The 54,713-nt window shown below is 72.1% G+C and carries 55 protein-coding genes, 5 tRNA genes and 1 pseudogene (1 of these 61 only partly in view); 36 read left to right on the top strand and 25 right to left on the bottom strand.

What is annotated here, in order from left to right; all coding sequences use genetic code 11:
• Both NMK44_RS13670 and NMK44_RS13665 read right to left on the bottom strand, forming a co-directional pair.
• A protein-coding gene (locus NMK44_RS13670) for a beta-ketoacyl-[acyl-carrier-protein] synthase family protein (protein WP_254742329.1) crosses the window boundary here: on the bottom strand, positions 1-723 show its 5' portion. 522 nt of this gene lie to the left of the window's left edge; the window shows 723 of its 1,245 coding nt (coding positions 1-723); the start codon lies at positions 721-723; the stop codon falls past the left edge of the window.
• A gap of 149 nt (positions 724-872) precedes the next feature.
• The gene (locus NMK44_RS13665; RefSeq protein WP_254742327.1) at positions 873-1,472 is read right to left on the bottom strand and encodes a short chain dehydrogenase; all 600 of its coding nucleotides are present in this window, start codon (positions 1,470-1,472) and stop codon (positions 873-875) included.
• 70 nt (positions 1,473-1,542) lie between these two features.
• On the opposite strand from NMK44_RS13665, the pseudogene NMK44_RS13660 reads away from it, so the two are divergent.
• Together NMK44_RS13660 and NMK44_RS13655 are read left to right on the top strand one after the other, a co-directional pair.
• Positions 1,543-2,422: pseudogene (locus NMK44_RS13660) on the top strand (LysR family transcriptional regulator).
• Positions 2,423-2,462: 40 nt separating this feature from the next.
• Positions 2,463-4,682 carry an NADP-dependent isocitrate dehydrogenase gene (locus tag NMK44_RS13655; RefSeq protein ID WP_254742325.1) on the top strand — a complete coding sequence of 740 codons (2,220 nt, stop codon included), beginning with the start codon at positions 2,463-2,465 and terminating at the stop codon, positions 4,680-4,682.
• A 110-nt stretch (positions 4,683-4,792) separates the two neighbouring features.
• Here NMK44_RS13655 and NMK44_RS13650 read toward each other — a convergent pair whose 3' ends face one another.
• From NMK44_RS13650 to NMK44_RS13635, 4 genes are all read right to left on the bottom strand, one after another.
• A complete protein-coding gene (locus NMK44_RS13650; protein ID WP_254742322.1) occupies positions 4,793-6,028 on the bottom strand; it encodes an SUKH-4 family immunity protein in 1,236 nt (411 codons plus the stop codon).
• Positions 6,029-6,280: 252 nt separating this feature from the next.
• Positions 6,281-6,745, bottom strand: coding sequence for a lactococcin 972 family bacteriocin (locus NMK44_RS13645; RefSeq protein WP_254742319.1), 465 nt, complete (start codon positions 6,743-6,745; stop codon positions 6,281-6,283).
• Positions 6,746-7,040: 295 nt separating this feature from the next.
• Positions 7,041-8,489: a hypothetical protein gene (locus NMK44_RS13640; RefSeq protein ID WP_254742316.1), complete on the bottom strand. Its 1,449-nt coding sequence runs from the start codon at positions 8,487-8,489 to the stop codon at positions 7,041-7,043.
• The gene (locus NMK44_RS13635; protein ID WP_254742313.1) at positions 8,486-9,109 is read right to left on the bottom strand and encodes a TetR/AcrR family transcriptional regulator; all 624 of its coding nucleotides are present in this window, start codon (positions 9,107-9,109) and stop codon (positions 8,486-8,488) included. The genes NMK44_RS13640 and NMK44_RS13635 overlap by 4 nt, the downstream gene beginning before the upstream one ends.
• A gap of 56 nt (positions 9,110-9,165) precedes the next feature.
• Between NMK44_RS13635 and NMK44_RS13630 the strand changes: the two genes are divergently transcribed.
• Positions 9,166-9,594 (top strand): DUF6463 family protein, encoded by a 429-nt coding sequence (locus NMK44_RS13630; RefSeq protein ID WP_302888142.1) that lies wholly within the window; start codon positions 9,166-9,168, stop codon positions 9,592-9,594.
• Between the two features lie 17 nt (positions 9,595-9,611).
• Here the strand turns inward: NMK44_RS13630 and NMK44_RS13625 are convergent, their stop codons facing one another.
• On the bottom strand, positions 9,612-10,784 hold the full coding sequence (locus NMK44_RS13625; RefSeq protein ID WP_254742310.1) for an epoxide hydrolase family protein: 1,173 nt from the start codon (positions 10,782-10,784) through the stop codon (positions 9,612-9,614).
• An 82-nt stretch (positions 10,785-10,866) separates the two neighbouring features.
• Here NMK44_RS13625 and NMK44_RS13620 point away from each other — a divergent pair, with 82 nt between their 5' ends.
• Positions 10,867-11,442: a CGNR zinc finger domain-containing protein gene (locus NMK44_RS13620; RefSeq protein WP_254742307.1), complete on the top strand. Its 576-nt coding sequence runs from the start codon at positions 10,867-10,869 to the stop codon at positions 11,440-11,442.
• 90 nt (positions 11,443-11,532) lie between these two features.
• Here the strand turns inward: NMK44_RS13620 and NMK44_RS13615 are convergent, their stop codons facing one another.
• The gene (locus NMK44_RS13615; RefSeq protein ID WP_254742304.1) at positions 11,533-12,321 is read right to left on the bottom strand and encodes an amidohydrolase family protein; all 789 of its coding nucleotides are present in this window, start codon (positions 12,319-12,321) and stop codon (positions 11,533-11,535) included.
• 82 nt (positions 12,322-12,403) lie between these two features.
• Between NMK44_RS13615 and NMK44_RS13610 the strand changes: the two genes are divergently transcribed.
• From NMK44_RS13610 to NMK44_RS13585, 6 genes are all read left to right on the top strand, one after another.
• Positions 12,404-12,775 (top strand): MerR family transcriptional regulator, encoded by a 372-nt coding sequence (locus tag NMK44_RS13610; protein WP_374215266.1) that lies wholly within the window; start codon positions 12,404-12,406, stop codon positions 12,773-12,775.
• A 102-nt stretch (positions 12,776-12,877) separates the two neighbouring features.
• On the top strand, positions 12,878-13,906 hold the full coding sequence (gene argC / locus NMK44_RS13605; protein ID WP_254742301.1) for an N-acetyl-gamma-glutamyl-phosphate reductase: 1,029 nt from the start codon (positions 12,878-12,880) through the stop codon (positions 13,904-13,906).
• Complete coding sequence (gene argJ / locus NMK44_RS13600; protein WP_254742298.1) at positions 13,903-15,060, top strand: bifunctional glutamate N-acetyltransferase/amino-acid acetyltransferase ArgJ; 1,158 nt, start codon at positions 13,903-13,905, stop codon at positions 15,058-15,060. The genes argC and argJ overlap by 4 nt, the downstream gene beginning before the upstream one ends.
• A complete protein-coding gene (argB, locus tag NMK44_RS13595; RefSeq protein ID WP_254742295.1) occupies positions 15,057-16,022 on the top strand; it encodes an acetylglutamate kinase in 966 nt (321 codons plus the stop codon). The genes argJ and argB overlap by 4 nt, the downstream gene beginning before the upstream one ends.
• On the top strand, positions 16,019-17,221 hold the full coding sequence (locus NMK44_RS13590; RefSeq protein WP_254742292.1) for an acetylornithine transaminase: 1,203 nt from the start codon (positions 16,019-16,021) through the stop codon (positions 17,219-17,221). The genes argB and NMK44_RS13590 overlap by 4 nt, the downstream gene beginning before the upstream one ends.
• A gap of 7 nt (positions 17,222-17,228) precedes the next feature.
• The gene (locus NMK44_RS13585) at positions 17,229-17,786 is read left to right on the top strand and encodes an arginine repressor (protein WP_254742289.1); all 558 of its coding nucleotides are present in this window, start codon (positions 17,229-17,231) and stop codon (positions 17,784-17,786) included.
• A 22-nt stretch (positions 17,787-17,808) separates the two neighbouring features.
• Here NMK44_RS13585 and NMK44_RS13580 read toward each other — a convergent pair whose 3' ends face one another.
• Positions 17,809-18,396 (bottom strand): pyridoxamine 5'-phosphate oxidase family protein, encoded by a 588-nt coding sequence (locus tag NMK44_RS13580; protein ID WP_254742286.1) that lies wholly within the window; start codon positions 18,394-18,396, stop codon positions 17,809-17,811.
• Positions 18,397-18,448: 52 nt separating this feature from the next.
• Here NMK44_RS13580 and NMK44_RS13575 point away from each other — a divergent pair, with 52 nt between their 5' ends.
• Positions 18,449-18,823 carry a DUF488 domain-containing protein gene (locus NMK44_RS13575; RefSeq protein ID WP_254742283.1) on the top strand — a complete coding sequence of 125 codons (375 nt, stop codon included), beginning with the start codon at positions 18,449-18,451 and terminating at the stop codon, positions 18,821-18,823.
• Positions 18,824-18,842: 19 nt separating this feature from the next.
• Here NMK44_RS13575 and NMK44_RS13570 read toward each other — a convergent pair whose 3' ends face one another.
• From NMK44_RS13570 to NMK44_RS13555, 4 genes are all read right to left on the bottom strand, one after another.
• Positions 18,843-19,628: an FAD:protein FMN transferase gene (locus NMK44_RS13570; RefSeq protein ID WP_254742280.1), complete on the bottom strand. Its 786-nt coding sequence runs from the start codon at positions 19,626-19,628 to the stop codon at positions 18,843-18,845.
• Positions 19,625-20,125: an FMN-binding protein gene (locus NMK44_RS13565; RefSeq protein WP_254742277.1), complete on the bottom strand. Its 501-nt coding sequence runs from the start codon at positions 20,123-20,125 to the stop codon at positions 19,625-19,627. Before NMK44_RS13565 ends, NMK44_RS13570 begins: the two co-directional genes overlap by 4 nt.
• A 30-nt stretch (positions 20,126-20,155) precedes the next feature.
• Positions 20,156-21,544, bottom strand: coding sequence for a ferredoxin reductase family protein (locus NMK44_RS13560; RefSeq protein WP_254742274.1), 1,389 nt, complete (start codon positions 21,542-21,544; stop codon positions 20,156-20,158).
• Between the two features lie 139 nt (positions 21,545-21,683).
• Positions 21,684-22,064 (bottom strand): hypothetical protein, encoded by a 381-nt coding sequence (locus NMK44_RS13555; protein ID WP_254742271.1) that lies wholly within the window; start codon positions 22,062-22,064, stop codon positions 21,684-21,686.
• A gap of 121 nt (positions 22,065-22,185) precedes the next feature.
• On the opposite strand from NMK44_RS13555, the gene NMK44_RS13550 reads away from it, so the two are divergent.
• The 3 genes from NMK44_RS13550 to NMK44_RS13540 all read left to right on the top strand — a co-directional run bounded on the left by NMK44_RS13550 (position 22,186) and on the right by NMK44_RS13540 (position 25,893).
• Positions 22,186-23,382: an argininosuccinate synthase gene (locus tag NMK44_RS13550; RefSeq protein WP_254742268.1), complete on the top strand. Its 1,197-nt coding sequence runs from the start codon at positions 22,186-22,188 to the stop codon at positions 23,380-23,382.
• Between the two features lie 89 nt (positions 23,383-23,471).
• The gene (gene argH, locus NMK44_RS13545; protein WP_254742265.1) at positions 23,472-24,902 is read left to right on the top strand and encodes an argininosuccinate lyase; all 1,431 of its coding nucleotides are present in this window, start codon (positions 23,472-23,474) and stop codon (positions 24,900-24,902) included.
• Positions 24,903-24,918: 16 nt separating this feature from the next.
• On the top strand, positions 24,919-25,893 hold the full coding sequence (locus NMK44_RS13540) for an aldo/keto reductase (RefSeq protein ID WP_254742262.1): 975 nt from the start codon (positions 24,919-24,921) through the stop codon (positions 25,891-25,893).
• Positions 25,894-25,924: 31 nt separating this feature from the next.
• Here NMK44_RS13540 and NMK44_RS13535 read toward each other — a convergent pair whose 3' ends face one another.
• Positions 25,925-26,740: an alpha/beta fold hydrolase gene (locus NMK44_RS13535; RefSeq protein WP_254742259.1), complete on the bottom strand. Its 816-nt coding sequence runs from the start codon at positions 26,738-26,740 to the stop codon at positions 25,925-25,927.
• A gap of 77 nt (positions 26,741-26,817) precedes the next feature.
• A complete protein-coding gene (locus NMK44_RS13530) occupies positions 26,818-27,492 on the bottom strand; it encodes a lysophospholipid acyltransferase family protein (protein WP_254742256.1) in 675 nt (224 codons plus the stop codon).
• A gap of 261 nt (positions 27,493-27,753) precedes the next feature.
• Here NMK44_RS13530 and NMK44_RS13525 point away from each other — a divergent pair, with 261 nt between their 5' ends.
• The 3 genes from NMK44_RS13525 to NMK44_RS13515 all read left to right on the top strand — a co-directional run bounded on the left by NMK44_RS13525 (position 27,754) and on the right by NMK44_RS13515 (position 30,208).
• Complete coding sequence (locus tag NMK44_RS13525) at positions 27,754-28,935, top strand: glycerophosphodiester phosphodiesterase (RefSeq protein ID WP_254742253.1); 1,182 nt, start codon at positions 27,754-27,756, stop codon at positions 28,933-28,935.
• Positions 28,936-29,059: 124 nt separating this feature from the next.
• Positions 29,060-29,581, top strand: coding sequence for a sigma-70 family RNA polymerase sigma factor (locus NMK44_RS13520; protein WP_254742250.1), 522 nt, complete (start codon positions 29,060-29,062; stop codon positions 29,579-29,581).
• A 123-nt stretch (positions 29,582-29,704) separates the two neighbouring features.
• A complete protein-coding gene (locus NMK44_RS13515) occupies positions 29,705-30,208 on the top strand; it encodes a GNAT family N-acetyltransferase (protein WP_254742247.1) in 504 nt (167 codons plus the stop codon).
• Between the two features lie 49 nt (positions 30,209-30,257).
• On the opposite strand, the gene NMK44_RS13510 is transcribed toward NMK44_RS13515, so the two are convergent.
• Together NMK44_RS13510 and NMK44_RS13505 are read right to left on the bottom strand one after the other, a co-directional pair.
• Positions 30,258-30,713 (bottom strand): hypothetical protein, encoded by a 456-nt coding sequence (locus NMK44_RS13510; RefSeq protein WP_374215265.1) that lies wholly within the window; start codon positions 30,711-30,713, stop codon positions 30,258-30,260.
• Positions 30,706-31,074, bottom strand: a complete 369-nt coding sequence (locus NMK44_RS13505) for a hypothetical protein (protein ID WP_254742244.1) — start codon at positions 31,072-31,074, stop codon at positions 30,706-30,708. Before NMK44_RS13505 ends, NMK44_RS13510 begins: the two co-directional genes overlap by 8 nt.
• A 149-nt stretch (positions 31,075-31,223) precedes the next feature.
• On the opposite strand from NMK44_RS13505, the gene NMK44_RS13500 reads away from it, so the two are divergent.
• The 10 genes from NMK44_RS13500 (at position 31,224) to NMK44_RS13455 (ending at position 44,699) form a co-directional block, all read left to right on the top strand.
• Positions 31,224-31,871 (top strand): HAD-IA family hydrolase, encoded by a 648-nt coding sequence (locus NMK44_RS13500; RefSeq protein WP_254742241.1) that lies wholly within the window; start codon positions 31,224-31,226, stop codon positions 31,869-31,871.
• A 398-nt stretch (positions 31,872-32,269) separates the two neighbouring features.
• Entirely contained in the window at positions 32,270-33,331 is a 1,062-nt protein-coding gene (locus NMK44_RS13495) for a methionine ABC transporter ATP-binding protein (RefSeq protein WP_254742238.1), read from the top strand.
• Positions 33,328-34,128 carry a methionine ABC transporter permease gene (locus NMK44_RS13490; protein ID WP_254742235.1) on the top strand — a complete coding sequence of 267 codons (801 nt, stop codon included), beginning with the start codon at positions 33,328-33,330 and terminating at the stop codon, positions 34,126-34,128. The genes NMK44_RS13495 and NMK44_RS13490 overlap by 4 nt, the downstream gene beginning before the upstream one ends.
• A 111-nt stretch (positions 34,129-34,239) precedes the next feature.
• On the top strand, positions 34,240-35,061 hold the full coding sequence (locus tag NMK44_RS13485; protein WP_254742232.1) for a MetQ/NlpA family ABC transporter substrate-binding protein: 822 nt from the start codon (positions 34,240-34,242) through the stop codon (positions 35,059-35,061).
• Between the two features lie 37 nt (positions 35,062-35,098).
• Positions 35,099-35,917 (top strand): MetQ/NlpA family ABC transporter substrate-binding protein, encoded by an 819-nt coding sequence (locus tag NMK44_RS13480; RefSeq protein WP_254742229.1) that lies wholly within the window; start codon positions 35,099-35,101, stop codon positions 35,915-35,917.
• A gap of 150 nt (positions 35,918-36,067) precedes the next feature.
• Complete coding sequence (locus NMK44_RS13475) at positions 36,068-36,706, top strand: GNAT family N-acetyltransferase (protein ID WP_254742226.1); 639 nt, start codon at positions 36,068-36,070, stop codon at positions 36,704-36,706.
• Between the two features lie 278 nt (positions 36,707-36,984).
• Positions 36,985-38,235 carry a precorrin-6y C5,15-methyltransferase (decarboxylating) subunit CbiE gene (gene cbiE, locus NMK44_RS13470; protein WP_254742223.1) on the top strand — a complete coding sequence of 417 codons (1,251 nt, stop codon included), beginning with the start codon at positions 36,985-36,987 and terminating at the stop codon, positions 38,233-38,235.
• 279 nt (positions 38,236-38,514) lie between these two features.
• Positions 38,515-42,468, top strand: a complete 3,954-nt coding sequence (cobT, locus tag NMK44_RS13465; RefSeq protein ID WP_254742220.1) for a nicotinate-nucleotide--dimethylbenzimidazole phosphoribosyltransferase — start codon at positions 38,515-38,517, stop codon at positions 42,466-42,468.
• A gap of 105 nt (positions 42,469-42,573) precedes the next feature.
• Positions 42,574-43,794: a uroporphyrinogen-III C-methyltransferase gene (cobA, locus tag NMK44_RS13460; protein WP_254742217.1), complete on the top strand. Its 1,221-nt coding sequence runs from the start codon at positions 42,574-42,576 to the stop codon at positions 43,792-43,794.
• A gap of 86 nt (positions 43,795-43,880) precedes the next feature.
• Complete coding sequence (locus tag NMK44_RS13455; protein ID WP_254742214.1) at positions 43,881-44,699, top strand: TrmH family RNA methyltransferase; 819 nt, start codon at positions 43,881-43,883, stop codon at positions 44,697-44,699.
• A gap of 31 nt (positions 44,700-44,730) precedes the next feature.
• Here the strand turns inward: NMK44_RS13455 and NMK44_RS13450 are convergent, their stop codons facing one another.
• A complete protein-coding gene (locus NMK44_RS13450) occupies positions 44,731-46,065 on the bottom strand; it encodes a serine/threonine-protein kinase (RefSeq protein WP_254742211.1) in 1,335 nt (444 codons plus the stop codon).
• Between the two features lie 273 nt (positions 46,066-46,338).
• On the opposite strand from NMK44_RS13450, the gene NMK44_RS13445 reads away from it, so the two are divergent.
• The 4 genes from NMK44_RS13445 (at position 46,339) to NMK44_RS13430 (ending at position 48,757) form a co-directional block, all read left to right on the top strand.
• Positions 46,339-46,587 (top strand): DUF8836 family protein, encoded by a 249-nt coding sequence (locus NMK44_RS13445; RefSeq protein WP_254742208.1) that lies wholly within the window; start codon positions 46,339-46,341, stop codon positions 46,585-46,587.
• Between the two features lie 266 nt (positions 46,588-46,853).
• Entirely contained in the window at positions 46,854-47,060 is a 207-nt protein-coding gene (locus NMK44_RS13440) for a hypothetical protein (protein WP_254742205.1), read from the top strand.
• 403 nt (positions 47,061-47,463) lie between these two features.
• On the top strand, positions 47,464-48,390 hold the full coding sequence (locus tag NMK44_RS13435; protein WP_254742610.1) for a phosphotransferase: 927 nt from the start codon (positions 47,464-47,466) through the stop codon (positions 48,388-48,390).
• Between the two features lie 67 nt (positions 48,391-48,457).
• Positions 48,458-48,757: a TFIIB-type zinc ribbon-containing protein gene (locus NMK44_RS13430; protein WP_254742202.1), complete on the top strand. Its 300-nt coding sequence runs from the start codon at positions 48,458-48,460 to the stop codon at positions 48,755-48,757.
• A gap of 91 nt (positions 48,758-48,848) precedes the next feature.
• On the opposite strand, the gene NMK44_RS13425 is transcribed toward NMK44_RS13430, so the two are convergent.
• From NMK44_RS13425 to NMK44_RS13405, 5 genes are all read right to left on the bottom strand, one after another.
• Positions 48,849-48,920: transfer RNA gene (locus NMK44_RS13425), tRNA-Val, on the bottom strand.
• An 11-nt stretch (positions 48,921-48,931) separates the two neighbouring features.
• Positions 48,932-49,003, bottom strand: a tRNA-Val gene (locus NMK44_RS13420).
• A gap of 24 nt (positions 49,004-49,027) precedes the next feature.
• A tRNA-Val gene (locus tag NMK44_RS13415) sits at positions 49,028-49,099 on the bottom strand.
• Between the two features lies 1 nt (position 49,100).
• Positions 49,101-49,171: transfer RNA gene (locus NMK44_RS13410), tRNA-Cys, on the bottom strand.
• Between the two features lie 30 nt (positions 49,172-49,201).
• Positions 49,202-49,274: transfer RNA gene (locus NMK44_RS13405), tRNA-Gly, on the bottom strand.
• Between the two features lie 183 nt (positions 49,275-49,457).
• Here NMK44_RS13405 and NMK44_RS13400 point away from each other — a divergent pair.
• The 3 genes from NMK44_RS13400 (at position 49,458) to NMK44_RS13390 (ending at position 52,318) form a co-directional block, all read left to right on the top strand.
• Positions 49,458-50,528 (top strand): chorismate-binding protein, encoded by a 1,071-nt coding sequence (locus NMK44_RS13400; RefSeq protein WP_254742199.1) that lies wholly within the window; start codon positions 49,458-49,460, stop codon positions 50,526-50,528.
• Positions 50,525-51,355 (top strand): aminotransferase class IV, encoded by an 831-nt coding sequence (locus tag NMK44_RS13395; protein WP_254742196.1) that lies wholly within the window; start codon positions 50,525-50,527, stop codon positions 51,353-51,355. The genes NMK44_RS13400 and NMK44_RS13395 overlap by 4 nt, the downstream gene beginning before the upstream one ends.
• A 117-nt stretch (positions 51,356-51,472) precedes the next feature.
• Positions 51,473-52,318, top strand: a complete 846-nt coding sequence (locus NMK44_RS13390; protein WP_254742193.1) for a GNAT family N-acetyltransferase — start codon at positions 51,473-51,475, stop codon at positions 52,316-52,318.
• 27 nt (positions 52,319-52,345) lie between these two features.
• Here NMK44_RS13390 and NMK44_RS13385 read toward each other — a convergent pair whose 3' ends face one another.
• Positions 52,346-52,858, bottom strand: coding sequence for a DsbA family protein (locus NMK44_RS13385; RefSeq protein ID WP_254742190.1), 513 nt, complete (start codon positions 52,856-52,858; stop codon positions 52,346-52,348).
• 180 nt (positions 52,859-53,038) lie between these two features.
• Here NMK44_RS13385 and NMK44_RS13380 point away from each other — a divergent pair, with 180 nt between their 5' ends.
• Entirely contained in the window at positions 53,039-53,515 is a 477-nt protein-coding gene (locus NMK44_RS13380; protein WP_254742187.1) for a hypothetical protein, read from the top strand.
• A gap of 69 nt (positions 53,516-53,584) precedes the next feature.
• The gene (locus NMK44_RS13375) at positions 53,585-53,755 is read left to right on the top strand and encodes a hypothetical protein (protein ID WP_254742184.1); all 171 of its coding nucleotides are present in this window, start codon (positions 53,585-53,587) and stop codon (positions 53,753-53,755) included.
• 31 nt (positions 53,756-53,786) lie between these two features.
• Here the strand turns inward: NMK44_RS13375 and NMK44_RS13370 are convergent, their stop codons facing one another.
• Positions 53,787-54,356 carry a CGNR zinc finger domain-containing protein gene (locus NMK44_RS13370; protein WP_254742608.1) on the bottom strand — a complete coding sequence of 190 codons (570 nt, stop codon included), beginning with the start codon at positions 54,354-54,356 and terminating at the stop codon, positions 53,787-53,789.
• Positions 54,357-54,713: the final 357 nt, after the last annotated feature.

Here is a 54,713-nt window from a genome sequence, read left to right as displayed (position 1 = left end):
GCCCTCCCCGATGACGAAGCCATCGCGGTCCACATCGAACGGGCGGGAGGCCAGGGCGGGTTCGTCATTACGTGTCGAATGCGCCCTGGCCTGGGCGAACCCCGCCATCGGCAGGGCGTGGACACAGGCTTCGGTGCCGCCCGCCACCACCACGTCGGCCCGGCCGAGACGGATCAGATCCAGTCCCATCGCGATGGCCTCGGCCCCCGACGCACAGGCGCTGACCGGGGTGTGGGCGCCCCCGCGTGCGCCCAGCTCGATACTGACCCATGCCGCGGGCCCGTTCGCCATCAGCATCGGCACGGTGTGCGGCGAGACCCGCCGCACACCGGACCGCTCCAGGACATCGTCCTGACCCAGCATGGTCAGCGCCCCGCCGGTGCCGGTCCCGATCACCACGGCCAGCCGCTCCGGATCGACCCCGGGCCGCTCCGCGTCCGCCCATGCCTCCCGCGCCGCGATCAGCGCGATCTGCTGACAGCGGTCCAGCCGCCGCGCCTGGACCCGGTCCATCACCTCGGTGGGCTCGACCGCGAGGCGGCCCGCGATCCGTACCGGCAGCCCGGCCGCCCACTCCTCCTCGATCGGGACGATCCCCGACCGCCCGGCCAGCATCGCCTCCCAGGTCGAGGTCACGTCCCCGCCCAGCGGTGTGGTGGCCCCCAGCCCGGTGACCAGCACCGGTTCCGCGTTCGCGGCCGTACGGGTGTGCGTTATGGACATTCAACAACCCCCTTTGTCGTAGTGACACAACCCCGTATATCGATGACGATGGTGGGGATCATGTCTCAACAGCCAATCTGTCAGGGGAGTTGAGGGTGATCACATGGCGCACGGTGCCGAGACCGACGCCGAAGATTTATAGGAACCTTCTAGGGGAGCTGGTAGATCTGCCCAGTCTGGGCACCCTCCACGGACCGGATGTACGCCTGGGCCACCCGGGCCAGGCCGACCGGCTCCATCCCCGGGAAGAAGTCCCCGTAGTCCGCCAGGCTCTCGGTGAAGACCGTCGGGCTCACCGCGTTGATCCGCTGCGGGGCGATCTCGATGGCCGCCGCCCGGACGAATGCCTCCACCGCGCCGTTGGCCATGGACGCCGCACTGCCGGCCGGAATCGGCTCCCGGGCCAGCACCCCGGTGATCAGCGTGAACGAACCGCGGTCGGCGATCCGCGGCACACCCTGCCGCACCAGTTCGAGCTGGCTGAGCACCTTCCCCCGGAACGCCGACAGATAGTCCTCCGGCGCCATCTCCGTCACCGGCTTGTACGGCACGTCGCCCGCCGCGCTGACCACCGCGTCCAGTCGTCCGGCCCGTTCGTACAGCGCGGTGATCCGCTCCGGATCGGTGATGTCGTACCGCAGCTCACCACTGCCGCGCCCGGCGGTGAGCACCTCGTGGCCGCGCCCGGTCAGCGCCTCGGTGACGGCCGTGCCCAGCTTTCCGGCGGCCCCTATGACAAGAATCCTCATACCGGTGACGCTAGATCCCCTCCCCACACCCTGAGAAATACCGTTTGCGCTGCACTTATGCTGGGTGGTTATGAATGTGGAGCTGCGCCATCTGCGGGCCCTTGCGGCCATCGGCGACGAGGGCACCATCACCGGCGCCGCCGCCGCACTGCACATCAGCCAGCCCGCGCTCTCCCGCACCCTGGACCAGCTGGAGAGCCGGACCGGCACCCGGCTGGTGGAGCGCACCACCCGGCGGCTGTCCCTCACCGACGCAGGGCGGCGGCTGTGGGAGCACTCCCACCGCATCCTCAACCAGCTCGACGAGGCGCTGATCGAGGCCACCACCGCCGCCGGGCCGCGGCCCCTGCGGATCGGCTTCGCCTGGGCCGCCCTCGGCCGTCACACCGTGCCCCTGCTGCGCACCTGGCGCGAGGACCACCCCGGTGTCCCGGTCCGGGTGCACCGCCGCGACGACCCCGAGGCCGCCCTGCGCCGCGGTGAGCTGGACGCCGCCTTCCTGCGCACCCCGCCCCCGGACGACGCCGGGCTGACCGCGCTCGCGCTGTACACCGAGCGGCGGTTCGCTCGCCCGCCGCTCCGCACTCCGGCTGGCCGATCTCGCCGGTGAACAGGTGGTCCTGTGCGCCACCGCGGCCACCTCCGGGGCCGGACTCTGGCCGGAGGGCAGCCGTCCGCACACCTTCGAGGTGGCCAACGTGGACGAATGGCTCACCGTGATCGCCACCGGCGAGGCCGTCGGTGTCACCGCCGAGGGCACCGAGCACAGCCATCCGCACCCCGGGATCCGCTATCTCCCGCTGGAGGACGCGGCCCCCGTCACCGTCCACCTCGTCACCCCCCGGATCCCCACCCACCCCGCCACCGGCGCCTTCCGCGCACATGCGCGGCATCACACGGCCGATTCCCGAGGGCCCTTTCGAGAGGGGCCCGAACACGAGATATCTTGATGTCGAGCAATGTTGCAGACGTGGAGGAGCGGAGCACCCGGTGACTGACTCGACGATCATCTACACGCACACCGACGAGGCCCCGGCCCTCGCGACGTATTCCTTCCTGCCCGTGATCGAGGCCTACGCCTCGACCGCCGGGGTCACCGTCGAGCGCCGGGACATCTCCCTGGCCGGACGGATCATCGCTCAGTTCCCCGAGCGCCTCGAGGAGAGCCAGCGGATCCCCGACGCCCTCGCCGAACTGGGCGAACTCGCCAAGACGCCCGAGGCGAACATCATCAAGCTGCCGAACATCTCGGCGTCCATCCCGCAGCTCAAGGCCGCGGTCGCCGAGCTCCAGCAGCAGGGCTACGCGCTCCCGGACTACCCGGACGACCCCAAGACCGACGAGGAGCGCGACATCCGCGCCCGCTACGACAAGGTCAAGGGCAGCGCCGTCAACCCGGTGCTGCGCGAGGGCAACTCCGACCGCCGCGCCCCCGCCTCGGTCAAGAACTACGCCAAGGCGCACCCGCACCGCATGGGCGCCTGGACGGCAGACTCCAAGACCAATGTCGTCCACATGGACGGCGACGACTTCCGCTCCACCGAGAAGTCCGCCGTCATCGCCGAGGACGGCTCGCTGCGTATCGAGCTGACCGGTGACGACGGCTCCACCACCGTGCTGCGCGAGTCGGTACCGGTGCTCGCGGGCGAGGTCGTGGACGCCTCCGTGATGCGCGTGGCCGTGCTGCGGGAGTTCCTCGCCGCGCAGGTCGCCCGCGCCAAGTCCGAGGGTGTGCTGTTCTCGCTGCACCTGAAGGCCACGATGATGAAGGTCTCCGACCCGATCGTCTTCGGCCACGCGGTGCGCGCGTTCTTCCCGAAGACCTTCGCCGCCCACGGTGAGACCCTGGCCGCGGCCGGCCTGACCCCGAACGACGGCCTCGGCGGCATCCTCAAGGGCCTGGAGTCCCTCCCCGAGGGCCCGGCGATCAAGGCGTCCTTCGACGCCGAGCTGGCCGAGGGCCCGGAGCTGGCCATGGTCGACTCCGACCGCGGCATCACCAACCTGCACGTCCCGAGCGACGTCATCGTGGACGCCTCCATGCCCGCGATGATCCGCACCTCCGGCCACATGTGGGGTCCGGACGGCGAGGAGGCCGACACCCTCGCGGTCATCCCGGACAGCAGCTACGCCGGGATCTACCAGGTCGTCATCGACGACTGCCGCGCCAACGGCGCCTTCGACCCGGCCACCATGGGCTCGGTGCCCAACGTCGGTCTGATGGCGCAGAAGGCCGAGGAGTACGGCAGCCACGACAAGACCTTCGAGATCCCCACCACCGGCACCGTGCGCGTCCTGGACGGCGCCGGGAACGTGGTGCTGGAGCAGGTCGTCGGCGCCGGTGACATCTTCCGGATGTGCCAGACCAAGGACGTGCCGATCCGCGACTGGGTCAAGCTGGCCGTCACCCGTGCCCGCGCCACCGGCGACCCGGCCGTGTTCTGGCTGGACGAGGGCCGTGCCCACGACGCCAACCTCATCGAGAAGGTCAAGGCGTACCTGCCCGAGCACGACACCGAGGGCCTCGAGATCAAGATCCTTTCGCCCGTCGAGGCGATCGAGTTCTCGCTCGAGCGCATCCGCCGCGGTGAGAACACCATCTCGGTCACCGGCAACGTCCTGCGTGACTACCTGACCGACCTGTTCCCGATCCTCGAGCTCGGCACCAGCGCCAAGATGCTCTCCGTGGTCCCGCTGATCAACGGCGGCGGGCTGTTCGAGACGGGCGCGGGCGGTTCGGCCCCCAAGCACGTCCAGCAGCTCGTCAAGGAGAACTACCTGCGCTGGGACAGCCTGGGTGAGTTCCTGGCCCTCGCGGTCAGCTTCGAGCACCTCGCGGTGAAGACGGGCAACGCGCGCGCCCAGGTGCTCGCCGACACCCTGGACCGCGCCACCGGCTCGTTCCTCAACGAGAACAAGTCGCCCAGCCGTCGCGTCGGCGGGATCGACAACCGCGGCAGCCACTTCTACCTGGCCCTGTACTGGGCCCAGGAGCTGGCCCGGCAGACCGATGACGCCGAGCTCGCGGGCGCGTTCGCGGCTCTGGCCAAGACGCTCACCGAGCAGGAGCAGACCATCGTCGACGAGCTGATCGCCGTTCAGGGATCGCCCGCCGAGATCGGTGGCTACTACCAGCCCGACGCGGCCAAGGCGTCGGCGGTCATGCGGCCGTCGGCCACGCTCAACCAGGCCCTCGCGACCCTCGGCTGACGCCGGACCCCGGCTGACGCCGGCGTGAGCGCCCCGGCGCCGTGACCCGCACCGCCCCGGCCGGATCTCCCGGCCGGGGCGGTCGTGTCCCGGCCAGTGGTCCGGCAGGCTCAGTTGGACAGCAGCCCGCCGGTGTACGGATCCTCGGCGAGCATCCGCCACGAATGGGCCGGGGTCCGGAACGCCTCCGGGTCCACCGCCTCCACCATCGTGTCGACCCGGCTGCTCAGCAGCGCGAACGGGTCGAAGACCCGCCAGGTCTCCGCGGCGGCGCCGTGGTCCCAGCGGTACCACTCCTTGCGCAGCCGCTCGTAGATCCACCAGGCGTACAGCAGCGCCGACAGATCCCGGTTCAGATAGGCCGCGGGTTCGCCCTCCCCGTACCAGTCCGGGAGTTCCAGCCGTCCGGTGGCGCCGTCGAGCGCGACCGCGAGATCGTGCGGCCACCAGCCGAGGGCGAGGAAGTCACGCTGGTGGGCGCGGCCGGACGCCGCGGCGAAGCCCTCGCCGTCCGCCGTCGTGAAGGCGTCCGGATGGGCCTCCGCCATGGTGCGCAGGGGCTCCTCACCGACGCTGAACAGCTCGCCGCCGAGCGGCAGTCCGGCCTCGGTGAGCAGCCGCCGGGTCGGTTCATGGGTGAGCCGGTCCGGCAGTTCCTCCGGGCGGTAGCGGCGCACCCGGTCATCACCGTCCAGCCGGGCGAGATCCCGCACCAGGTCCGGGCCGAAGGCGTACGCCGGCCCGTCCGCCGGACCGGGCCGGGCGCCCCAGGCCAGGGAGCGCACCAGCAGACAGGTGCGCCAGTGCGCGGGGGCGGCCCCGGCGCCGAACAGCTCAGGGTCGGCGGTGCGCAGCCGCCCCGCGGCGGCCTCGATCACCTCGGCCATGACGTCCGGTCCGCGGCGCCCGTCGTAGGCGTCGGCGTCCCGCGCGGTCTCCGACACCCACTCACAGATGCCGATCAGCTCCACGAGGGCGGACAGGGAGGAGGCGAGCGGATCGTGGACGAGCCCCGTACCCGCGTCCGCCGCCGCCTCCGGGTGGCGCATGCTCCCGGCCCACTCGGCCAGCAGCACCGCGCCGGTGTCCCCGTCGAGCACCACCCGGCTGCCGCAGTAGTCGGTGCTGCCGAGCACCAACAGCCGTCCCTCACCGACCAGTCGGCCGCCACGGGTGGTGAAGGGCTCCAGGGTGCCCGTGCGCAGCGCGGTGAAGTCGAGGTCGGCGGCGTGCCCGGGCAGCCCGCACCCGGTCAGGAACGCCCGGCTCGGCTCATGACCCAGCCCCTCCGGCAGCGCCTCCGCGGCCAGTCGGCACCTGTGGCCGGCCGTCGCTCCGGTGTCCATGCCCGGCCCTCCCCGAGATCAGCGAGGTGCCAGTATGACGTCACGCCGAACGCGTGAACGAGAAACGGGGAATCCCTGTACGAGGGTGAGTGCATTGTCCGCCCTGCTGTGCCGGGCGGTGGGTTGGGCGGCGATTCCGAAACGCGCCACGGCGCCGCAGCAGCCCCGGTACCTCCTCGGCGGTTCCGAAGTGGTGGTGCACCAACCCACCCCGGCCGCCGAGGAGTCACCGCTTGATGCGGGGAGCAGAACCTAACGGATCTTGAAGTAGGTGTAGCAGGTGTAGGCCAAGCCCAGCGTGAGGTGGGCGTTGGAGGCGCTGCCGGGTTTGACCCAACCGCTGGAGCGCTTGGAGCCGGCGATCTTCACCGAGGACGCGTGCCACTTCGACCCGTGCAAGTAGTTCGAGTAGCAGTACTTGCCGCTTGTCGTGGTCCTCCAGCCGTAGCACCACTTGCCGCCACTGGTGGGAACGCAGGCCTCCTGGTCCGGCCTGACGGAGTGCGCTGAACTGTTCACCTTGATCTTCGCCACACCCCATTCAGAGGGGTTCCCCAGCTCCGCGGGCGGCTTCGTGCCGTCACCGCGCTGATGGGTGGTGACCTGACCGAGTTCGGAGCCATCCGCGGTACCCGTCGCGGTCTGAGCGCCGTTTGCGGCGGCCGGCGCAACGAGGCTGCCTACGGCGAGTGCCGCGCTCGCGAAGCCGAGAACCATCGATCTACCGGAAATCCTCATACGCACACAAGCCTCCCGTTTTTGTCCGCATTCTGCGGTTCTTCATTCGATGTCTGCCTGGGGGTGTCGGCAGGCGCACCGCTGCCGGATGTCCCGCGCGGCACGTCCTGCTCCGGGCAGCCCGGGGCGGCTGTGTTTCCAGCGCCTCGTGCTCCCGCCCCCCATTGGTCCGGCAGGTACATCAACAGACTGCCGGGTCCGCCACCGGGAGGGCGTTAGCGGCGAGTGCACAAGTGCTGCGCAATGCGTCTCGGACGGGGCGAGGACGCGGAACTCATGGCCCTCCACCGGACGCACGGAGCCCGGCCACCGCCCATTTCGCCCGGGTGGACAGCGGGCCGAGCTCCTTCGCCCAGCCCTTGGCGATCACCTTCAGCAGAAGCCGGCCGTGGGCCATCGTCGTGCGGGCGAGGTCCGTATCGCCCGCCTCGACCGCGGCGAGCACCAGCTCCAGATGCTGTTGGGTGATCAGGCGGCCGAGCCCCCGGCGGTGCCACTCCTCGACCGTCCCGTCCGGCGGTGTGCCTCCGGCGCCGACCGCCGCCCGCGCCCGTTCCAGCGCACGGGCCGCCGCATCGAGGTCGCCCTTGCGGCGCTCCAGACGAGCCAGCACATACGCCGCCGAGGCCCGGTCACGGGCGGTGTCCTGGAGCGAGAGAAAGCTGATCTGGGCGCGGGCCGCCTGCGCGTGGTCGCCGAGGCGCTCCAGCGCTTCGCGCAGCTTCCGGAGCCGGTCCGCGTCCGGACCCGTGGCGTCCAGCAGGCGGATGAGCGCGACCCGGGCATGCTCGATGCGGCCCTGCCGGTGGGCCAGTTCGATCCAGGTGAGCTCGCTCTCCGCGGCCACGGCCCGCGCGGCCCACTCCACCGCCCCCGCGGTATCGGTGATCTGCCCGGTGGTGACCGACCGCAGCAGCGGGAGGTCCTCGTCCAGCCCGTGCGCGGCCACCAGGGCCGCGGCCAGCCACCGCTCCTCGTACCACTCGGACCGCTCCGCGGCCTCACGTTCCAGCAGGAACCGCAGCAGCGGCAGATCACCGTCACGGCGGTCGTACCGCGCCGCGCGCAGCACCCCCGCCCGCAAGCCCGGATCCCCCGCCGCCTCCTCCCGTGCGCCGGGATCGCCGGAGCGCAGCCGCTCCAGCGCCGCCCGTCCGGGGCCGAGAACGATGTCGCGCAGCGGCTGCCGGAAGGATGCATCCAGCCGGTAGGCGTACAGATCCCGGGAGTTGAGCAGGACATGGTCCGGCTCGGTGCGCCGGGTGGCCGACTCCGACCGGGCGAGGAGTTCGACCAGTGGGCGGTCCGGCAGGCCCAGCCCCCCGATCAGCGCCGCTCGCCGCGCGTCCAGGTCCGGGGCGAACTCCTCCCGCGCCTCCTGGTCCGCCGTGCGTATCGCAGCACGGAGCTCCTCCTCGTCCAGTCCGGTGGCGAGGGTCTCGCACCACCGGGGCAGCCGGACCAGGATCTCGATCGCCTCACCCACACCGTCGGCGAACAGCGCCGCGGCCCCGTCGGGGGAGGCGTGGAGCACGGCCGTTCCCCCGGACAGGAAGTATGTGCCGCCGGAGTCGTCACCGGCGATGGGCTCCAGTGACGCACCGGACGCCAGATGCACCGCCTCACCGTGGTAGGCCCGGTGCACATCGAAGCCGAAGGGAAACGCGGCCGGTTCGGCCAGTTCCGGCCGGGTGCGCAACAGTTCCAGAACGCGGTCGGTCATACGGTGCTCGCGCTTGAGCTCCCGGACCGGTCGGCCAGGGCGGTGATGCCCGCCGCGGCCGCGGTGGCGAGGTCGGTGACCATCGCGTCGTCGACGGGCAGGTCGAGGATGTACAGGCCGGATGCCAGGGAGCCGAGCAGCAGCAGATGGGCCATCGCCGGGTCGACGGCCCCGGCCAGTTCGCCGCGGGCCACGGCCTGTTCGATGATGTCGGCGAAGGTGGCCTGTTCGGTGGCCAGGAAGGTGTCCTGGAACCGGGCCCGCAGTTCGGGATTGACGGCGAGTTCGCCGATCAGGGCCGGTGCAAGCTGCCGGGCCGCCGGGGCGGCCATCCGGGCGTGGAACGCGCGGACCAGCGCCAGCAGGTCCCCCCGCAGGGAGCCGGTGGCGACCGGCGCGGGCAGCTCCTGCTCGTGCACGGTGGCGACGAACGCCATCTCGGCCTTGGAGGCGTAGCGGCGGTAGATCGCCGCCTTGCCCACCCCGGCGCGCGCCGCCACCCGGTCCACGGTCAGGGCCGGATAGCCGACCTCATCGAGCAGTTCACGCGTGGTCCGCAGGATCTCGTGGTCCACCCGACTGTCCCGGGGGCGGCCACCCCGTTGCCTTCTCGCGGTCATGCCCTCATGATACGGAACGCAAGTATCGAAACTGCAGTATCGTAACTAGCTCCTTCATGAGCGAGCGGGAACGGAGAACTCAGGTGATCAAGTGGGCTGGCTGGATCATCACGTTATGCGGCACCGCGCATACGATCGGCGCCTTGACGGTGCAGAAGGCCGCGCGCCACGCCGGGGAGTGGTTCAGCGGCGGACTCTGGGACGAGGACCTCGCGGAGCTGACCCCGGCGGGCAGTGCGTACTGGCTGAGTCTGGCCAGCTTCGGCATACCGCTCATCCTCATCGGTCTGACGGTGCTGTGGCTGGACCGCCGTGACATCACCCCACCGGCGTTCATCGCCTGGACACTGGCGGCCTGGACCGCCGTCGACGCCGTGGTCCTCCCGTTCACGCCCTGGCCGCTCTTCGCCCTCGCCTGCGCCCTGCTGCTGACCGGGGCCCACCGCGCCGAGCGCGACAACCCCGCGGGTGAACGGGAGTTGTAGAGGGTGGGCCGCCGCGTTCACCGACGGGCGGCCAGCACTGCCGCGAGACCCTCCCGCAGATCGTTGACGAAATAGCCGGGAACCTCCAGCGACGGAAAATGTCCCCCGGTCTCGGGCTCCGTCCATCGGACGATCCGCCGGTACCGCTCCTGTGCCCAGGGGCGCGGACACTTCTCGACGTCGCGGGGATACATGGTGATCGCTGACGGGACGTCGACCCGGAGTCCGGGGTCCAGCGAGTTGTGGCTCTCGTAGTAGATGCGGGCCGACGATGCGCCGGTCCGCGTCAGCCAGTACAGGGTGACATTGTCGAGAATGCGGTCCCGGGAAATCCTTTCGAACGGGCTGTCCTCGGTGTCCGTCCACTCGGCGAACTTGTCGAGGATCCAGGCGAGAAGCCCGACCGGTGAGTCGACGAGCGAGTAGCCGATGGTCTGCGGCCGGGTCGCCTGCTGCTTCGCGTACGCCGCGCGGTGGCGCCAGAAATCGTCGGTCTCCTCGGCCCACGTGCGCTCGGCCGTCGTCAGCCCGTCCATGGTCAACCCCGGCGGGCCCTCCGCGAACGTCGTGTGGATGCCGAGAACGTGCGCCGGGAACCTGCCGGCGAGAACCGTGGTGATATTTCCTCCCCAGTCGCCGCCGTGGGCCACGAATGTGCTGTAGCCGAGCCTTTCCATCAGTTCCACCCATGCGACCGCGATCTTCTCGGTCCCCCACCCGGTGGTGGCCGGCTTGTCGCTGTAACCGAACCCCGGCAGCGACGGAACCACGACGTGGAACGCCGGTGCGTCCGCGTCGTCCGGATCCGCCAGCTCGTCCACCACATCGATGAACCGGGCCATGCTGTCCGGCCACCCGTGCGTCAGGACCAGAGGGGTGGCATCCGCACGCGCGGACCGGCGGTGCAGAAAGTGGATCCCCAGATCATCAATGGTCGTGCGGAACTGGCCGACACGGTTGAGGCGCTCTTCGAACGACCGCCAGTCGTACCCGGTGCGCCAGTAGTCCACGACATCGACGAGGTCGGCGAGCGGAACGCCCTGGTCCCATCGGCGAGGGCCGGGTGCGGCGCGATGGACCGTCTCGGCCTCCGGCAGCCGCGCCGCCGCCAGTCGAGCACGCAGATCGTCGAGGTCGGCGTCAGTCGCGTGGGCTTTAAACGCTTGGACGTCGCTGGTGAGGCGGGGCATGAGACCTCCTGGCCATTGTGGAACCGGCTAAGACGGTTCTAGCAGCCCTCCGAGCGGCGCCGCAACCGGCTAAGGTGGTTCCATGTGTGCAGCGTTTCCTGAATTCCGCCTCGGCAAGGTGCTGGCGACCAGCTTCACGGGGACGCTCTCGGAGCGTCATGGCGACGCCGTGGAGCGCATTCCCGTGCCGCAGCGACTCGTCGACTGGCTGGCGGTGTACGGCCTCGCCGTGGACTCCTGCACCCCTGCCCAGCTCGACCTCGCCCGGGAGCTGAGGGAGTCGATCCACGCCGCGGCGACGGCGGCCGCGCTCCAGGACGCTCTCCCCGCGTCCGCTGTCCGGGTCATCAATGACTTCAGCGCCCGGGGCCGGGCCGCGGCGATCCTGACGCCCGAGGGCACGCGGCGATGGCAGCTCGGCCCGGCGTCCTCCGTGGACGATGCCCTCAGCGTGATCGCCGCCGACGCGGTCGACATCATCGCGGGCGAACGAGACGGAAAACTGGCCTTGTGCGCCTCACCGACCTGCCAGGCCGCCTTCTTCGACGCCAGCCAGAGCCGCACCCGCAGATGGTGCGAGATGAACACCTGCGGGAATCGCCAGAAGAAGGCGCGCTTCCAGGCCAATCAGCGCAAGAACCCCAGGCCGGCCGAGTGATCGGCCGGCGGGGTTCGCCAGGGGTTCGCCAGGGGTCGCCAACCGAAGCGCTCCGGCGGCCGGGGTCATACCGGGGACTCCGGGCCCGTCTCAGCCGAGCCCGGCCAATGCGGCGATGGTTCCGCCCAGCACCCGGTCGCGTACCTCGCCCGGGCTGGTGACCCGCTCCACCAGGGTCCGGGTGAGCACCGGGTCACCGTACGGGGCGTCCGAGCCGAACAGCGTCCGGTCCGGGATCTCCTTGATGGCCAGGCGGACCGCGAAGACGATGGTGGCGGTGGACAGTTCCAGGTACATATTCGGGGTGTCCCGGACCAGTTCGACCGCCTGCATCCAGTTCAGCCCTCCGAGCTGGCTGACCACCAGGGGAACGGCCGGATACCGCTTGGCGAGCTTCGACAGTGTCGTCAGATCGTCCGCCGTGGTCGGGGCGAATCCGTGCACGACGACCGGCAGTCGGCCGCAATCGGCAGCCGCCTGGAGTACCGGTTCGATCATCGCTGCCCGCCCCGGCGGCGGCGTCAGTTCGCCGATCCCGTGCAGTCCGCGTCCGACGACCTCACGTTCCACGGTCGCGGCGATCTGCTCCGGCTCCAGATCCAGCGGTACGGACAGGAAGCCGATGAACCGATCCGGCCGTGCGGCGAGTGCGGCGTCCAGTTCCCGCCACGCGCCGCGATACCTCTCGATCGTGCCGGCCCGGCCCCCGATGGCCTCGTCCAGGATCGCCATCTCCCGCCGCAGCGAGGCAAGGTCGCCGGCCCGCTCCGGATGCGGGCGGGTGGCGAACAGTACGGCGCGGTCCACCCCGGCTTCGTCCAGCAGCCCCAGATGTGCCTCGACGGGGTCGTGGACGTGGCTGTGCGCATCGATGATCAACGATTCACTCCCTCATTCGCGATCGGCCCGGAATGCGGCCGACCCGTGCACTGTTGCTCCCTGACACCGTTGGAAGGTCAAGGTGGAGGGGTTCGTCGTGCTGATCGGGGAGCTGTCGCGTCGTGCGGGAGTCAGTGAGCGCCTGCTGCGCTACTACGAGCGGATGGAGCTGATCCACTCCGAGCGCCGCGCCAACGGTTATCGCGAGTACGGCGACCCGACGGTGGAGACGGTGCGGCGCATCCGCGCCCTGCTGGCCGCCGGTCTGCCCACCCGGATCATCCGCCAGGTCCTGCCCTGCACCTCTGGCGAGGCGACGCTGCGCCCCTGCCCCGGCGTTCTGGCCGGCCTCCGCGAGCAACTGGACGTCCTCGACCGGCGTGCCGCCGATCTGGAGACCGCGCGTCGCCTGCTGCGCAGGACCATCGCCGCCACCGAGAACGCGGCGGCCTGAAAACCGGAGGACACCCGAGTCCCGTCCAGATGCTGGGCTCGCCATCCTTTGCATAAAACTGTCCTCGATCGTATAGTCATGCCATACCTGAGGAGGACAGCGATGGCGGTACGTGCTGCGGTGGCAGGGGCGAGCGGATACGCGGGCGGCGAGCTGCTGCGTCTGCTGCTGGCCCACCCCGAGATCGAGATCGGTGCCCTGACCGGCAACTCCAACGCCGGACAGCCGCTCGCCGTCCTCCAGCCGCAGCTGCTCCCGCTCGCCGACCGGGTCCTTCAGCCGACCACCGCGGATGCCCTGGCCGGGCATGACGTGGTCTTCCTCGCGCTGCCGCACGGCCAGTCCGCCGCCGTCGCCGAGCAGCTGGGGGACCAGGTCCTGGTGATCGACTGCGGTGCCGACTTCCGGCTGGCCGACGCGGCGGACTGGGAGCGGTTCTACGGTTCGCCGCACGCCGGTACCTGGCCGTACGGCCTCCCCGAGCTGCCCGGGGCCCGCGCCGCACTGGAAGGCTCCCGGCGCGTCGCGGTGCCCGGCTGCTACCCGACCGCCGTCTCGCTCGCGCTCTTCCCCGCGTACGCCGCCGGGCTCGTCGAGCCCGAGGCCGTGATCGTCGCCGCCTCCGGCACCTCCGGGGCGGGCAAGGCGCCCAAGCCGCATCTGCTGGGCAGCGAGGTCATGGGCGCCATGAGCCCGTACGGCGTGGGCGGCGGCCACCGGCACACCCCCGAGATGATCCAGAACCTCTCCGCCGCCGCGGGTGAGCGCGTCTCCGTCTCCTTCACCCCGACCCTCGCCCCCATGCCCCGCGGCATCCTCGCCACCTGCAGCGCCAAGGTCAGGCCCGGGGTGACGGGCGAGGCGCTGCGGGCCGCGTACGACAAGGCGCTGCGCGACGAGCCGTTCGTCCGGCTGCTGCCCGAGGGGCAGTGGCCGTCCACCGCCGCCGTGTACGGATCCAATGCCGCGCTGCTCCAGGTGGCCCTCGACGAGGCGGCCGGCCGCGCCGTCGTGATCAGCGCCATCGACAACCTCACCAAGGGCACCGCCGGTGGCGCGGTGCAGAGCATGAACATCGCCCTCAGCCTCCCCGAGGAGCTGGGACTTTCCACGATCGGAGTCGCTCCATGAGCGTTACGGCCGCCAAGGGCTTCACCGCCTCCGGCGTCGCGGCAGGCATCAAGGAGAACGGAAACCCCGATCTCGCCCTCGTCGTCAACACCGGGCCGCGCCTCGCCGCCGCGGGCGTGTTCACCTCCAACCGGGTCAAGGCCGCTCCGGTGCTCTGGTCCGAGCAGGTGCTCAGGGGCGGACAGGTCTCCGCGGTGATCCTCAACTCCGGTGGCGCCAACGCCTGCACCGGTCCGCTCGGCTTCCAGGACACCCATGCGACCGCCGAGAAGGTCGCGGACGTCCTCGGGCACAGCGCGGGCGAGGTGGCCGTCGCCTCCACCGGGCTCATCGGCATCCGGCTGCCGATGGACGCCCTGCTGCCCGGTGTCGACAAGGCCGCCGCCGCCCTCTCCCCGCACGGCGGTGAGAAGGCCGCCATCGCCATCAAGACCACCGACACCGTGCACAAGACGGCCGTCGTACAGAGCGCGGACGGCGCCTGGACGGTCGGCGGCATGGCCAAGGGCGCTGGCATGCTGGCCCCGGGCCTCGCCACCATGCTCGTCGTCCTGACCACCGACGCCGACGTGGCCGCCCCCGGACTCGACACCGCGCTGCGCGCCGCCACCCGCACCACCTTCGACCGGGTGGACTCCGACGGCTGTATGTCCACCAATGACACCGTGCTGCTGCTGGCCTCCGGTGCCTCCCACGTCGCCCCCGACCGGGCCGAGTTCGCCGAGGCGGTCCGCGCGGTCTGCGACGACCTCGCCCGTCAGCTGATCGGGGACGCCGAGGGCGCCTCCAAGGACATCCGGATCGAGGTCATCGGCGCGGCCACCGAGGACGACGCCGTCGAGGTGGGCCGCTCCATCGCCCGGAACAACCTCCTCAAGTGCGCCATCCACGGCGAGGACCCCAACTGGGGCCGGGTGCTCTCCGCGATCGGCACCACCTCCGCCGCCTTCGATCCCGACCAGCTCAACGTCGCCATCAACGACGTATGGGTCTGCAAGAACAGTTCGGTCGGCGAGGACCGCGAACTGGTCGACATGCGCTACCGCGAGGTACGGATCACCGCCGATCTGTCCGCGGGCAGCGCCTCGGCCGTCATCTGGGCCAATGACCTGACCGCCGACTACGTCCACGAGAACAGCGCCTACTCCTCATGACGCAGACGAATCCCGCCACCCCTGACGACACCACTCGTCACACCGCCCGCAGGCACACCGCGCTGCCCAAGGCCCGCACCCTCATCGAGGCGCTGCCCTGGCTGACCCGCCACCACGGCAAGACCGTCGTGATCAAGTTCGGTGGCAACGCGATGGTCGACGAGGAGCTGAAGGCCGCCTTCGCCCAGGACGTGGTCTTCCTCCGGCACGCCGGACTGCGCCCCGTCGTGGTCCACGGCGGCGGCCCGCAGATCAGCGCCCAGCTCGACAAGCTGGGCCTGGTCTCGGAGTTCAAGGCCGGTCTGCGGGTCACCTCGCCCGAGGCCATGGACGTGGTGCGGATGGTGCTGGCCGGACAGGTCCAGCGCGAACTGGTCGGTCTGCTCAACCAGCACGGCCCGCTGGCCGTCGGTCTGACCGGCGAGGACGCCCACACCATGACCGCCACCAAGCGCTGGGCCGAGATCGACGGCGAACGCGTGGACATCGGCCGGGTCGGTGAGATCACCGAGATCGACGCGGGCGCGGTCCGGGCGCTGCTGGACGACGGCCGGATCCCGGTGATCTCCTCGATCGCCCGCAGCGCCGACGACGGCCATGTCTACAACATCAACGCCGACACCGCCGCCGCCGCGCTGGCCGCCGCCCTCGGCGCCGAGACGCTGATGGTCCTCACCGACGTGGAGGGGCTGTACGCGGACTGGCCGGACAGTGACGAGGTGATCAGCCAGCTCACCGCGAGCGAGCTGGAGAAGCTGCTGCCGGAGCTGGCCAGCGGCATGGTGCCCAAGATGGAGGGCTGTCTGCACGCCGTGCGCAACGGCGTCACCACCGCCCGGGTGCTCGACGGCCGGGTCCAGCACTCCATCCTGCTGGAGATCTTCACCGACGAGGGCATCGGCACCATGATCGTTCCGGACCCGGCCGGCGGCACGGCCCACGACGAGGGGGAGGACAGTTGAGCAACACCGGACTCGCACAGCGCTGGCAGGGGGCGCTGATGGACAACTACGGCACCCCCCGCCTCGCCCTCACCCACGGCGAGGGCGCCCGGCTGTGGGACGCCGACGGCAAGGAGTACCTGGACTTCGTCGGCGGAATCGCCGTCAACGCCCTGGGCCACGGCCACCCCGCCGTCGTCCGGGCGGTGTCCGACCAGATCGCCACCCTCGGCCATGTCTCCAACCTGTTCATGGCGGAACCGCCGGTGGCCCTCGCCGAGCGGCTGCTGGGGCTCTCCGGCCGCACCGGGCGGGTCTACTTCTCCAACTCCGGTGCGGAGGCGGTCGAGGCCGCGTTCAAGATCGGACGGCGGACCGGCCGCACCCACATGGTGGCCACCACCGGCGGTTTCCACGGCCGCACCATGGGCGCCCTGGCACTGACCGGCCAGCCGGCCAAGCAGGAACCTTTCCTTCCGCTGCCCGGCGAGGTCACCCATGTCCCCTACGGCGACACCGAGGCGCTGCGCGCGGCCGTCACCACCGACACCGCCTTCGTCATCGTCGAACCGGTCCAGGGCGAGAACGGCGTCGTGGTGCCACCGGCGGGCTATCTCGCCGCGGCCCGCGAGATCACCCGGGCCACCGGCACCCTGCTGGTGATCGACGAGATCCAGACCGGAATCGGCCGCACCGGCCACTGGTTCGAGCACCGGGCACAGGGCGTGGAGCCCGATGTGGTCACCCTCGCCAAGGGGCTCGGCGGCGGTCTGCCGATCGGCGCGACCCTCGCCTTCGGCCCCGCCGCCGATCTGCTGACCCCAGGTCAGCACGGATCCACCTTCGGCGGGAACCCCGTGGCGTGCGCCGCCGCGCTGGCCGTGCTGGACACCCTGGAGGCCGACGGGGCCCTGGACCGCGTCAAGCGTGCGGGGGAGCGGTTGCGTGACGGAATCGCGTCGCTCGGCCACCCGTTGATCAGCCAGGTCCGTGGTGCCGGGCTGCTGCTGGGTATCGTGCTCACAGAGTCCCTCGCGCCACAGGTGCAGCAGGCGGCTCAGGACGCGGGACTCCTGGTGAACGCGGTCGCTCCGGACGTGGTCCGGCTGGCCCCGCCGCTCGTCGTCGCCGACGGCGAGCTGGACACCTTCCTCCGGGAGCTGCCCGCCGTCCTGGACGCCGCACACGGGGGCCACGGGGAACGACGAGCCGGAGACTGACGAGACGATGACCGAGGCGCAGCACACCGAGGCCCAGGACGCCGGGACGAACCACAACGGACCGTCCGTGCCGCAGACCCGCACCGCCCGCCACCGCCGGATCGTGGACATCCTGAACCGGCAGCCGGTCCGCTCCCAGAGCCAGCTCGCGAAGCTGCTCGCCGACGACGGACTCTCCGTCACCCAGGCGACGCTCTCCCGCGACCTGGACGAACTGGGCGCGGTGAAGATCCGCAACACCGGCGGCGAGCTGATCTACGCGGTGCCCAGCGAGGGCGGCGACCGTACCCCGCGCGCCCCGCTCGGCGAGTCGGCGAGCGAGGCGCGGATGGCACGGCTGGCGGGTGAACTCCTCATCTCCGCCGAGGCGTCGGCCAACCTCGTGGTGCTGCGCACCCCGCCCGGCGCCGCCCAGTTCCTGGCCTCGTCCATCGACTCGGCGGAGCTGCACGCCATCCTCGGCACCATCGCGGGCGATGACACGGTGCTGCTGATCAGCCGGGATCCGGCGGGCGGGCAGGCGCTCGCCGACCATCTGCTGAGGCTGGCCCAGAAGGCGCGCTGACCGCTTTCGCGGGGCCGGCCTCTCAGGCCGGGCCCGGCGGAAGCGGAAGCGGCAGTCCCGGCAGCCCGTCGATGCTCCGCGCGATGTGCCCCTTCTTCTCGAAGTAGCGGCTGAGCGAGGCGTCGTCCTCCCGGCGGAAGCGGTCGCCGTGCAGGGTGCGCTCCTCGCGGTAGTCCAGATACGGGACCGCGAAACCACAGGAGTCCCGGATCAGCTCGGCCGTCACCACGATGACCGCGCGCAGCCCGTGCGCGTCGGTGTCCACCTCGGGGAAGTGCTCCACCAGCCCGGCGAACCGCGGGTCGTCCCGGAAGACCGGCTCCCCACGGCCGTGCACCCGCACGATGTTCGGCGGGCCGGTGAAGGCGCACCACATCAGCGTGATGCGGCCGTTCTCCCGCAGATGGGCGATGGTCTCGGCGTTACTCCCGGCGAAGTCCAGGTACGCCACCGTCCGTTCGTCGAGTACGGCGAAGGAACCGGCCAGCCCCTTCGGCGAGAGGTTCACCGTCCCGTCGCCGTCCAGCGGGGCGGTGGCCGTGAAGAAGATCTTCTGCTGTTCGATAAAGGTCCGCAGCCTGCCGTCGATCCGTTCGTATACCTTTCCCATGTGGCGCATTATCCGCCGGGGTGGTGGCCACGGGGATGGTTCCATGGATGACATGGCCGACAGCACACGGCCCGGTGTCCGTGTCCGCCGGGTGTACGAGGCGCCGGAGCCGGACGACGGCGCCCGTGTCCTGGTGGACCGCGTCTGGCCCCGGGGCCTCACCAGGGACGACGCCCGGCTGGACGCATGGGCCAAGGCCGCCGCCCCCTCGACCGGGCTGCGCCGCTGGTTCGGCCACCAGCCCGAGCGCTACGCCGAGTTCGCCCGGCGCTACCGCGCCGAACTGGCCGACCCGGAGCGGGCCCAGGCCGTGGCGGAGCTGCGGGAGCGGGCCGCGGCCGGGCCGCTGACCCTCCTCACCGCCACCAGGGACCTCGACCACTCCCACGCCCCGCTGCTCGCGGACGCCGTCCGCGGCCACCGCTGACGGCGTCCGCGCGCACCGGCTACACCCCGCACAGCCCCGCCGTGTACCGGGCGAAACCACTGGTCTGCCAGGTGCCGCCGCTCGCCGTGACCACGAACGCCTCGGCCCCGGCGAGCCGTTGCAGCCACGGCCGGGCCCGTTCGGCGCCCATCGCACAGGCCGCCGTCGCCCAGGCGTCCGCGTCGGCCAGGCTGGTGGCGATCACCGTCACCGAGGCGAGGTCCTGCGCCGGGGGGAGACCGGTGTGCGGATCCAGGATGTGACAGCCCCGCTCGGCCGGGCCGGAGGTCGCCACCGCCAGTTCGCCCCGCGTCTCCACGACCGCGATCAGCTCACCGCGCCGGTGCGGATCGGTCACCCCGACCCGCCACGGTCCGCCGTGCACCTGTACGTCACCGCCGCCGTTGACACACACCGACCCGGCGCCCGCCGAGTCCAGCATCCGGGCGGCACGTTCCACCGCCCATCCCTTGACCAGCCCGGTGGGATCCGGCTGTCCGCCGGCGTAGCGGGCGCTGAACCAGCCACCGCTGCGGTACTCGGCGTCCTCGCACATCCGCAGGACGTCGCGGACGTCCGGATCGCACTGGGCGACGTTGAGCTCACCGCGGGCCAGCCGGCTGATCTGGCTCTCCGGCCGGAAGGGGGAGAACAGCTCGTCCACCCGGTGGAGTCCGACCACGGCGCCGTCCAGCGCCGCCTGTACCCGCGGCCGGGCCGCGTCCGGCACCTCGCGCACATCGAAGGAGAAGACCGTGCCCATGACGTGCTCGACATGGCGCAGCGGTTCGAGTTCACAGCTCATTTCACACCTGCCTTGTCGAGGGCGCTCTGGAGCGAGGTGGCGTACCCCTGGCTGGTGTAGGTGGCACCGGAGACGGTGTCCACCTTGGCCGCGGCCACCGCCTGCTGATTGAGCTTCGGCACCGCGTTCTTGGCGATCTGGACGCTCTGCGGCTCGGAGTCGGGCGTCTTGACCGCCTGCGCGGCGGTGATCTTCGTCCCGCTGACGGTGAGCCGGACCTGCACCGGTCCGTACTGGGTGCGGGCCTCGTCCCCGGTGACGGTCCGGGTGGCGGCGCCACCGCCGCCACCGCCGCCCGCCTGGCCGTTCCCCGTGGCGCCACCGCCCTCGGCCGGCGCGGTGGCCGCGGCCGGGGGCGCCTGCCCCGCCGCTCCGGGCTGGGCGACGGTGTCCCCGCCGCCCGAAGCGGGCTGCTTCAGCGCGAGCAGCGCCACCACACCGGCGACGGTCGCGGCCGTGCCCAGGATGATGCGGCGCAGCGGATGCTTCCTCTTCATGGCTTCACCTCGGTCACAGCGTTCGGATCGTCAGAGTTCGAAGGATTCGTGGTGGATGCGGCGGTCCGGCACCCCGGCCTCGCGCAGCGCCTCATACGCGTGTTCGGCGAGCCCCGGCGGCCCGCACAGATAGACGTCGTGGTCCTCGACATCGGGCAGCAGCGACCGCAGCCGCTCCGAGGTGATCTCCGGACGGGCGCCGTCCGGGCCGTTCACCGCGTACAGCAGCCGGGCCCCGCGCTCGTTGGCGATCTGCTTCAGCTCGCCCCACAGCGCCAGGTCGTCCACGCTCCGCGCCCGGTAGAGCAGGGTGAGGTCGCCGCCCCGGCCGGGCAGCGTCTCGAACAGCGCCCGGATCGGGGTGATCCCGGCACCACCGGCGATCATCAGCACCTTGCCGCGGCTGCGCCGCGCCGCGGTCATCGCCCCGTACGGGCCCTCCGCCCACACCCGCGTACCGGGCTCCAGCGAGGCCAGCCCCGAGCTGTGTCCGCCCACCGCCTTCACGGTGATCCGCAGCAGTTCGGGCCGGGGCGGTGCGGACAGCGAGTACGGATGCGAACCCCAGCGCAGACCGGGCGCCAGGAAGCGCCACCGGAAGAACTGGCCCGCCTCGGCGCCCAGCCGGTGCAGCCGCCGCCCCTTGATCAGCACCGACACCATCCCGGGCGCCTCCGGCACCACGGCCTCCACCCGCATCCGGTGCATCAGGTTCAGCCGCAGCGGCATCAGCAGCCGGTACCAGACGACCAGCGCGGTGACCGCCCCGTACAGCGCGTACCACGCGGTCTGCGCCGTCTCGTCCCCCACGAACTCCGCACCGGTCGAGAGCTGGTGCCAGAAGGTCAGGAACACCGCGGCGTAGGTCAGCAGATGCAGGTAGTACCAGATCTCGTAGGAGATCCGGCGGCGCACCATCCCCGCGGAGATCAGCCCGATCACCACCAGGGTCACGGTGCCGATGGTGGCCTCGATCATGTCGGGGAAGTCCGTCACCACCGTCACGGCCTGTTCGACGAGGCCGGTGCCCGCCTGTTCGGCGTACCCGGCGACGATCAGCGCCACATGCGCCACGATCAGACACAGCGCGTACCGCCCGCTCATCGCGTGCCACCGCGCCACCCGGTCCGATCCCACCCGCCGTTCCAGCGCGGGAACCCGTGCCATCAGCAGCACCACCAGCGCCAGCACATACCCGCCGAGCAGCCCGCTGAGCCGTCCGGCGCCGGTGAGCCACTGGGTGGTGCCCTCGACGTTGGGGGTGTTCCGCCACCACAACGACAGCACCGCCGCGGCCCCCGCCCAGGCGATCACCAGCAGCGGTACGGCGGGCGAGCGCCGCGGCCGGATCCGGCGCATCGCCTGCCGCCGCCCGGCCCGGCTGTTCAGTAGCGTCGTCACGGCCTGTCCCCTTCGCATACGAGCTCCGGCGAACGGGGATACGGCTGGGGGAGCGAACTGTCTCAATGACCGCCGAGATTCGCGGTTCGGGCGCCGCGGGCCGCGTCGGCGCGGCCCGCGCGTGGATGCCCTCGTACCTGTCCGGCTCAGGACCCGCTCAGCGACGGTGATGCTTGATCGGATACGACACCGTGGAGCGCGGCTCCGGCCGGGACTTCTTCCGGTCGTGGTGCGGGAACTTGATCGGGTAGGAGACCGTCGGATGCGGCTCGGGCCGCTGGTGGCCGCCCTTCTTACCGCCCCTGTCGTCCTTGCCGTCCTTCTTCTTGTCCTTCCCGTCGTCCTTCTGGACGTGGTACCGGCCCGTCTCACGCGGCCCGGGTGATTTCCCGTCGCCGGAATCGCCGTCGCCCTGACTGTTGATCCACAGCACCCCCACCACGATCACACCGAGCACCATCGTCTGGTTCATCTTGACCGGCACCGACTCCCCCTCGGTCCACAGCTGCGCATACCCCCGCACCGCGCATGGTCCCATCCACCGCGGGGTGGCGCACCGGGGCACCGCGCCCCGCCGGGCCGGTGCGGCTCGCTTTGACGAAACATACGGCCCAGTGCATACTTATGCCAGTCAGTGCATGGAGCGTAAGGAGATACCCGTGACCGAGCGCGTCGTACTCGCCTACTCGGGCGGTCTGGACACCTCCGTCGCCATCGGCTGGATCGCCGAGGAGACGAACGCCGAGGTCATCGCGGTCGCCGTGGACGTCGGCCAGGGCGGCGAGGACCTGGACGTCATCCGTAAGCGCGCGCTCGCCTGCGGGGCCGTCGAGGCCGAGGTCGCGGACGCCAAGGACGAGTTCGCCGAGGAGTACTGCCTCCCGGCGATCAAGGCCAACGCACTGTACATGGACCGCTACCCGCTGGTGTCGGCCCTCTCCCGGCCGGCCATCGTGAAGCACCTGGTCGCGGCGGCGAGGAAGCACGGCGCCTCCACCGTGGCCCACGGCTGCACCGGCAAGGGCAACGACCAGGTGCGGTTCGAGGCGGGCATCTCCTCCCTCGCGCCGGAGCTGAAGTGCATCGCTCCGGTCCGGGACTACGCCATGACCCGGGACAAGTGCATCGCCTTCTGCGAGGAGAAGAACCTCCCGATCGCGACCACCAAGAAGTCCCCGTACTCGATCGACCAGAACGTCTTCGGGCGGGCCGTGGAGACCGGCTTCCTGGAGGACATCTGGAACGCGCCGATCGAGGACGTCTACGAGTACACCTCCGATCCGGCCGAGCCGCGCGAGGCCGACGAGGTCGTCATCACCTTCAAGGAGGGTGTCCCGGTCGCGCTCGACGGTCGGCCGGTGACCGTCCTCCAGGCGATCCAGCAGCTCAACGAGCGGGCGGGCGCCCAGGGCGTCGGCCGGATCGACATGGTCGAGGACCGGCTCGTCGGCATCAAGTCCCGGGAGGTCTACGAGGCCCCGGGCGCCATCGCGCTGATCACCGCCCACCAGGAGCTGGAGAGCGTCACCGTCGAGCGGGAGCTCGCCCGGTACAAGCGGCAGGTCGAGCAGCGGTGGGGCGAGCTGGTCTACGACGGTCTGTGGTTCTCGCCGCTGAAGCGGGCCCTGGACGGTTTCCTCCACGAGGCCAACCAGCAGGTCTCCGGTGACATCCGGATGACCCTGCACGGCGGCCGGGCCGTGGTCACCGGACGCCGGTCCGAGCAGTCGCTCTACGACTTCAACCTGGCGACCTACGACACCGGCGACACCTTCGACCAGTCCCTCTCCAAGGGCTTCATCGAGATCTTCGGCATGTCCAGCAAGATCGCCGCCAAGCGGGACCTCCAGCAGTAGCCTCGGACCCGGCACCGACGCAACGAGCCGCCTCCCCGCCCCGACCGCGGGGAGGCGGTCGCACACCCACAGCCTTGAGGAGCAACAGCGTGAGCAACGGCAACAGCGGTGACGTCCGGCTCTGGGGCGGCCGCTTCGCCGACGGGCCGTCCGAGGCACTGGAGAAGCTCAGCGCCTCCGTGCACTTCGACTGGCGCCTGGCGCCGTACGACATCGCCGGTTCCCGCGCCCACGCGCGGGTCCTCCACACCGCCGGGCTGCTCACTGCGGACGAGCTGGAGCGGATGCTCGAAGGGCTCGACCGGCTTCAGGCCGATGTCGCCTCCGGCGCGTTCACCGGCACCATCGCCGACGAGGACGTGCACACCGCCCTGGAGCGCGGACTGCTGGAGCGGCTAGGCCCCGACCTCGGCGGCAAGCTGCGCGCCGGACGGTCCCGCAACGACCAGATCGCCACCCTCTTCCGGATGTATCTGCGGGACCACGCCCGGATCATCGGCAAGCTGATCGCCGACCTCCAGAGCGCCCTGGTGGGCCTGGCCGAGGCGCACCCGGACGTGGCGATGCCCGGCCGCACCCACCTCCAGCACGCCCAGCCGGTGCTCTTCGCCCACCACGTCCTCGCGCACGTCCAGGCGCTCTCCCGGGACGCCGAGCGGCTGCGCCAGTGGGACGAGCGGACCGCGGTCTCGCCCTACGGCTCCGGCGCGCTGGCCGGATCGTCCCTCGGGCTCGACCCGCAGGCGGTCGCCGCCGACCTCGGCTTCGAGCGCGGCTCGTCCGCCAACTCGCTGGACGGCACCGCCTCCCGGGACTTCGTCGCCGAGTTCGCATTCATCACCGCGATGATCGGTGTGGACCTCTCCCGGATCGCGGAGGAGATCATCATCTGGAACACGAAGGAGTTCTCCTTCGTGACCCTCCACGACGCCTTCTCCACCGGCTCCTCGATCATGCCGCAGAAGAAGAACCCGGACATCGCCGAGCTGGCGCGCGGCAAGTCCGGGCGGCTGATCGGCAACCTCACCGGGCTGCTGGCCACCCTCAAGGCGCTGCCGCTCGCGTACAACCGCGACCTCCAGGAGGACAAGGAGCCGGTCTTCGACTCCTGCGACCAGCTCGAGGTCCTGCTGCCCGCCTTCACCGGCATGATGGCCACGCTCACCGTCAACCGGGAGCGGATGGAGGAACTGGCCCCCGCCGGGTTCTCGCTCGCCACCGACATCGCCGAATGGCTGGTCCGGCAGGGTGTGCCGTTCCGGGTGGCGCACGAGGTCGCGGGCGCCTGCGTCAAGGAGTGCGAGCTCACCGGCATCGAGCTGGACGAGCTGACCGACGAGCAGTTCGCCAAGATCTCGCCGCATCTGACGCCGGAGGTCCGCTCGGTCCTCGACGTGCCCGGCGCGCTCGCCTCGCGCAGCGGCCGCGGCGGTACCGCCCCCTCGGCGGTGGCCGTCCAGCTCGCCGAGGTCAAGACCGACCTCACCGCCCAGTACGAGTGGGCCGGCGCCAAGGCTTGAGCGCACAATGGAGCCCATGGGCTTCTCGCGTCTGGCGGAGATCACCGCCCCCGCGGCCAGGATCGGACTCGGCCTGGCCGCGGTCGGCCGTCCCGCATACATCACGCTGGGCCGGGACCGTGACCTCCCGGCCGAGCGCACCGTCGAGGCGATGCGGCGGCGCAGCGAGGAGCTGCTGGACACCGCCTACGCCCACGGGGTGCGCTATCTGGACGCCGCACGGTCCTACGGCCGGGCGGAGGAGTTCCTCGCCGACTGGCTGGCGGGCCACCCGGACGCCCGGGACGTGGTGGTCGGCAGCAAATGGGGCTACACCTACGTCGCGGACTGGTCCCTGGACGCCACCACCCACGAGGTCAAGGACCACAGCGCCGCCGCCTATGAACGGCAGCGCGGACTGACCGACGCCCTGCTCGGCGACCGGCTCGACCTCTACCAGATCCACTCGCTCACCCCCGACAGCCCGGCCCTCACCGACCGCGCGCTCCACGAGCGGCTGGCCGCGCTCGCCGCCGAGGGCGTCACGATCGGCGTATCCACCAGCGGACCGCGCCAGGCCGACGCCATCCGCGCCGCGCTCACCGTGGAGACCGGCGGGGTCCCGCTGTTCCGCACCGTCCAGACCACCTTCAACCTGCTGGAGCCCTCGGCCGGGAGCGCGCTCGCCGAGGCCCGGGCCGCGGGCCGGTCGGTCATCGTCAAGGAGGCCGTGGCCAACGGTCTGCTGGCCGTGCCCGAGGCCGCGCCGCCCGCGCTGCGTCAGGTCGCCGAGGAGACGGGGGCCACCCCGGACGCCGTCGCGCTGGCCGCCGTACTGCACCGGCCGTGGGCGGATGTGGTGCTGTCGGGCGCGGCCACCACCGCCCAGCTACGCTCCAACCTCGCCGCGGCCACCCTCCGGCTGAACGAACGCCAGCTCACGCTGCTGGACGGACTGGCCCAGGGGCCGGAGGAGTACTGGCGCCACCGCGCGGAGCTGCCCTGGGCGTGATTCCCCGGGCCTGACCGGGCCGCCCGGCCGGTTACAGCGTGGCGAGGAAGGCGCCCACCGCCCGCGCGTATGCCTCCGGCGCGTCGTCGTGGATCCAGTGGCCGCACCCCGCGAACTCCCGCAGCCTGGTGTGCGGACGGCGGTCCGCCATCTCGCGGGCGTGCCCGGGCGGCAGCAGCGAGCTGTGCTCACCGCGCATCAGCAGCGCGGGACAGGACGACCCCAGCCACTCGTCCCAGAAGTCACCGCACATGGCCCGCTGGGACGCCATCATGTGGGCGGGCTGGAACAGCAGTCGCCAGCCGCCCGCCGCACGGTCCGGCTCCGCGCTGTCCAGGAAGTACGTGGCGTCGGGGATGCCCCGGTCCTCGATCCCGGCGCGCAGCCCTTCCAGATCGGCGGCCCAGGTCGGCCAGGAGGACACATCCAGCACCGGATGGGCCACCACCGGCCGGTCGGTCACCGCGCCCACGTCCTCCACGACCAGCGCGGCCACCAGCTCCGGATGGCGCGCGGCCAGCGCGTACGCCGCGACCGCGCCGGTGGAGTGGGCGACCACCGGGACCGGGCCGAGGTCCAGCTCGGTCAGCAGCGCCGCCGCGTCGGCCACGTACTCGTCCAGGGTGAACGGACCACCGCCCCCGGTGAGCCCGTGCCCCCGCTGGTCCAGCGCGATCACCCGCCGGTCCGGCGCGAGCGCGGCGGCCAGCGGCGCGTACATCCTGCCGCGGCCGAAGTGACCGTGGAGGGCGAGCACCGGGGTGCCCGGCCCGCCGAAATCGGTCACGGCGAAGCGCCGGCCCCGCAGCGGGACAAACGCGGGGGAGGGCACGGTGGAGGTGGTCATCGGCGCACCCTAGTTGCCGGACCCATACGGTGGCCAGGGGCTTTGCCCCCGGCATCACGGTCAGTCGGCGGTGCCCCTCAGGCGGCGGCCTTGGCCTTGGTGGCGTAGATGTCCACGTACTCCTGGCCGGAGAGCCGCATGACCTCGCTCATCACCTCGTCGGTCACCGCCCGCAGCACGTACCGGTCGCGGTCCATGCCCTCGTAGCGGGCGAAGTCCAGCGGCTCGCCGAAGCGGACCTCCACCCGGCCCGGCCGTGGCAGTCCCTTGCCGCCCGGCTGGATCCGGTCGGTGCCGATCATCGCGAACGGCACCACCGGGGCACCGGTCATCAGGGCGAGCCGGGCGATACCGGTCCGGCCGCGGTAGAGACGGCCGTCGGGGGAGCGGGTGCCCTCGGGGTAGATGCCGAAGACCCTGCCCTCGTCCAGCACCCGGCGGCCGGTCATCAGCGCGGCCACCCCGCCGTGACCGCCGTCCCGGTCCACCGGGATCATGCCGACACCGGTGAAGAACCAGGCCATCAGCCGGCCCTTGAGCCCCTTGCCGGTCACATACGCGTCCTTGCCGATGAAGACGACCTGACGGTCACAGACCAGCGGCAGGATCATCGAGTCGATGAAGGTGAGGTGATTGCCGGCGAGGATGACCGGGCCCGAGCCGGGAATGCGCTCCGCCCCCTCGACCCGTGGGCGGAACATCAGGCGCATCAGCGGACCGAGTACTGCCTTCAGGAACGCGAATCGGGACAACGGGTCCTCCGGTCGGGGTCATGTCGGGCGCGTCCGGCGTACGGTCCGTCCTCGCACCGCACACCCGCGCCGCCTTAGGACGATACTCGCCGGTCGCACTCCCGCGCACACCGGGTTCACCCACCTGATACGCGGTGTTGACACACGTTTCCCACGCGTTTCCGCCGACGTCTCCCGTTCACCACGTGCGCCCGCCTACCATCGGCCCGTTCTCTGACAGGTCATCCACAGGTGTGTTGGACACCAGAGCGAGGAGTGCTCATGGAGCGGGAGCAACAGCCCGGACGCCGCGCCCTCCTGGGGGCCGCGGCCCTCGGTGCGGGAGCGGTGGCGCTCGGCGGGGCGGGTACGGCCGAGGCCGCCGGGACCACCGGTGGGGCGGGTACGGCCACGGCGGCGGACGCGGCGAACTCCGGCCGTGCGCACGGGCTGCCGGTGCCCACCGTCATCGGCCACCGCGGAGCCAGCGGCTACCGGCCGGAACACACCCTCGGCTCGTACCAGCTCGCCCTGGACATGGGCGCGGACGTCATCGAGCAGGACCTCGTCCCCACTAAGGACGGCCATCTGGTCTGCCGTCATGAAAACGACATCACGGCCACCACGGACGTCTCGGACCATCCCGAATTCGCGGGGCGCAAGACCACCAAGACCGTGGACGGGACAAAGTTCACCGGCTGGTTCACCGAGGACTTCACCCTCGCCGAGCTGAAGACGCTGCGCGCCAAGGAGCGCATCCCGGGCACCCGCCAGCGCAACACGCTCTACGACGGCCGCTGGGAGGTGCCCACCTTCGAGGAGGTGCTCCGGTGGGCCGAGCGGGCGGGCCGCAAGCGCGGCCGCCCGGTCTGGCTGCACGTGGAGACCAAGCACCCCTCCTACTTCCGCAAGCTGGGTCTTGGCCTGGAGGAGCGGATCGCCCCGCTGCTGCGCCGGTACGGCCGTCACAAGAAGGACTCCCCGCAGTTCCTCCAGTCCTTCGAGCCCAGCAGCATCCAGCGGCTGCGCAAGCTGGTGGACACCCGCTCGGTGGTGCTGCTGTCCACCCTCACCAGCCGTCCCTGGGACTTCACCGAGGCGGGCGATCCGCGCACGGTGGCCGATCTGGTCAAGCCCGAGGGGCTGAAGTGGATCGCGGGCTTCGCCCAGGGCATCGGCCCCGATCTGTCGGTGATCATTCCGCGCACCGCCGACGGCAAGCTGGGTACCCCCACCAGCGTGGTCAAGGACGCGCACGCGGCCGGGCTGTTCCTGCACCCCTACACCATGCGCAACGAGAACAGCTTCCTGCCCGCCGACTTCCGCCGGGGCACCGACCCCAACGCCTACGGTGACGCCTTCGGCGCGTTCAAGGCGTACTTCGCCACCGGTATCGACGGGATCTTCTCCGACAACGCCGACACCGCCCTCCTCGCGCGGGCGGACTTCCTCGGCGAGGACTGACCGGACGGCGCGGTGACGGCCGCCGGGACCCTTGAGCGTCAAGTCGGGTCCCGGCGGCTACCCGGTCGGGTGAGACCGCGGCCCACCGGCAACCGCACCGCGCCCGGTCCACGTCCCGCCCGGCATGGACCTAGTGGAGGAACTGCGCCCGCTGCTGGCCGCCGAGGCGGCGGCCGAGGCGTACGCCGCCGGTGTCGAACCCGATGAGCTGGAACAGGCCGTCTGGCTGCGGCTGCTGGAGCGCACCCGGGACACCGGCCCGCCACCGGAACCGGCCCGCTGGCTGCGCGGCGCCGTCCGCGCCGAGGTGCGCGGCGCCCGCCGCCGGGCTCGCCGCGAGGTGCCGTACGACCCGGTGGACGACCGGCTGCCGGAGGGGCCCGAGCCGCGCCCCGCGGAACAGGCCGTGCTGACCGCCGAGACCCGCCGGGTGCTGCGCGCGGCGGTGCGGAAACTGCCCGGCCGCTGCCCGCGCCTGCTGGGCGCGATGCTGTCCCGCTCGGACCTGACGTACCGGGAGATCGCGGGCGAGTTGGGAATGTCACAGGGCAGTCTGGGGCCCGTACGTTCCCGATGTCTGGGTTGCCTGCGCAGAATGCTCACGGCGGAGATTGCGGCTCCCGAACCCTGGGGAAAGGAGCGTTAGACAATCGGCGCCCGGGAAGCGGACGCACCACCGCGCGGCGCTTCCACCCAGGGCCATGAACCCCGGCCGCACACCCACCCTCACCGCGGCCGGGAGGACCGAGACAAGGGGAGGCATGCGCACATGGGCATGAGCGTGACCATCTCCGCGGCGACCGCGGACGACGCCGAGCAGATCCTCAAGCTCCAGTATCTGTGCTACCAGGGCGAGGCCGAGCTGTACGGGGACTACTCCATCGAGCCGCTGACGCAGACGCTGGACGATCTGCGGGCCGAACTCGGCGAGGGTTGTGTGCTCGTGGCCCGGCTGGGCGCGGAGGTCGTCGGTTCGGTCCGCGGCGCGGTCGACGACAAGGGCACCGCCGCCATCGGCAAGCTCATCGTCCACCCCCGGATGCAGCGCCACGGCCTGGGCGGGCGGCTGCTCGCGGCCATCGAGGGGCGGCTGGCCGAGGAGCGGGCCGCCAAGCGCTACCGCCTCTTCACCGGACACCGCAGCGACGGCAATCTGCGGCTGTACCGCCGTAACGGCTATGCCCAGGTGGGCACCGAGGAGGTCAGCCGGCGGCTGAGCGTGGTCACGCTGGAGAAGGACGCCTCGGCGTCGGCCTTCGCCGCCAGCGCGTAAGCACCTCGCGGGACGGACCGGGCGGGACACCGCTCGGTCCGCCTCGCGCTCAGTCCTTGCGGCGCAGCCAGAGCAGACCGGTGACCGGCAGGAAGATCGGGATGAAGAGATAGCCCATCCCGTAGTCGGACCACACCGTCTGGTCGGGGAAGGCGGAGGGGTCGGCCAGCGTCCAGGTGCCGATGGTGAGCACCCCGATCAGCTCCAGCGCACAGCAGACCATCGCCGCCCGGCGCGCCCCCTCGCCGCCGCGCACCAGCGAGACGGTGATGAACGCGTACACCGCCGCCGAGACCGCCGAGAGGATGTAGGCCAGCGGCGCCTCGTGGTACTGGGCGATGAGCTGGTAGATCGAGCGGGACGCCGCCGCCACGGTGAACACTCCGTAGAGCAGCACCAGCAGCCGGCCCGGACCCTGTCCGAGACCGGTCCGCCGGGCCGCGGGGCCCGATGTCCCGTCGGGCCGCGCCGACGCGGACCGCGAGGATTCCGTGGACTCAGCCACCGACGCCTCCCCAGATGTCGTACAGCCGCACTTCGAGCACGGCCAGCACCACGGCCGCGGCCGCGACCGTCGCCGAACCCCAGCGGGTCCGCTCGGCCAGCGACATGAACGCCGCGATCGGCACGGCGAGCGCGGAGCCGATCAGATAGGCCACGAAGATCGCCAAGCCCTGGTCGGGGTCGTCCCCGCCCGCCAGCCGGACGATCCCGACGACGAGCTGGACGATCGCCAGCAGGGCCACCACGGCCATACCGATGAAGTGCCAGTCCTTGGTGGGCTGGTCGCGATAGGCGGCCCAGCCGCACCAGGCGGCGAGCAGGAGCGCGGTCACACCGAGCGCGACCGTCAGCGCCGCGATCAACGGGACCTCCGTGCGGTGTGGTGGCGCACACAGGGGGTGACAAGCATGGGACGACTGTAATCGCCTCTGATGACCGCGTTGTCATCGGCCCCGGGCCCGGGGCCGATGCGGTGGCCGGGCCGGGAAGGCGCCCACGTACGCTGCGCGCCATGAGGATCTCCGCTGACGCCCTGCTGTTCGACAACGACGGAACCCTGGTCTCCTCCATGGAGTCGGTCGTGCGCTGCTGGACCCGGTGGGCGGGGGAGTACGGCGTGTCGGAGGAGGAGTTCGCGGCCGTCGAACTGCACGGCCGCCCGGCGAACGACATCATCGGCGATCTGCTGCCCGCCGAGCGGATAGCCGGGGCCCGCGCCCGTATCGACGCGCTGGAGCTGGCGGACGTCCCCGGCGGGGTCAAGCTGCTGCCCGGCACCGCGGAACTGCTGACCGGCCTTCCCGCCGCCCGCTGGGCCGTGGTGACCTCGGCGAACGCACGGCTGGCCGCTGCCCGGCTGACCGAGGTGGGGCTGCGCCCGGGGACGCTGATCACCGCGGACGACATCACCCGCGGCAAGCCCGACCCCGAGCCGTTCCTGCTGGCCGCCGAGCGGCTGGGGGTGGACCCGGCCCGCTGTGTGGCCTTCGAGGACGCCCCGGCCGGGCTCGCCTCGGCCCGCGCGGCCGGGATGCGGACCGTGGCGTTGACCACAACGGTCCCCCGGGCCGAGCTGATCGCCGACTGGGTGGTGGAGGACCTCTCGGCCGTGTCGGCCCAGGCCACCGACGGGGGAGTGGAGCTCACCGTACGGGCCTGAATGATCGCTTCCGCTTGTCCACGGGCTGGTCAACGATGTCCGCTATACGGACATGGTTGATCGGCCCGTCCTGCTGTCTGCTTTACTTGCGGCCATGACCACGACGAGCATCCGCATTCCCGCGACCGAGGCGTTCACCGCGCCCGGTGCTCGTTGTCGGTGTCGAATGTGTGACTGCTGAGGGCCCCTGTCCGTGTCTCGCGCCCCGAAGCGAGACCGCTGAGCCGGCTGCCGCGCGCCCATAACGCGCCGGACCGAGCTGCCCCGCGTCACCGGAACCCGTAGCCGCGCCACGACGTCCCGCCGTCGTGCCCGCGGGGGTCCCCCTGCCGCGTTCCGCAATGAACGAACCGTGTCCGGCGCACCCCCGCCGCGCACTCAACAGTGACGGAAACCCTGTGATCACCACCACGGACCTGACCAAGGTCTACCGCTCACGAGGCCGCGAGGTCACCGCCCTCGACGGCGTCGATCTGCATGTCCGCGAGGGTGAGGTGTACGGCGTCGTCGGCCAGAGCGGCGCCGGGAAGTCCACCCTCATCCGCTGCGTCAACCTCCTGGAGCGCCCCACCTCCGGCACCATCGCCGTCGCCGGTCAGGACCTCACCGCGCTCGCCGGGCGCGGGCCGCGGGCCGGATCCGCGCTGCGCCAGGCCCGCAGCCGGATCGGCATGGTCTTCCAGCACTTCAACCTGCTGTCCTCGCGCACCGTGCGGGACAACGTCGAACTGCCGCTGGAGATCCTCGGGGTCTCCGGCCGGGAGCGCACCCGCAAGGCGCTGGAACTGCTCGAACTGGTCGGTCTCGGCGACAAGGCCAAGGCGTACCCGGCCCAGCTCTCCGGTGGCCAGAAACAGCGGGTCGGTATCGCCCGTGCGCTCGCGGGTGACCCCAAGGTGCTGCTGTCGGACGAGGCCACCTCGGCGCTCGACCCCGAGACCACCCGCTCGATCCTCCAGCTGCTGCGCGACCTCAACCGCCAGCTCGGGCTGACCGTACTGCTGATCACCCATGAGATGGACGTGGTCAAGACGATCTGCGACTCGGCCGCGCTGATGCGCGGCGGGCGGATCGTGGAGTCCGGCCGGGTCACCGATCTGCTGGCCACCCCGGGGTCCGAACTGGCCCATGAGCTGTTCCCGGTCGGCGGCGAGCCCTCGGCCGCGGACCGCACGGTCGTGGACGTCACCTTCCAGGGCGAGGCCGCCACCAAGCCGGTCATCTCCCAGCTCTCCCGCACCTACAACATCGACATCTCGATCCTCGGCGCCGCGATGGACACCGTCGGCGGCAACCAGGTCGGCCGGATGCGCATCGAACTGCCCGGCCGGTTCGAGGAGAACGTCGTCCCGATCGGCTTCCTGCGCGAGCAGGGGCTCCAGGTCGACGTGGCGGCGATCGCCGACGGCCCGCGGGCGGCCGCACCCACCACCCAGCTGCTCAAGGAGGGCGCCAAGTGACCTGGTCCGAGATGGAGCCGCTGCTGGAGCAGGCCTGTTGGGACACCCTCTACATGGTCGGCTGGTCCGGACTGATCGCGGTCGTCGGCGGACTGCCGCTCGGAGTGCTGCTGGTCCTCACCGACCGTGGCGGGGTTCTTCAGAATGTGGTCGTCAACAAGGTTCTCGGCCAGATCGTGAACGTCGCCCGCTCGATGCCGTTCATCATCCTGCTGGCGGCCCTGATCCCCTTCACCCGCCTGGTCGTGGGCACCACCATCGGGCCCGAGGCCGCGGTCGTGCCCCTGGCGATCGGCGCCATCCCCTTCTTCGCCCGGCTGGTGGAGACCTCGGTACGCGAGGTGGACGGCGGACTCGTCGAGGCCGTGCAGTCGATGGGCGGCTCCACCTGGACCGTGGTCCGCAAGGTGCTGCTGCCCGAGGCGCTGCCCTCGCTGATCTCCAGTGCCACCACGACCGTCGTGGCACTGCTGGGCTACTCGGCGATGGCCGGCACCGTCGGCGCCGGCGGACTGGGCGACCTCGCCATCCGCTACGGCTACCAGCGGTTCGAGACCGATCTGATGTGGATCACCGTCGCCATCCTCGCCGTGGCGATCTCGGTCATCCAGTTCGTGGGCGACTTCGCGGCACGCTCCCTCGCGCACCGCGGCCGTTCCTCGTCCGTCCCCCGGCTGGTGCTGCTGCGCCCCGCCAGGAGCGCCCCGTCCGCCCCGGCCGCCGCCGGGACCGCCGCGGCCACCGGTGAACCGGCCGGTGCGGAGCCCGCGGACACCGAGCCCGCCAAGGTCCCCTGAGCCACCGTCCCCCTCCGACCACACCCCCACCTCCCCCCCACAGCCCCACCCCTCGCACGGTGCCTGCGCACCCCCGGCGGCACCGTGCGCCCCAGAAGAAAGGCACTTTTCGTGCGTAACACCACCAAGACCGTCACCATCGCCCTCACCGCCGGAGCGCTCGCCCTCGGCCTGTCCGCCTGCGGCACCGAGAACGCCGCGAGCAAGGACGGCCCGCTCATCGTCGCCGCGAGCCCGGTCCCGCACGCGGAGATACTCACCTACGTCAAGGACCACCTGGCCGAGAAGAACGGCCTCGAGCTCGAGGTCAAGGAGTTCACCGACTACAACACGCCGAACCTCTCCACCCAGGACGGCTCGGTCGGTGCCAACTACTTCCAGAACCAGCCGTTCCTGGACGACTTCAACAAGAAGAAGGGCACCGACATCGTGCCCGTCGTCACGGTGCACCTCGAGCCGCTCGGCCTGTACTCCGACGGGGCGAAGAAGGTCGGGGACATCAAGAAGGGCGCCACCGTCGCCATCCCGAACGACACGGTCAACGAGGCCCGCGCGCTGAAGCTGCTGGACGCCAACAAGATCATCGAGCTCAAGGACGGCGTCGGCACCGAGGCCACCCCGAAGGACATCGCCGCCAACCCCAAGGGCCTGAAGTTCAAGGAGCTCGAGGCCGCCCAGCTGACGCGTGCGCTCGGCGACGTGGACGCCGCGGTCATCAACGGCAACTTCGCCATCGCGGCCGACCTCAAGCCCGCGAAGGACGCCCTGGTCCTGGAGTCCCCCGAGAAGAACCCCTACGGCAACTTCCTCGCCGTGAAGAAGGGCAACGAGGACGACCCGCGGGTGAAGAAGCTGGCCAAGCTGCTCACCTCGCCCGAGGTGAAGAAGTTCATCAAGGACAAGTACGCCGGCTCCGTCCTCCCCTCGTTCTGACCGGCCCGCGCGTCACCGCACCGAAGGAAGCGACATCATGCGCCAGATCGCCGTCCCCGTCGCCGCGGTGGTACTCGCCCTCGGGCTGACCGGGTGCGGGGCGGGCTCCGCCGGTGGCTCCGACGACGACACCCTCGTCGTCGGGGCGACCGCCGTCCCGGCCGGTGAAGTGCTCGCCCACATCGAGAAGCACCTGGCCAAGAAGGCCGGGCTCTCGCTGGAGGTCAAGGAGTTCACGGACTACGTCCTGCCGAACACCGCCCTCCAGGAGGGTTCGCTCGACGCCAACCTGTACCAGAACGTCCCGTTCCTGGATAACTTCAACACGACCAAGGGCACCGATCTGGTGGCCGTCACGGACGCCTATCTGCCCCCGATGGGCGCGTACTCCAAGCGCGTCAAGGACATCTCCGCGCTGTCCGAGGGCGCGACCGTTGCCGTGCCCAATGAACTCACCAACGAGGGGCGGGCGCTCCAGCTCCTCGCGGCCAAGGGCGTCATCGGGCTGAAGAAGGATGCCGGACCCACCGCGAGCCCGGCCGACATCACCTCCAACCCGAAGAAGCTGACGTTCAAGGAGCTGGAACCCGCCCAGCTGCCCCGCTCCCTCGACGATGTGGACGCGGCCGTCATCAACAGCAATTACGCGCTCGACGCCGGACTCGACCCGGCCGAGGACGCGATACTGCTGGAGTCGGTGAAGGGAAATGAATACGCCAATGTCCTCGCCGTGAAGAAGGGCAATGAGGACGATCCGCGGGTGAAGAAGCTGGCCAAGCTGCTCACCTCCCCCGAAGTGCGGAAATTCATCCAGCACAAGTACCGCGGTTCGGTGCTGCCGGTCACCGCGGGTTAGCCGACGGAAGCCCAGGGCTCCGCATTCCGGCACACAACCGGATGCGGAGCCTTCCGCTTGGCCACCCCGTGCTGCGTTTCCCCTGGCCGATGCTGCATGCTGGGCACTCTTGACGGCTACGGAAAACGACCCCCGGTTACGGAGCGGCGCATGACATCCACCTTCCCGGACATCTCCATCAGCACCGAACGCCTGGTGCTGCGCCCGTTCGAGGAAGCGGACGTACCCGCGCTCGCGGAGATGATGACCGACGAGCTCGTGGTCACCTGGACCAGGGGGCCCCTCCCGTACACCCAGCGCGACGCCCGCGATCAGGCGCTGCGGCTCGCCCCGGCCGAACGCACCACCGGCCGCGGAATCGTCTTCGCCGTCGCCGAGTTCCTCACCCAGCGACTGGTGGGACTGGTCCATCTGCGCAACACCGACTGGCGGGTCCTGGGCACCGAGATCAGCTACATCACCGCCCCCTGGGCGCGCGGTGAGGGCTATGCCTCGGAAGCGGTGCTCGCTGTCGCCCGCTGGCTCTTCCAGGACCAGAAGTTCGAGCGCCTGGAGCTGCGCACCGCCGCCGACAACACCGCCGCCCAGCAGGTGGCCCAGAAGGTCGGCTGCATCAGCGAGGGCGTGCTGCGCAACGCGGGAATAGCCCGCACCCAGACGGAGGACGGCGGCTGGACGGATCTGCGCACCGACCTCATCGTGTGGAGCCTGCTCGCCGAGGACCTCGACGGAATTCCCGAATCCATGGCCGGATCGGACGCCTTCGGCGGCTATTCCGACTGGGGCTGACCCCGGGGCCGCGCGCCCCCGCGCCCCCGGCGCACCACCCCGGCCGCCGCCCCCGCTCCGGCGGTCCGGACCAGGCGGGGTAATCTGCCCGAGCCCGCGTACCGCGTACCCACGCACCGGCCCGCCCGCGCCGCATCCGCGCCATCCGGCGGCCGTGTCCGCGGCGCACCCGCGAAACCTCGCGAGCACACCCCGCGGCACCCGCCGCACCCGGCACACCTGCGGCACCCCGCACGGCGACCCGACCGACCGAACGACACCCGGGGAGACAGACGACGATGGCCGACCGCGTCACGGTGATCGGCTGGGACGGCTCACCGCTCACCGACGTGGCCCGTTCCGCCCTCGGCGCGGCCACCCTGGTGGCCGGAGCCGCCCACCACCTGGCGCTGCCCGAAGTGCCACCGGGCGCCGAGCGGATCCGGCTGGGCAGTGTGGACCTCGCCGCCCGCCGCATCGCCCAGCACCGCGGCTCACCCGTGGTCCTCGCCGACGGCGACCCCGGCTTCTTCGGTGTCGTCCGGGCCCTGCGCGCCCCCGAGCACGGGCTCGAGGTCGAGGTCGTCCCCGCCGTCTCCTCCGTCGCCACCGCCTTCGCCCGCGCCGGAATGCCCTGGGACGACGCCCAGGTGGTGGTCGCGCACAGCCGCGATCTGCGCCGCGCCGTCAACGTCTGCCGCGCCCACACCAAGGTCGCCGTTCTCACCTCGCCCGGCGCCGGGCCCGCCGAACTCGCACTGCTCCTCGGCCCGGTGCACCGCACCTTCGTCATCTGCGAGGCCCTGGGCACGGAACGCGAGCAGGTGACCGTCCTGACCTCGGAGAAGGCCGCCGACCACGTCTGGCGCGACCCCAACGTCGTCATCGTCATCGGCGGCTCAGGCACCACCGCCCCGCCCGCCGGGCGGCCCACCGGAACCGCGCGCGGTGCCCAGCACGGCGGCTGGATCGCCGGACGGGACCCCGGCTTCCCGGGCACCGTCCGCGGCTGGGCGCTGCCCGCCCCCGCCTACGCGACCGTGCTGGGCGAGAGCGAATCCCAGCAGTTGCGCGCCCTTCAACTGGCCCGGATCGGACCCCGGGTGGGCGACCTGGTCTGGGACATCGGCGCGGGCAGCGGCGCGGCCGCGGTGGAGACCGCCGGGTTCGGCGCCGCCGTGATCGCCGTGGACCGGGACGCGGACGCCTGTGAGCGCACCGCGACCCTCGCCCGCCGGTTCGGCGTCCAGCTCCAGGTCGTCCAGGGCACCGCTCCCGGCGTCCTGGAGGACCTCCCGGAACCGGATGTGGTGCGCATCGGCGGCGGGGGCGTGTCCGTGGTCGCCGCGTGCGCCGCGCGCCGCCCCGAGCGCATCGTCACCCACGCCACCACCCGGGACGAGGCGGAAGCCGTGGGGCGGGCGCTGGAGGACGGTGGCTACGCCGTCGAGTGCGTTCTGCTGCAGTCCGTCGAGTTGGACACGCGGGGGTGGACCGAACGCGAGCGCGCGGTCGCCTTCCTGGTCTGCGGCCACCGCCCGCACCAGTGATTTTGTCCCTGTGACGTTCGCCCCGTGCTTCGCCCCGGTGACCTTCCCGCGGGCTCGCGCGGGGTAGGCTGGCGGATCGTTGTACTGCCTGTGCCGCTGCCCGGTGTTCGGTGCTTTATCGGTCAATGGCCGGAATATGTGCCTCCCTTGATGGGGCCGCGGCAGGCAAGCCTCGGGCGTGCTACGTGCCGCGCACGGCGCACGCTCGTTCTTGCTCACGGGGCTTGCTCTCGGCGGTAGGCGGTTGGAAGGAGCACTAGCGATGGGCGAGGGGTACGCATGACCGACACCGGCCAGGTCCCGGGTGAGGGACAGCCGGAGAACGCAGGCGGACGACTCGGACACCCGCACCCGGCGGATGTCCACTCCCCGCCCGCCGACGCCGGTTACACCGAGCAGCCGCAGCCCGGTGCCGCTCCCTACCCCTACCTCGAACCGCACGAGACCGGTGGCGAGGAGGACGACCTGCTGCTGATGCCCGGCGCCCAGGGCGCCTGGAGCGAGCAGCAGGCCCAGTACCAGCAGCCGTCGGCCGGCACGCCGCCGCACGGGACGTACGCGGGCGGGGCGCCGGACCCGGCCGCCGCCGAGTACGCCGGAGTGCAGCCTCCTGCTGTGGCCCCGCAGGCCCCCGATGCGCAGCCGCAGCCCCTTCAGCAGCCGCTGTCCCAGCCGCAGCCGCTCCATCAGTCCCCGCCGCAGCCCGCGCGGCGGCCGTTGCACATGGGCCCGCCGCTGCCCGACGCCTCCAACGGCGTGGTGCGGTCACTGGCCGACCGGGGACCGGCCGCCGCCCGGCACGCCGGGACCGCCCCGCATGTCGAGCCCCCGGTCGTGGAACCGGAGCCCGAGCCGGAGCCGCAGGCCGTCCACGCCGAGCCCGAGCCCCTCGCCGAGCCCGAGCCCCTGGCCCAGCCCGAGCCCCTGGCCCAGCCCGAACCGCAGCCTCAGCCCGAGTACGTGATGGAGCCGGAGCCGGAGCAGTCGGCCGGCGGCGAGTTCGCGGTGGATGCGCAGGGCGCGGACTACGCCACCGCGCCGGAGTACGCGGCGGGGCCGCAGTACTTCGCCGCCCCGCCCGAGGACACGGCGTCGCTCCCCGGCCCGCAACTCGCGGACATTCCGCAGCCGGGCGAGGCGTGGGACTCCGCTCCGCCGCAGACGCAGCCCGCACCGCAGGTCCAGCCGGAGCCCGTGCAGGAGCCCGAGGCCGAACCCGTGCCCGAGGCCGAGCCTGTGCACGCCGAAACGGTCGGTCGTGAGGAGGAGGCCGCGGCACCGGAGGACACCGGGGTGTCCGAGCAGGTCCAGGATGCCGAGGTGCCCTCGGCTCCCATGCCCGCGGAGTACACCGGACCGTCGGAGCCCGTGGAGCCGGAGTCCGCCGGGACGCCCCCGGCTGCCGCGACCATCCCGGCCCAGGGCGGTGAACCCGTCATGGAGCCCGCCCATGTGCCCGCGCCCCACGCGGCGGCCGCGCAGGGTGCGGACGCCACGATGGCCGAGGAGCCGGTGATCGGGATCCCGGCCCAGGTCCAGCCCGCTCTCGCTCCCGAACAGCTCGACGCACCGTCCGCCCCGTTCCCCGGCCCCGTAGCGGAGATCCCGGCGCAGCTTGCGCACGAGGCCGTGACCACACCGGCCGACCCGGCCCCGGCGGAGGAGGACGCCCCGCAGGTGGAGGACGCCCCGGTGGCGGAGACGGCCCTGCCGGTGGAGCAGCCCCCGGCCGTGGAGGAGGCCATGACGTCGGCGGAGGAGTCGCCGCAGCCCGCGGAAGAGCAGGGCGCTGACCTTGCGGAGCCGGTCGCGGTCGGCCCCGGTCACTCGATAGTCACTGACGATCAGTCCCGGCCCGCAGAGGCCGGAGCGGAAGCCGAGGCCGAGGTGACCGAGGCGGTCGCGGAGGCCGCCGCCGGGGAAGCGGCCCCGCTGCCGGAGGCCGAGGTCCCGGCACCCGAGGCGGACGCGGTGGCGGAGGCCCCCGCCGAGGAGCGGGCCGAACTCCCGGAGGCGGAGGCCGTCGAGGAGGAGACCCCGCGGCAGGAGGCCGTACCGGAGGAGCTCGCCGGGGTGGAGACACCTGAAGCCGGGCCCGTGGTCACGGAGGCCGCTGAGCCCGTCGAACCCGTTCAGGCCGTCGAGACCGCCGGGGAAGAATCCCCCGAGCCCGTCGTCCCGGAGGCGGCCGCCGAGGAGACCCCCGAGACCCCCGAGGCTCCCGCCGACGCGACCGAGGCCCCCGAGGCCGAGACCGTGGAGGCCGTGACCCCCGAGGCGGTGGCGGCCGAAGCCGAGACCGAGGTTGTGACCGAGGACGTGGCCGAAGCCGGGGAGCCCACCCCGGACGTGGCACCCGACGCCGTCGCCGAGGACACGGCCCCCGCCGACACGGCTCCGGAGGACGCCGACGCCGTGGCCACCGAAGAGCCCGAGCCCGAGGACGGGCCGGAGCCCGAACTCGAACGTGAACCCGAGCCGGAGCCCGAGCCGCTCGGCCCGCCCGCCGAGGGCTACGCCGAGGCCGAGCGCGCCGCCGTGCACCGCGTGATGCGCGAGCGCCGCGACATCCGCAACGGCTTCCGCTCCGACCCCATCCCGCACGAGGTGCTGCTGCGCGTCCTCGAAGCCGCGCACACCGCGCCCAGCGTCGGTCACTCCCAGCCGTGGGACTTCGTGGTCATCCGCTCCGAGGAGACCCGGCGCACCATGCACGAGCTGGCCACCCGCCAGCGCGAGGCGTACGCCAAGTCCCTCCCCAAGGGCCGGGCCAAGCAGTTCAAGGAACTGAAGATCGAGGCGATCCTCGAGACCCCGGTCAACATCGTCGTCACCGCCGACCCGACCCGCGGCGGCCGTCACACCCTGGGCCGTCACACCCAGCCCCAGATGGCGCCGTACTCCTCCGCGCTCGCCGTGGAGAACCTCTGGCTCGCGGCCCGCGCCGAGGGCCTGGGCGTCGGCTGGGTCAGCTTCTTCGACGAGCGCGAGATGGTGCGGTCGCTCGGGCTGCCCGAGCACCTGGAGGCCGTGGCCTACCTGTGCGTCGGCTATGTCGACGAGTTCCCGGAGGAGCCGGAGCTGATGCGGGCCGGGTGGTCCAAGCGCCGCCCGCTGTCCTGGGTCGTCCACGAGGAGACGTACGGCCGCCGCGCGCTGCCCGGCGAGGACCCGCACAACCTGCTCCAGGAGACCCTCCAGGGCATCCGCCCGCTGGACGCCAAGGCGCTCGGCGAGGCGTGGGAGCGGCAGAAGCGGATGACCAAGCCGTCCGGTGCGCTCGGCATGCTGGAGATCATCTCCGCGCAGCTGAGCGGACTGTCGCGGCAGTGCCCGCCGCCGATCCCGGAGCCCGCCGCCGTGGCGATCTTCGCGGGTGACCACGGGGTGCACGCCCAGGGCGTCACCGCCTGGCCGCAGGAGGTCACCGCCCAGATGGTGGCCAACTTCCTGGGCGGCGGCGCGGTGTGCAACGCGTTCGCCAGCCAGGTCGGCGCCGAGGTGTGCGTGGTGGACGTGGGGGTGGCGAGCGATCTGCCGAGCACCCCCGGTCTGCTGCCGCGCAAGGTGCGGGCAGGTACCGGTGACTTCACCACCGGCCCCGCGCTGAGCCGCGAGGAGGTGCTGCGCGCCCTGGAGGTGGGCATCGAGACCGCCCGCGATCTGGTGGCCGCCGGGAACAAGGCGCTGCTCACCGGTGAGATGGGTATCGCCAACACCACCGTCTCGGCCGCCCTGGTCTCGGTGTACACGGGTGTGGACCCGTCCGAGGTGACCGGGCGCGGCACCGGTATCAACGACGAGATGCACGCCCGCAAGATCGATGTCGTACGGCGCGGTCTGGAGCTGCACCAGCCCGATCCGGCGGATCCGATCGGGGTGCTGGCCGCGTTCGGTGGTCTGGAGCACGCCGCGATGGCCGGTCTGCTGCTGGGCGGCGCCTCACTGCGCACACCCGTCATCCTGGACGGGGTGAGCGCGGGGGCGGCGGCCCTGGTGGCACGGGCCATCGCGCCCGAGGTGCTGGCCGCGTGCATCGCCGGGCACCGCAGCGCCGAGCCGGGCCATGTCGCGGCCCTCAACAAGCTGGGTCTGCGTCCCCTGGTCGATCTGGATCTGCGGCTCGGTGAGGGGACGGGCGCGCTGCTCGCCCTCCCGGTGGTGCAGAGCGCCGCGCGCGCGATGCACGAGGTGGCCACGTTCGACTCCGCCGGGGTCACGGAGAAGAACTGAGGCGCGCCCCCGCGACGTAGGGTGTCCGCGGGGGCCACGTCCCACTGTTGATCAGCCGCTCCAGTGCCGCAGCGGCAGGCATTCGCACGAGGAGAGCCGCACCGCATGTCCGAGAACTTCGCCTACCCCGTCGGACTGCGCCTTGCCGGGCGGCGCGTCGTCGTGCTCGGAGCGGGCCAGGTCGCCCAGCGCCGGCTGCCCGCGCTGATCGCGGCGGGTGCGGACGTCCTGCTGATCTCCCCGTCGGCCACCGCCTCGGTGGAGGCGATGGCCGAGGCGGGCGAGGTGCGCTGGGAGCGCCGCCGGTACCGCGCGGGCGACTTCGAGGGCGCCTGGTACGCCCTGATCACCACCGATGACCCGGAGGCCAACGCCGCCGCCTCCGCGGAGGCCGAGGAGCGCCGGGTGTGGTGTGTGCGCAGTGATGACGCCGCGGCCGCATCGGCCTGGACCCCGGCCACCGGGCGCAGCGAGGGCGTCACCGTGGCCGTGCTCACCGGACAGGACCCGCGCCGTTCGGCGGCGGTGCGCGACGCGGTGGTCGAGGGGCTGCGCAACGGTACGCTCGCTGCGCCCCGCCACCGGGCCCGCGGTCCGCGGGTGTCCCTGGTGGGTGGCGGCCCCGGCGATCCGGACCTGATCACCGTGCGCGGCCGTCGGCTGCTCGCCGAGGCGGACGTGGTGGTGGCCGACCGGCTGGGCCCCCGCGATCTGCTCGATGAACTCCCGCCGCACGTCGAGGTGATCGACGCCGCGAAGATCCCGTACGGCCGTTTCATGGCCCAGGAGGCGATCAACAACGCGCTGATCGAGCACGCCAAGGCGGGCAAGTCGGTCGTCCGGCTCAAGGGCGGCGATCCGTTCGTCTTCGGCCGTGGGATGGAGGAGGCGCAGGCCCTGGCCGAGGCCGGGATCCCGTGCACCGTGGTGCCCGGGGTGACCAGCGCGATCAGTGTGCCGGGCGTGGCCGGGATCCCGGTCACCCACCGCGGGGTGGCCCATGAGTTCACGGTGGTCAGCGGACATGTGGCACCCGAGGACCCCAGCTCGCTGGTGGACTGGTCCGCGCTCGCCCGGCTGCGCGGCACGCTGGTGCTGCTGATGGCCGTCGAGAAGATAGGGGCCATCGCCACCGCGCTCATCGGACACGGCCGGGCCGCGGACACCCCGGTCGCGGTGGTCCAGGAGGGCACCACCGCCGCCCAGCGGCGGGTGGACGCCACACTCGCCACGGTGGCGGAGACGGTGGCCGCCGAAGGTGTGCGGCCGCCCGCGATCGTGGTGATCGGTGACGTCGTCACCGTCGCCTCCCCCGACCACACCTGACCCGGCCGCCCGCGGCGTAACCGCGGGTAACGTAAATCGCGTCTGCCGCATTGGCACCGCAACCAGGACAAGGCAGTATCACTCAAGTGGCTGATCTCATCACCGTCGATGATCCCGACGACCCGCGGCTGAGCGACTACACGGGTCTGACCGATGTGGAGCTACGGCGTAAGCGGGAGCCCGCCGAGGGCCTGTTCATCGCCGAGGGCGAGAAGGTGATCCGGCGCGCCCGGCAGGCCGGTTACGAGATGCGCTCGATGCTGCTGTCGTCGAAGTGGGTCGATGTCATGCGCGATGTCATCGAGGACGTCCCGGCACCGGTCTACGCGGTCAGCCCCGAGCTGGCCGAGCGGGTGACGGGCTATCACGTCCACCGCGGCGCGCTCGCCTCCATGCAGCGCACCCCGCTGCCCGAGGCGGGGGAACTGCTCGCCGGAGCCCGGCGCGTCGCCATCATGGAGTCCGTCAACGACCACACCAACATAGGGGCGATCTTCCGCAGCGCGGCGGCCCTCGGCATGGACGCCGTCCTGCTCTCCCCGGACTGTGCCGATCCGCTCTACCGGCGCTCGGTCAAGGTCTCGATGGGTGCCGTCTTCTCCGTCCCCTACGCCCGGCTCGAGACCTGGCCGCGCGGACTGGAGACGGTCCGTGACGCGGGGTTCACCATCCTCGCCCTGACCCCCGACGAGAAGGCCACCAGCATCGACGACGCGGCGCCGCACCGGCTGGACCGCGTCGCCCTGATGCTGGGCGCCGAGGGCGACGGCCTCTCCGCGCAGGCGCTGATGGCCGCGGACGAATGGGTCCGCATCCCGATGGCCCACGGCGTGGACTCGCTCAACGTGGGCGCGGCCGCGGCGGTGGCCTTCTACGCGGTGACCGCGAGCCGCCCCCAGCACTGAACCGACCGGCGGACCGGGCGCTCTGTCCGCCCTAACGCCATCCGTCGATCTGCACGGCCGTCGACGGGGCGCCGGGCCCCGACGGCGGGGTGCCGAGTCCGTTCGACGGGCCCTCACAGCCCTGCGCCGCGGCGATCCCCAGCGCCACCAGCAGCGTCACCACCACGAACACCGTCAGCCGCTGCCGCAGCAGCCGGGGGTTCGGACCGCCGGGCCGCCGTCCGTTCGGCGTCGTGCGCACCGTGCGGGCGGGCGGACCGGGGCGGCGGCGCGGCCCGCCCTGGCGCGCCGGGGTGTTCCGCCCCGGCGCACGGCCCGCACCCGTACCGGACCCCTGCCGGGACGACCCACCGCGCGGGGCGGACCCCCGGGACGGATGCGACGCGCCCCGGGGCGGCGGAGTGCCTCCGGGCCGCCGCTCGGTGTGCTGCTCCGCGTACTGATCGGCGCGCCGCCCGGTGGGCCGGGACTCTGACGTGCCGTACGGCGCCCCGCCGTACGGCTGCCCCGGACCCTGCCCAGGGCTCTGTCCATGGCCATGACCGTGGGCCTCGCGCGCCGCGATCTCCTTGAGCCGCAGCGACAGCTGAAGAGTGCTGGGCCGGTCCTCCGGATCCTTCGCCAGACAGGCGTGGAGCAGGGGCGCCAGCGCGTCCGGCACCCCGATCAGCTGGGGCTCCTCGTGCACCACCCGGTACAGCATCACCTCCGAACTCCCGTGCCCGAAGGGGGAGTCCGCCGTCGACGCGTAGGCGAGCGTGGCGCCCAGCGCGAAGACGTCGGTCGCCGGGGTCACCGTCGCGCCCCGCACCTGCTCGGGCGCGAGGAAACCGGGCGAGCCGACCGCCGTGCCGACATGGGTCAGCGTGCTGGCCCCGGTCGCCCAGGCGATACCGAAGTCGATGATCCGCGGGCCCTTGGGGGAGAGCAGGATGTTCGACGGCTTGAGGTCGCGGTGGACCACCCCGGCCTCATGAACCGCCAACAGCCCCTCGGCCAGGGCCGACCCGATCGAGGCGACCTGCGCCGCGGGCAGCGGGCCCTCCTCGTTCACCTTGTCGTGCAGGGAGGGGCCCGGGACGTACTGGGTGGCGAACCACGGGCGGTCGGCCTCGAGGTCGGCGGCCACCAGCCGCGCCGTACAGCCGCCGCGGATCCGGCGGGCGGCCGACACCTCGCGGGCGAACCGGGAACGGAACTCACGGTCCTCGGCCAGGTCCGGCCGGATCACCTTGAGCGCCACACGCTGTCCGCGCCGGTCGGAGCCGAGGTAGACCACCCCCATGCCGCCCGCGCCGAGCCGCCGGTGAAGGCGGAAGGAACCGACGACACGCGGGTCCTCGCGCCGGAGCCGCATCATCGCCATGTCCGTCCCCTGCCTCCGGTGGGGCGGGCCCCGTCCGGGCCCCGGTGTGAGCCCTGGAGGGGAGCCCCATCCGCTGCCGTCCACTGCTGTCCGTCTGACGTGCACAGCTTACGGATTGACGGCCCCGCGCGCTGAGAGGCCGCGCATGCGTCGGCCGACGGATTGTCAGTCCCCCCTGGGATCCTGGAGATGTGGGCCGGAAACGTGGCAATCCGTGCCCGTGCTCAGGCATGCGTGATCTCAAGGGGCCGTCCCAGAAGGGGGATTGAGAGCGTGAAGGGTGACCGTGTGGAGATAGTGGTGGATGCCGGGGACACGACCCGGACGTACGAAGTCACGGCGAGCAGGGCGGGCCGCCGAGTGGAGACGGCGGTCCGGCGCGGGGTGGTGGAAGTGAGCGAAGTCACCCGTAATGGGTCCGTCGTCCGCACTGCGCGATTCATGGCCACCCGGGTGCTCGCGCTGGTGGAGCAGCCGGTGCCGCGCAGCGGTGTGGACGAGGGCGAGGGCGAGGCGGCGTAGCGGGGGAGGAGCGGGCCGGGTGAGGGGGCCGTTCCGGTGTCCCCTCGCCCGGCCCTTCCGGGATGGCCCCGGCTCCGGGGGCGGCATCTCCACCCAGGGGAGTACGCACGGTGGTCCGGGGTCATCCTCCGGGAGGCCCGTCAAGCGGTACGAAGGCATGACGCCGAGCGCGGGGGGCGCGCCTAATGTTGTCGTCAAGCGGCGGGCGCAGCACTCGTCCCCCGAGGTCAGACGCTCGCCGCCCCAGATGTGAAGGAGGAGGGACGATGACGGACACGGCTGGAGGTTCGGTCATCCGAGCGCGGCGGCGCCGGATCGCCGGAGCGTTCGCCGGCTCCGAGTCGGGCTCCCGTCATCCCCTGGTCGCGGTGGCCATGGTGCTGCCGCTGGCCGTCCTGCTGAGCATCGCCTTCGGCGGCTGGGAAGCCGTCGTCACACAAGCGTCGTCCGTGGCGGGAATGCTGGGGCGCTGAGCGCCCCGGGTCCAGGAGAGCGGCCTGGGCCGGGGACTTCCTGCCATCAGCCCCGTGGGGACGGGGGTGCGGCGGACGGCACGAATGCCCGGACAGCTGGGGAGCTGTCCGGGCATCGCGCCGTCCAGGGCCGTCTGTCGGTTCACGCGGGCGGCCGCGACCCCGTGCCGGGGCCGCCGGGGACGTGATGGGCAACCACCCTCCAGGAGAGCTGAGAGGCCATGGATCGGGTGTATCGCCCGGGCCCGGCCGTCGTTCCGCGAGTCGATCCGCCCGTGACACCCAGCCCCCGTCCGGCCGCTGTCGCGGCGACCATCCGGGGCCCCGGCGCCGCCGTGGTTGCTGCTGGTTAGGATCCCGACGACATCGTCCTTGAGGGGGAGCCGTGGGCACGACGCGGGCATTGCTGGCCGATGCCGTCCGGGGAATCCGGCCAGGGGCCCGCGACGAGGTCGTCGTCCTCACCGACCGCCCCGACGGGACCGTCGTCCGCTGCGGCCCGGTCGTCGCCAAGGCCCATGCCCCGGACGCCGATCCGGCCGCGCTGGCCGCTCGGCTGGAGGTCGCCGCGCACCCTCGCTGTGCCGGGACCCTGCTCGCCCCGCTCGCGGAGGCCGGGGCGCTGCCCGACGGACGGCGGATCACCCTGTGGCCCTACGGGGAGCCGGTCGCGCCGGATGAGCCCGGCGCGGCGCCCTGGGCGGAGGCGGGGACGCTGCTCGCCCGGCTGCACACCGTGCCGCCCGCCGCGCTCCCGGGGCCGGTGCCGCCGATGCGCGGCCCCGCCAAGGCGGCCCGCGCCCTCGACCGGCTCCGGGCGGCGGCCACCACCGCCCCGGGGCTCCCTCCCCGGCTGGCCGCCGCCGCGCATGCGGTGGAGCGGGCCTGGGCGGGGTTGCCCGGGTGGGCGCGGTCGGCACCCGGCGAGGGACCGGCCGGATCCGGTCCCGGCGGGCTCTGCCACGGAGACTTCCACCTCGGCCAACTCGTCCGGCTCCAGGACCGCTGGCTGCTGATCGACGTCGATGACCTCGGTCTGGGCGACCCGGGCTGGGATCTGGCGCGCCCCGCGGCCTGGTACGCGGCCGGGCTGCTCGCGCCCGCCGACTGGGCAGGGTTCCTCGGGGCGTATCGCGCCGCGGGCGGTACGGCGGCGGGGCCGGACGATCCGTGGCCGCGCCTCGACGTACCGGCGCGCGCGCTCACCGTGCAGACCGCCGCGCTCGCCCTGGCCAAGGCTGCCGCCGCGGAGCGGGCGTTGGACGAGGCGGAGGAGGCCATGGTCGACGCCTGTGTCCGCGTCGCCCGGCTCAGCGAGGCCGTAGGGTGAACTCACCACGGCCGGACGGATGTTCCGGCGGTGGGTTTTGTCCGTAGTTGAGGGAGATGAGCGGACCATGCAGTGTCCCAAGTGTCATGCGCCGATGCATACGTACAACCGCAACGGCGTGCAGATAGAGCAGTGCAGCGGCTGCCGGGGGATCTTTCTGGACTACGGGGAGCTGGAGTCCCTGACCCGGCTGGAGTCGCAGTGGACCCAGCAGGCTCCGCCCGCGCCCCCGGCTCCGCCCGCTCCCGGCGCTCCGCAGGCGTACCCGGCCGGGCCCGCGTGGGGCGCGCCGCAGCACGGCCACCACGGTCATCACGGCCACCACAAGCACCACCGCGGCTTCGGCCACATGCTCTTCTCCTCGTGACCACGGCACCAGGGCACGACCGCATGAAGGCATGACAGCCTGAAACGGCGGAGGGCCGGAGCTGATCGCTCCGGCCCTCCGCCGATCGGTGTGGACGATACTGGGATTGAACCAGTGACCTCTTCCGTGTCAGGGAAGCGCTCTCCCGCTGAGCTAATCGTCCTCGGGACTGCGTGCGCGATACTGGGATTGAACCAGTGACCTCTTCCGTGTCAGGGAAGCGCTCTCCCGCTGAGCTAATCGCGCGAGAAGGGCCCGTCAGGGCCCCAGTGGACGATACTGGGATTGAACCAGTGACCTCTTCCGTGTCAGGGAAGCGCTCTCCCGCTGAGCTAATCGTCCGAGGTGGAGACGGGATTTGAACCCGTGTAGACGGCTTTGCAGGCCGTTGCCTCGCCTCTCGGCCACTCCACCAAGCGCGGGGGCTTTGAAACCCCCACTCCGAGCGGACGACGAGATTCGAACTCGCGACCCTCACCTTGGCAAGGTGATGCTCTACCAACTGAGCCACGTCCGCAGGTGTCGTTTGCCCGGGGCGCTTCCGCGTCCCGGCGACGTGTTGAACTCTAGCGGATTCCCCGGCCAGCTCAAATTCCGTTTCCGCAGCGTGCTGCGGTGCTCGCGCGGCGGGGTCCGGTCCCCACCGCCGCTCCCGTCCCCTGCGAAGCCCCTGTGACCAGGTCGCCATAGACTCACAACCGTGCACAACCTGCCCCCTCTCGCCCGCTTCGGCGGCCTGCTCGCCACTGATCTCCGTGATGTGACCAGTGACCCCGCCGCCCTGGACTCCCGGGGTTTCTGGGCCGTTGTCGCGGACTTCGAGGGCGGTACGGTCTGTGCCCGCTTCGGCGATGTACGGTCCGCGCCCGTGCCCGCCCCGGTGCCCGGCGCCTGGCGGGGGCCCGCGCCGGAGGACTGGGACTCGTCGCTGGACCGGGCCGCCTACACCGAGGGCGTACGGCGCATACGGCGCCATATCGCTGCCGGTGAGGTCTACCAGGTCAATCTCTGCCGGGTGCTGTCCGCGCCGCTGCCCGATCCGGACGCCGCCGATGTGGACGCGCTCACCGCCCTGCTGGCCCGGGGCAACCCGGCCCCGTACGCGGGTACGGTCCGGCTGCCCGCCCACGGGGTGGAGGTGGCCACCGCCTCGCCCGAGCTGTTCCTGCGCCGCACCGGCCGCACCGTGGAGTCCGGGCCGATCAAGGGCACCGGCCGCAGCGCCGCGGATCTGCTGGAGAAGGACCACGCCGAGAACGTGATGATCGTGGACCTGGTCCGCAACGACCTGGGGAGAGTCTGCGAGACCGGTTCGGTGACCGTCCCCGCGCTCTGCGCGATCGAGCCGCACCCCGGACTGGTCCACCTCGTCTCCACGGTCGCGGGTGAGCTGGCCGCCGGGGCGGGCTGGCCGGAACTGCTCGCCGCGTCGTTCCCGCCCGGCTCGGTCAGCGGTGCGCCCAAGTCCAGCGCGCTGCGCGTCATAGAGCGGCTGGAGACCGCGCCCCGCGGTCCGTACTGCGGTGCGGTCGGCTGGGTGGACGCCGACCGGGGCACCGCCGAGCTGGCCGTCGGGATCCGGACGTTCTGGATCGACCGGGCGCCGCCCGGTCCGGCCGGTGGCGGCGCCGTGCTGCGCTTCGGGACCGGGGCCGGGATCACCTGGGGCTCCGACCCGGAGGACGAATGGGAGGAAACCGAACTCAAGGCGTCGCGGCTGCTCGCGGTAGCGTCGGAAGTACAGCAGCCGACGGGAAGGGCGACACGATGACGACGCTCACGATCTGGCTCGACGGATCCCTGCACGAGGCCGACACCGCCCGGGTGTCGGTGTTCGATCACGGGCTGACGGTCGGCGACGGTGTCTTCGAGACGATCAAGGCTGTCGAGGGACGCCCCTTCGCGCTCACCCGCCATCTGCGGCGGCTGGCCCGCTCCGCACACGGTCTGGGGCTGCCCGAGCCGGACCAGGACGAGGTACGGCATGCCTGCGAGGCGGTCCTCAAGGCCAATCCCATGGCGCTCGGACGGCTGCGGATCACCTACACCGGCGGGTTCTCCCCGCTGGGCTCGGACCGGGGCACCGAGGGCCCCACGCTGGTGGTCGCCATCGTTGAGACCCACCGGCGGCCGGACACCACGGCCGTGGTCACCGTGGACTGGGCGCGCAACGAGCGCGGGGCGCTCACGGGCCTGAAGACCACCTCCTACGGCGAGAACGTGGTCGCCCTCGCCCGCGCCCGGGAACACGGCGCCAGCGAGGCGCTGTTCGGCAACACGGTCGGCGCCCTGTGCGAGGGCACCGGCTCCAATGTCTTCGTGGCCCTCGACGGTGAGCTGTACACCCCGCCGCTCACCTCCGGCTGCCTCGCGGGCATCACCCGCGCCCTGGTCCTGGACTGGGTGGGCGCGCGGGAGGCCGATCTGCCGCTGGAGGTGGTGCAGCGGGCCGAGGAGGTCTTCCTGACCTCCACCACGCGTGATGTGCAGGCCGTGCACCGGGTGGACGAGCGCGCCGTGCCCGGTGCCCCCGGCCCCGTCACCGCCAAGGCCATGCGGATCTTCACCGAGCGGGCGGCGGCGGACATCGACCCGTGACGGCCGCCCGGCCGCGCACCGGACCGCGGGGCGCAGGACCCGGCCGGATGGGCCGGGTCCCCGAAGATCCGTCGAAAAGCTGATGACGGGCGCGCGGCGGGCCGGTACAACTCCAGGGTGACCACCACCCTGCGGCCCACCGAGCCGGAGCAGCGCACCGAGGGCGGCGGACGCGCCCGCTCATACGAGGTGTGCGTCAACAGCCGCCCCGTCGGCACCATCCGCCTCACCACGGACGCCCGGCTCGGCCCGGCGGCCGGACGGCTCGAACACCTCCGGGTCGACGAGGCGGGCCGGCACCGGGGCCGCGGTACCGTCGCCGCCCTCGCTGCCGAGGAGGTGCTCCGCGGCTGGGGCTGCACCCAGGTCGTGGCGAGCGTGCCCGCGTCGGCCACCACCGCGCTGGGCCTGGCCACCGCCCTGGGCTACCGCGAGCGCGGCCGCAACATGGTCAAGCCGCTCACCGGGGCGCCCGCGCTCCCGGACGGCAGCGTGATCCGGTCGCTGACCGAGGCCGAGTACCCGGCCTGGTGCGCCCATGAGCGGGCCGACTACGTCAAGGACCTGGTCCAGCGCGGACTGAGCGCACCCCAGGCCGAGGCCAAGGCCGACCGCGACTACGCGACACTGCTGCCCCACGGCCGGGACACCGCGGGCGCCTGGCTGCGCGTCCTCGTCCACGACGGCGCCGACGTGGGCACCCTCTGGGTCGCGCTGCGCGCGGGGGAGGCCGACGCCGCCGTGATGGGGGAGGCGTATGTCTTCTCCGTCGAGGTGGCCGAGGAGCACCGCGGCCGGGGCCACGGCCGCACCCTGATGCTCGCCGCCGAGGGCGACGCCCTGGCGGGCGGGGCGCACAGCCTGGGACTGCATGTCTTCGGGGGCAACACCCCCGCGCTGCGCCTGTACGAGTCGCTGGGCTACGAGCCGGTCGAGTACCAGCTGTTCAAACCGCTGCTGTAGGGCGGCCGGCGGGGCCGCCCCGCGCCGTCAGGCAGGTTCGGCCAGCAGCCGCGCGACGATCTCCTCGATCCGCTCCCGCAGCCCCTCCTGGCTCTTGCCGCCGTCGAGCCGCTCACCGCCGATCACATAGGTGGGGGTGCCGGTCACCCCGATCGCCTTGCCCTCGGCCTGGTCCGCGTCCACGATCAGGATGTGCCGCCCGTCGATCAGCGCGGTGTCCATCTCCTCGGCGTCCAGGCCCAGTTCACGGGCGATCTCGACGAGCAGCAGCTCACCCCGCTCGGCCAGTTCCCCGGTACGCGCCAGCACCGCCTCGGCGTACGGCCAGCCCTGCCCCTGGGCGAGGGCCTCCTCGGCCGCCTGGGCCGCGGCGTGGGCATGACGGTGGCGCTCCAGCGGGAAGTGCCGCAGCCGGATCTCCAGGGCGTCCCCGAAGCGGTCGCGCAGCGCGCTGAGGTCCGCCAGCGCCGTACGGCAGTCGGGGCACTGCAATTCGCACCACACATCGAGTACGGGACGTGCGGGATCGGTGTCGCTCATGGGGCCAGTCTTCCAGCCCGCCGCGGTCGCGCGGCACCCGGAGGGCGCTCGGCCCCGGGGAGGAGGCGTTCCCCGGAGATGTCCCTGATCCCGCGCCCCGGTCGTGGCCCCTTCCGCCCCCGGGGGTGCAGGATGGAGGGACCGGACATCCGTCCCGGTATCCACCGGCAGGAGGACCCGATGCTGACCGACACCGTCTGCGCAGCGCTCTCCGCGGCCGGACTGGGCATCGCCGGTGTGACCGCTTACCGCAAGCGGTTCCTGGCCGCGGCCCGGATCGCCGCCTACGCGCTGGTGCCGCTGGGCCTGGCGATGACCGGGATCCTGGACTGGCTCACCGACCTGGTCTTCAAGCCGACCGTCTGGGCGGGCTTCGCCGTGCTGGGGCTCTCCTGGGCGCTGTTCATGGTGACCCGGGCCGTCGAGCGCCGCCGGGGCGGCACCCGCGAGGAGCGCCGTGCCGCCGCCGCGGCCGGGCAGGGTGGTGCACTGGCCCCCGCGGCCTCCGACCCCGCCCTCGGCGCGTCCGGTGCCAAGGCGCCCCGGACGGGCCGTTCCGGCAAGGCGTCCGGGGCGTCGAAGAGCAAGGCCGGAACCAGCTCGGACACAGAAGACTTCTCAGACATCGAAGCGATTCTCAAAAAGCACGGAATCTGACGAACTACCGGTCAAAATCGGCACGATGGTCGCAACCGGGGTTTGCGCTGCGCCATGATCTGCCGCGAGATGCTGCAAACACCCGGGGAGCAGTCCCCCATCGAAGGCCCCCCTGTGCCCCCGAGCGAGGAGACCCGCGGCTGTCTCTTCGCCCTCTCCCAGCCGCCGCTGATGTTCTTCCTGGCGGTCATAGGCACCCTGCTCGTCATCACCGCCGTGCACGACCTCTACCGCTGGTGACACCGCTCGTGACGGGGGACCCGGTACCGGCTCAGCCGGCGGCCTCCCGGCGCCGCGCCCGGTAGGCGGCGACATGCAGCCGGTTCCCGCAGGTGCGGCTGTCGCAGTAGCGGCGGGAGCGGTTGCGGGACAGATCCACGAAGGCGTGGCGGCAGTCCGGGGCCTCACAGCGCCGCAGCCGCTCGCGCTCGCCCGCCACCACCAGGAACGCCAGCGCCATACCGCCGTCGGCCGCGAGGTGGTCGGCGACCGACGCGCCCGGCGCGAAGTAGTGCACATGCCAGTCGTAGCCGTCGTGGTCGGTGAGCCGTGGTGTGGTCCCGGCCGCGGCGATCATCGCGTTGAGCAGTTCGGCCGCGCGCGGGGTGCCACCGGCGTCCTCGGCCGCGCCGAAGACCTCGGCGAACCGGGAGCGCACGGTCCGTACCGCGGCCAGATCACGGTCACCGAGCGTGCCGATGTCGCTGATCGCATGGCGCTCGACGAATCCCCGCAGGGCGTCGACATCGGTGAGTCCGTCCGTGTCCGTGCCCTCGGGCGCAGTGTTCACCAGATCGACGACCACGTCGAGCGCGCACCGGGTGTCGTGATTGATCAGCACCATTGGCTCCCTGACCGGCCGGGTCGGAGGCTGCTTCTGGACCGCCCCTCGGTCCGACCGACTCTAGCGCCCCATCAGCCAAGGTTTGCCCCGCTCGCCGCCCTGGCACGGCCATCCGCGGCGTTGCCGCACCGGCCGAGTAGGCCCACTACGAGGCCGATCCGGCGCCTTGCAGCTGACCGCACCAGGACACCTCGCTACGGGGCAAACCTTGGCTGACGCGGCGCTAGCGGCGCGCGGAGCGCGGTGTGACACCGCGTGCCCCCGTGGGGTCACACACGGTGGTGGGGGGGCGCCCGGGGGGGGGCCGGGGGGGGGCCACGCGCCCGGGGGGGGGGGGGGGGGGTGTGGGAGGTG

Origin of the sequence: Streptomyces cucumeris (genome assembly GCF_024295805.1) — a bacterium.
GTDB classification, from domain to species: Bacteria; Actinomycetota; Actinomycetes; order Streptomycetales; family Streptomycetaceae; genus Streptomyces; species Streptomyces cucumeris.
This window is presented reverse-complemented; position numbering and strand designations above follow the sequence as displayed.

Bases quoted from the DNA above. Each gene is read 5' to 3' on its own strand.
- NMK44_RS13475 (WP_254742226.1), top strand. From the start codon at position 36,068: ATGACATCCACCTTCCCGGACATCTCCATCAGCACCGAACGCCTGGTG.
- NMK44_RS13570 (WP_254742280.1), bottom strand. From the start codon at position 19,628: ATGAGCTGTGAACTCGAACCGCTGCGCCATGTCGAGCACGTCATGGGC.
- NMK44_RS13380 (WP_254742187.1), top strand. From the start codon at position 53,039: ATGCTGACCGACACCGTCTGCGCAGCGCTCTCCGCGGCCGGACTGGGC.
- NMK44_RS13555 (WP_254742271.1), bottom strand. From the start codon at position 22,064: ATGGGACCATGCGCGGTGCGGGGGTATGCGCAGCTGTGGACCGAGGGG.
- NMK44_RS13560 (WP_254742274.1), bottom strand. From the start codon at position 21,544: ATGCGAAGGGGACAGGCCGTGACGACGCTACTGAACAGCCGGGCCGGG.
- argC (WP_254742301.1), top strand. From the start codon at position 12,878: ATGGCGGTACGTGCTGCGGTGGCAGGGGCGAGCGGATACGCGGGCGGC.
- NMK44_RS13440 (WP_254742205.1), top strand. From the start codon at position 46,854: ATGACGGACACGGCTGGAGGTTCGGTCATCCGAGCGCGGCGGCGCCGG.
- NMK44_RS13480 (WP_254742229.1), top strand. From the start codon at position 35,099: ATGCGCCAGATCGCCGTCCCCGTCGCCGCGGTGGTACTCGCCCTCGGG.
- NMK44_RS13395 (WP_254742196.1), top strand. From the start codon at position 50,525: ATGACGACGCTCACGATCTGGCTCGACGGATCCCTGCACGAGGCCGAC.
- NMK44_RS13525 (WP_254742253.1), top strand. From the start codon at position 27,754: ATGGAGCGGGAGCAACAGCCCGGACGCCGCGCCCTCCTGGGGGCCGCG.
- NMK44_RS13575 (WP_254742283.1), top strand. From the start codon at position 18,449: ATGGCCGACAGCACACGGCCCGGTGTCCGTGTCCGCCGGGTGTACGAG.
- NMK44_RS13640 (WP_254742316.1), bottom strand. From the start codon at position 8,489: ATGACCGACCGCGTTCTGGAACTGTTGCGCACCCGGCCGGAACTGGCC.
- NMK44_RS13580 (WP_254742286.1), bottom strand. From the start codon at position 18,396: ATGGGAAAGGTATACGAACGGATCGACGGCAGGCTGCGGACCTTTATC.
- NMK44_RS13515 (WP_254742247.1), top strand. From the start codon at position 29,705: ATGGGCATGAGCGTGACCATCTCCGCGGCGACCGCGGACGACGCCGAG.
- NMK44_RS13620 (WP_254742307.1), top strand. From the start codon at position 10,867: ATGTGTGCAGCGTTTCCTGAATTCCGCCTCGGCAAGGTGCTGGCGACC.
- NMK44_RS13375 (WP_254742184.1), top strand. From the start codon at position 53,585: ATGCTGCAAACACCCGGGGAGCAGTCCCCCATCGAAGGCCCCCCTGTG.
- NMK44_RS13540 (WP_254742262.1), top strand. From the start codon at position 24,919: ATGGGCTTCTCGCGTCTGGCGGAGATCACCGCCCCCGCGGCCAGGATC.
- NMK44_RS13630 (WP_302888142.1), top strand. From the start codon at position 9,166: ATGAGCGAGCGGGAACGGAGAACTCAGGTGATCAAGTGGGCTGGCTGG.
- NMK44_RS13450 (WP_254742211.1), bottom strand. From the start codon at position 46,065: ATGGCGATGATGCGGCTCCGGCGCGAGGACCCGCGTGTCGTCGGTTCC.
- argB (WP_254742295.1), top strand. From the start codon at position 15,057: ATGACGCAGACGAATCCCGCCACCCCTGACGACACCACTCGTCACACC.
- NMK44_RS13585 (WP_254742289.1), top strand. From the start codon at position 17,229: ATGACCGAGGCGCAGCACACCGAGGCCCAGGACGCCGGGACGAACCAC.
- NMK44_RS13385 (WP_254742190.1), bottom strand. From the start codon at position 52,858: ATGAGCGACACCGATCCCGCACGTCCCGTACTCGATGTGTGGTGCGAA.
- NMK44_RS13535 (WP_254742259.1), bottom strand. From the start codon at position 26,740: ATGACCACCTCCACCGTGCCCTCCCCCGCGTTTGTCCCGCTGCGGGGC.
- NMK44_RS13645 (WP_254742319.1), bottom strand. From the start codon at position 6,745: ATGGTTCTCGGCTTCGCGAGCGCGGCACTCGCCGTAGGCAGCCTCGTT.
- NMK44_RS13650 (WP_254742322.1), bottom strand. From the start codon at position 6,028: ATGGACACCGGAGCGACGGCCGGCCACAGGTGCCGACTGGCCGCGGAG.
- NMK44_RS13430 (WP_254742202.1), top strand. From the start codon at position 48,458: ATGCAGTGTCCCAAGTGTCATGCGCCGATGCATACGTACAACCGCAAC.
- cbiE (WP_254742223.1), top strand. From the start codon at position 36,985: ATGGCCGACCGCGTCACGGTGATCGGCTGGGACGGCTCACCGCTCACC.
- NMK44_RS13625 (WP_254742310.1), bottom strand. From the start codon at position 10,784: ATGCCCCGCCTCACCAGCGACGTCCAAGCGTTTAAAGCCCACGCGACT.
- NMK44_RS13500 (WP_254742241.1), top strand. From the start codon at position 31,224: ATGAGGATCTCCGCTGACGCCCTGCTGTTCGACAACGACGGAACCCTG.
- NMK44_RS13635 (WP_254742313.1), bottom strand. From the start codon at position 9,109: ATGACCGCGAGAAGGCAACGGGGTGGCCGCCCCCGGGACAGTCGGGTG.
- NMK44_RS13565 (WP_254742277.1), bottom strand. From the start codon at position 20,125: ATGAAGAGGAAGCATCCGCTGCGCCGCATCATCCTGGGCACGGCCGCG.
- NMK44_RS13520 (WP_254742250.1), top strand. From the start codon at position 29,060: ATGGACCTAGTGGAGGAACTGCGCCCGCTGCTGGCCGCCGAGGCGGCG.
- NMK44_RS13665 (WP_254742327.1), bottom strand. From the start codon at position 1,472: ATGAGGATTCTTGTCATAGGGGCCGCCGGAAAGCTGGGCACGGCCGTC.
- cobT (WP_254742220.1), top strand. From the start codon at position 38,515: ATGACCGACACCGGCCAGGTCCCGGGTGAGGGACAGCCGGAGAACGCA.
- argJ (WP_254742298.1), top strand. From the start codon at position 13,903: ATGAGCGTTACGGCCGCCAAGGGCTTCACCGCCTCCGGCGTCGCGGCA.
- cobA (WP_254742217.1), top strand. From the start codon at position 42,574: ATGTCCGAGAACTTCGCCTACCCCGTCGGACTGCGCCTTGCCGGGCGG.